The following is a 57,671-nucleotide window of genomic DNA, read 5'->3' on the forward strand; positions in this document are numbered from 1 at the left end:
TGTTATAAACTACACTCTTGAACTCCTCCATATTGACTTTCTCGCGAGCAGAGATAAAAAGACAATTATCTTCCATCTTCGCCATCCACGTATTCATTAGTTCTTCGAGTGTTAAGTTATCTTTGGTTCTGGGGGTAAGGTCGTCGGGAGCTTTCTCCACGTACGTATAAGCATCAATCTTGTTAAATATAAGAATGCACGGTTTCCCGGCACCGCCAATATCAGCAAGTGTTTTGTTCACAATTTCAATTTGTTCTTCAAAGCCCGGGTGAGAAATGTCTACCACGTGCAGCAATAAATCAGCTTCACGCACCTCGTCCAAAGTCGATTTGAACGATTCAACCAAGTCTGTTGGCAGTTTGCGTATGAATCCTACCGTATCTGAGAGCAAGAAGGGCAAATTTTCAATAATCACCTTTCGCACAGTTGTGTCCAGCGTCGCAAAAAGTTTATTCTCAGCAAACACATCGCTCTTCGAAAGTAAATTCATCAAGGTAGACTTACCCACATTGGTATATCCAACCAATGCTACACGAATCATACTGCCACGGTTCTTGCGTTGCGTAGCCTTTTGCTTATCAATATCTGCCAGCTGACCTTTGAGGAGAGACATACGGCCTAGAATGATACGACGGTCCATTTCGAGCTGCGTTTCACCCGGTCCGCGAAGCCCCACAGAACCACCCTTTCCGCCACCTGAACCGCCTCCCTGCCTTTCAAGGTGCGTCCACAAACGAGTCAAACGTGGCAACATATACTTGTATTGCGCCAGTTCCACTTGTGTTTTGGCATGAGCCGTTTGAGCACGCATGGCAAAAATATCCAGAATCAGAGAAGTACGGTCTAATATTTTCACCTGCAATTCTCCTTCAATATTTCTAATCTGTTTAGCAGAAAGTTCATCATCAAAGATGACCATTCCCACTTCATTTTCAGTCACATAGTCTTTAATCTCCTGAAGCTTTCCCTTTCCTACATACGTTACCGAGTTGGCCATATCAAGGCGCTGAGTAAACTTCTTCACCACATCCGCTCCGGCTGTCTCAGCCAGAAATGCCAGTTCATCGAGATATTCATTCGTTTTCCGCTCATCCTGGCTTTGCGTGATTAATGCAACCAATACGGCGGTCTCGGCCTGTGCTTCGGAAATTACAAATTCTTTCATATATACTACCCAATCTTTTTTTATTAATGGGAGCAAATATAGTTATTTTTAGAGATATGTTTACTAAATATATAAATAAACAAACGGAGATACCCTAAAGGATACCTCCGTTATTTTATTCTATAGTTTAAAACTCTTATTTATTTGCCGGATGCGGATTGGTAGTGGTACGAGCATCCCAAAACATTTTGGTATAATAGTTATTGGTACCATCAGTCAATTTTGCCACAGCTGCATTAAAGCTCTCGCCGTTCAGCGTACTTTCATTTGTAGGATACTTCACGCGTGAAATGATATCACCCTTTACGTCAGAAAGCGGAGAGAACGTCAACGCTGACTCTTCTAGTATTTTCTTAGTTACAGGATCTATCTTAGTAGCTACAATAACAGATTTCTGTCCGGGCTTGAGCAACTGAGTAGGATAACCAGTACGACGATATTCTACCCAAGCTTCTGTTCCGTTCATATATAAATCAATGTATTTCTGGAGCGCTACGGTTTCAGCGTTTACATTCTTGCTAACTTCAGTAACGTAAGCATCGAGGTCGCTAGGTACACTTTCTCCGGCTAAGTCACTCCAGTATTCAACAGAAGCTTTAACGCCAGCCTTGTATTCAGCCTCAGAGAAACCTTTGTATTCCGAAATGATAAACATCAATTCAGCATACGTCATCAACGGAACAGGGAAATTATCTTTAAGTACTACCGGTTGAGCTGCATAAATATTAGGAGCAATATTACGGAAATCAGAATTCATATCAGCACTTGCAATTCCGTAAGGAACTCCAATGTAGTAATCACCATTCTTATAATATTTGTTGCCAACCAAAGTTGAATCATTTTCGGCATCAACAGTCCTGGGTCCACCTGTATAAATAGCAATACGAGGGTCCTGAACGCCTGCCCAAGGATGAGATTTCACATTTAGCGTATCAGCCTGTCCTTTCAAGATATCCATAAAAGGACGTGATATCGTGAAGTCATTTCTGGCGTCAATATAAAAGCCTTCATAGAATTTACTATATTCAGGAGCCGTAGAAGAATAATGGTACAAAGCATTATCGCTATTACTTTCAAATACACCGCTCGCCAATGCTTCAGCAATATATGTTTTCCAGTTAGGATCTACTTTAGAGGTATGCAACGCCAAACGGCACTTCAATGAATTAGCAAATTTTTTCCACTTAGCTGAGCTACCGCTAAAAATCATGTCACCGCTATTAAATGCTTTCTTCGACACATCAATCATCGCAGCAGCCTCGGTCAACTCCTTAATCAAATCAGCATAGATTACTTTTGCGTCATCATATTTAGGATAATAAAGACCATCTTTCAACTGTCCTGCTTCTGAATAAGGAATACTTCCCCAAGTATCTACCATGACACTATACAACCACGCCTTCAAAATTCTGGCGGCAGCGATTTGATTCTGATTGGCACCATAAAGAGCAGATACGTTTGCCGTAGACTCATCCGTGTTCAATTTGATCACCTCATCTAAGTCGGCAATCAACGTATAAAGCACATTAAAATAGCTGTTATTTACACTTTCGCGAATCTGATATCTATCTTCTTCTGTGTAATTACGTTGAGCCCAATACTGGCTGTACACCAAACATTGACGACCGCTGAACCAGTTGTCGTATACATAATCCATTATTTTCTTTTCAGTGCCACTCATCAACATGTGTGAAGGCACCTCATCGGGGTTATTGCCATCTACGTTGGTAACTTGCAAATCTTCACACGAAGAAACGATTAAAGACAATGCAGCTACAACAAAGAATTTATATATTTTTTTTCTCATAATGTAATCTCCTATAAATTAAAATTTCACACTTACGTTGAACCCGAAACTTGCAACTCCAGGTAACGCAGCACCTTCAATACCCTGAACATTACCGGATCCTGTTACGATTGCTTCCGGATCAAAGTGTTTGGTATCAGGTCCCCACACAGCTAAGTTACGTCCGTAAGCAGCCAAGCGAAGAGACTTAATGAATGCACTTTTACTCATTGGGAATGAATAGCCTACATTGATTTCGCGTAATTTAATGTAATCTGACTTGAACACATTCTGTGCTGCAGGTCCCGAATAGTGACTTTCACCGTAAGTCTGTCCACTAATCTTCACAGTATTCTTACTACCATCTTCCTGCACACCATCAAGAATAATACCGTCTTCACGAATATTATTGGCTGCAGATTCTTCGAGCATACCAGAGTACATACCCCACATATAAGAAGTAGAGAAGAATTTACCACCTTTTGAGAAATCAAGCAAAACGCCCAAATCAAAATTCTTATATTTGAAGGTATTAGTCCAACCACCTGTAAAATCAGGATAAATACTTCCCAATTTCTCATTTCCATTGGTTGCTGCATAGTTACCTTCTTCATCAATAACCTTGTTACCATTTTCATCATAAACGAAATTAGTACCCATGATTACACCATAAGCTTCATTCACTCTAGCACCAACTTCTACCTTGAAAGGAGCATTAGCCAAACGATAATAGTCAACACCATCTAAAAGTTCCTTCACTTTATTTTTATTAGATGCTAAAGTCAAAGAAGTGCTCCATTCAAAATCAGCCAGCTTAAGCGGAGTAGCATGGAAAGCCAATTCAATACCTTTATTTTCAATCAAACCCGCATTGATTACTCTTGTTAAGTAACCCGTTGAACCCGATACGCTTAAAGGAATAATCTGATTCTTGGTTTTAGCATAGTAATAAGTAGCTTCAAAGCCTAAGCGATTATTTAAAAAGTTCATTTCCAAACCTACCTCAAAAGAGCTTGTTCTTTCGGGCTTCAAATCAGCATTCTTCAACTCGGTACTCATAATGTAACCCGGTGTAGAAGAGTCAACATTGGTATATTGAGTATAAGTATCTATAATTCTATAAGGATCGGTGTCATTTCCTACTTCAGCATAACCCAACCTGATTTTACCAAAGTTCAACCATTCAAAATCCTCTTTTAGTAGTTCTGAAAATATAAAGCTACCGGTCACAGAAGGATAGATATAAGAGTTGTTACCATCGGGTAATGCAGATGACCAGTCATTTCTTAATGACCCTTCCAAATACATCATGCTCTTCCAACCCACGCTCACATTACCAAATAATGAATTGGTTGCTTTCTTTTCACGTTTATTCTCTGAAGTCGGAGATGAAATAGAATTTTTCAAGTTGTAAAAGTCAGCAATAGCCAATCCGCCAACCGTTTCCCCAAAAACATATTCATAGTTACGCTTCATGAGGTTGGCACCTGCATTGGCAGTAACAGAATAGTCCCCAAAAGATTTATTGAACATCAACATAAATTCATTGTTCAATTCATATTGCTGGCGAGAAATCTCTTTGTATTTTGATTGCTCCTGAGAGTAAACTGCATTTCTTTCAAATTGCTTATCAACAAAGAAATCCAAATTTACCTTGTACTGCGCTTTCAGATAATCAGTAATCTGATAACTAGCACCTACGTTACCGTAAACACGATTACGCGTATCATTCTGATAATTTTTGTATCTACTCCAATATGGGTTATTGCTATAAGCAGGTGTAGGATCATTCCATCCTGAACGATTCCATGTAGCCTGAGTTCCATCGGGCATAATATACATATCCTTTAGCTCTGTCATATCCAGTTCACGATGCCCCCATTGCACAAACTTCTGCATGACGTTATTGTCAGCATAACCTGTTTCCGAACGTCCTTTGGCTGCTGAGTTGAAGTAAGTCAAGTTAGTAAATACTTCCAGCTTTTTATCGGCACTTACGGTTGATGCAGAAATATTGAACACGTTTTTCTTCATCGAACTGTTAGGCATATACCCTTTCAAATCTGTATTGGTATATGACAAACGAACTGAAGCTCTATCAGTAGCTTGAGTGATAGAGATACTATTAGCGAATGAAACACCTGTTTCAAAGAAATCTTCTATATCATGTTTCGGTGCTTGCCAAATCGATGTTGTTGGATCACCAACTTTGCCCCCTGCTTCCCATTTTGCTAAATCATACCAACTAAGAACTGATTGCCCTTCGTATTTAGTCCCCAGCTCTCATCTGTTGCATAATCAGGATAATTATAGGCTTTACCGTTTATTGTAACTTGTTTGAATTTGGATCCGTAACCACCACCATACAACTTCTGCATTTGGGGCAATTTGTTGACTACTTCAAATCCTACAGAAGAACTGAATGTAACTCCATAACCTTCACCCTTTTTGCCTTTTTTGGTTGTAATCATGATTACACCGTTACTAGCACGAGAGCCATAAAGAGCCGAAGCATTAGCACCTTTCAGCACAGATAAGCTCTCTATGTCGTCAGGATTGATATCTTGAATCAAGTTTCCGTAATCATAACCACCCGCACCTCTTTGTGTATCAGCAGAGTTATAGTCACCTCCCTCAATAGGTACACCGTCAATTATAAATAAGGGTTGGTTATTACCAGATAGCGAGCTTACACCACGGATTAACACCTTTGATGATCCTCCCATATTTCCGGAACCGCCCGCTATTTGCAAACCAGCCACTTTACCTTGCAAAGCGTTGACAGGATTGCTCACGCCACCGCGTGATTTCAGCAACTCGTCACCTTTTACTTCAGAAACGGAGTAGCCCAATGACTTTTTCTCGCGACTGATGCCCAATGCAGTTACAACCACTTCATCGAGCGCTTTAGCATCATTTTTCAAAATAATCTTCACAGAAGGTTTAATAGCAACCTCTTGCGATTGCATGCCAATGTACGACACCTGCAACACCTTTGCAGAAGCCGGTACACTAGACAACGTAAAATTACCATCGATGTCTGTTATGGTACCCACAGTGGTCCCCTTAACCAAAACAGACGCTCCAACTACCGGCAGCCCATCTTCCTCTGAAGTAACGTTACCAGTTACCCGTTGCGTTTGGGCTGTTACCAGACCAATACCTACAAAAAGGCAGGTCAATAACAACATTAGTTTTCTTTTCATAAATTCTCTCTTAAATTTAACCTTTAAAAACAATTACTACTCTCTAACATTTTGCAAAACTATAAATAAAATATTCATCTGCAAACTTTTGATAACAAAAATACGATTTAAATAGCAAAATGATTCAAATTAACAATAAAAGCCCCACATAAAATCAAATAAAAAGCTAATATTGCCAACAAATAAGCGAGCATAAAAACAAATATTAAACGAATAAATATGTATAATAAGTACTATAAAAAGTAATATATAACTAATATACGATTAATTATAATCATACCGTCAATCAAATAATATGTTAATTTTACCTTTAATGATAATAGATAAACATGTATGAGGCATATCAATCGCATAAATCCAAAATATACATTAAATACTACTTTGTAATATCTAGGGGAAATTACCGCTATGCAACAGTGGCGGAGGATTAAATATACAAAAAGCAATGAGCCCGGCACAAACCGGACTCATTGCATATGGAGAATTCATAACGCTAACTTTCAGGAAGCAATATACCTTGAGACATCCTTTATAAAATTAGTCTTCAGGAATACTCGGTTCGCTAGGCAAATCAGTATGCCCTCCACCACCACTATTTTCTTTCTGAGTAATACCTGTTACAATTAATGTCAGTTCATCGCCATTATAGTATCTAGCATAGTACTTGAACTTTACTACAGTATTTTTAGGGGCCGAAATTGTTATAGACCTTGCAGTCATATTCTCAAATGTGAAGTTAGATGTTAGCGGTGTCCACTGATAAAAAACCGCTTCTATAGCCGGTTCATAACGCATCGTTTTAAACGAATTATCATAAAGCATACAATTATCAATAGTATATACTTCATGATTCTGCGCATTACACAGTAAGCTCAACACCAAAAAGAATGGTAAAAATAAGAATGATTTCATAATTCAATAATTTAAGATTTATAATTGCGAAGATAAACATTTTTTGTTAATGCCAAAACAAATCAGTTTTTCTGTACCTAAATCTACCTCAAAAATATCTAGTTTCAGAAACAATACGGTAACAAATCAAGTAGGAGAAAATTAAAGTAGTTTTCTCCTACTTTAACTTTCGACCTCTCACACCACCGTACGTGCCGTTCGGCATACGGCGGTTCTTTATTTACGATGCAACCTCATATAAATGTTCATAATTCTAGGATAACCCGCAGCATCAAGTCTTTTATCAGTAAATGCAGCGGTGAGTATGCGGCTGTTTGATATTCTCCAATAGCCAAGGCGAGTATTTGCCCACCTCCATGAGTTATATCTAGAGATACCACACTTCATGAGATTCACACCTCGGGTTCTCACACGTTTCCAACTCTTCCATATATACATTCGTAGCCGTCTATGATACCATTGGTCGGTTGAGACTATAAATGATTTCATATCGGCCAATCTGTAATATGTAACCCACCCACGGATATACTCAGTAAGGCGAGACTTAAGCCATTTATACCCTTTCCCATTACTGCGATTGGTTATCTGTTTCAAGGTTCGTTTGAACTTATCTCGACTGGTGGAGTGAGCACAAAGACCACACATGCTATCTCTCCTTCAGTAAAACGAATAACCCAGATACTTCTTCCCTGACAAAGAGCCTGTGATAGTTTTCTCTTTATTGACTTGCAAGAATAATTTCTTTTCCACAAAGTCGCAAACACTATCTCGAACACGTTCGGTGGCACGTTTACTCTTAACCATGATTAAACAATCGTCTGCATAGCGCACAAATGGGTGACCTCGCTGCTCCAACTCCTTATCCAGTTCATTCAAGAGTATGTTACTTAGGATTGGACTTGAAGGACCGCCTTGAGGTACACCTTCTTTGCTTCTTCAAACGTTTGCCTTACCATAACACCCGCATTGAGGTATTTGTGTATCAAAGAGACAACACGACCATCTTTAATCGTGCGTGAAATTACCTCGATCAGTTTGCTATGGTTCACCGTGTCGAAGAAACGCTCCAAATCAAGGTTTACACAATAATGGCAACCATTATCCGCATATTCTTGGATTCTTTTCAGAGCATCATGGGCGCTGCGATTAGGACGAAAGCCAAAGCTATTGTCACTGAACTGGGATTCATAGATGGGGATGAGGATTTGGCTTATCGCTTGTTGGAGGAAGCGGTCTACTACGTTGGGTATACCGAGTTGGCGCTTCTTTCCGTTATCCTTAGGTATCTCTACCCTACGAACAGGACTTGGTCGGTATTTACCCGACAGGACACTGGCTAACAATTCATCTTTATGGAGTTTAAGGTATGGTAACAGTTCGCTCGTCTCCATCTTATCGACACCTCCTGCACCTCCGTTGCATACAACTTGACGATAAGCTTCGTTTAGATTGTCACTACTTAGGAGTTGCTCCAACAAATTGGTAGTACTTGGTTGCACTTCCACAAGGTTTTCACCTATTATCTCCAGAAAAGTCTGCGCTCCTTCATACCTTTCCGATTCCGTCCTATCTATCCGAAGGTAGCCAACTTGAGTTGTTTTCTGCATTTCTTCTTTCATAAGTAATAATGTAATAGTACTTGTTTAAAGTAAAGTGCGGTCCTTCACAGAGTTGTCGAATACATCCTTTCTCTGTTACTATGACTTCTGCTGACTTCTCATAGTTCGTTGTTACTACTTCACTCATCAGAGTGTCGTCTATAAGATCTCCCCAGTTAAGAATGTATTCTTTCCATCTTATACCCGCTTGATTTACTTTGAGTGTTCCCAATAGCTATTGGACTTTGATTTGTTTTGCAATCTTATCCACACTCTTAAGCCTTTATATCAAGTTTCTGTACGTCAGGCCAGATATTTGCCGCCGACTTCCTCCAGATTCCATCTCACAATGGACACCCTTGTCTTTAGCTATACGCTTGCCGCTATTAGGCTGCGTTAGGGATTTACACCCATTAGAATATACACATGCTGGGCGAACAAAGAATTACCCAAGAATGCATTAAGCAATGCAAACTTGGGTAACCTTTACTATTTTTTATTAAAACAGCCCGTTAAGCAATCTCTCAATAGTATGTTAAGTGATTGAATAATAGTTTAAAATTTCCGACCAAACGGATGACTCCATTTAGGGATTTTGTTCAGTAATCTCAGAGTTTGCATTTAGTTCCTTATCAGGAATTAAATAAATCATTCTGTAATCATTAGCTCCAGCTGTTTTTAAAACAGTGGGCCTATGGTTAATGCCTTGAGTTCTATCTAAAGGTTCTGCTCTTCTTTTCATATCAAGCAAGCGACGACCTTCACCCCACATTTCTATTCTTTTTTGAAGCTTAATTTCATCTAACAAAGCATCGCCAGATACCGTAACACTATATTGAGGATCGCGAGTCAGCATTATTGAGCTCAATTTAGCTTTGGCGCCGCTTTCATCTCCAGCCATAAATAACGCCTCTGCCTCCAAAAAATACATTTCACCAGTACGTAAATAAATGTAGTCAGAACTAAACACATCTCCACCTTGCGAACCTACATCTATAAATTTCTTTTGAACATAGGCTGAGTATTTATACAATGCATTTGATTCAGCTAGATCTACTCCAAACCATTTTTTACGAATATCGGTATCACTAATTTTATCATACAAATCACTTGCTATCATTTTATAATTTCCTAAATCACCTCCGTAACCTGGACTATAAGGATCCATATGGCTCATAAATGAAGCATAGAAAGTATTTGATTCAGAATCAATATCTGCCCCCCACAGAACTTCACTTAGATTTATATTATTGAGTCCAGATAACAATTCAGTACTATTCATAAGCGTGCCACCAGCAATAGCAAGTTCAGCATATTGCGCAACTTTCTGCCATTGATTGGGCTCATCGCTGACAAAAGCTAATACATTTGCATATATAGCTGCAGCCGCAAACTCATTCAACTCACTTTTCTTAGCAATTCCTTTGCCTTTTAAATAATTGTATCCTTTATCAATATCTGATAAGATCTGAGCATAAACATCGCTTACAGAACACCTCTCAAGACGTGTTTGATCTTCAGTATAAAGAGGTATACCTAACTTATCTTTATTCCATTGATAAGGCTGCTGAAACATATTAACCAGCCAAAAATAAGCATAAGCCCTCACGGTATAACTCTGACCCAACATGTATTCAATCTCCGTAGAAATAGATTCTCCTTCCTTCGGTTTTAGAGAAGATATAACAGTATTTGCGCCACTGATTACGGCATACAACTGCTGCCAAGTCTGAGTCGGTCTACGATATCCAGAGCCTCTATTATCCCAATTGTAATCATAGACAAAAAAATGAGAGTTATAGTAGGCCATGTCGCTTCCCATTAAATCAGTAGCAAGTTCAATTGCCTTCAGCCCAAAATCATCATGACTAGCCCCTGATTCAGGATCAAAGAGATTACGGTAATAACCGGTTATATATGCTTGAATTTTTGTAGGATCATTTTTCAGTAATTCCTGAACTTGTTCTTCAGAGGCATTCTGGGTAGGTTCTTTATCTAAAAAATCACCCGAACAAGAACTTATAAACAGCGCAGCAAAGAATGCCATGAATATTTTATTGTACCTCATATCTATTTAAAATTAAAAGTTTAAACTTACTCCAAAAGAAAGCGCACGTATAGCAGAATAGTTTGCTTGAGATTGCCCTTCAAGATATTGGCGAGGATCCATTCCTTTGCGTTTTGAGAACAGCGCCACATTATCTGCTGATATGTATATACGAGCATTGGTAGCAGTCAAAGACTTCAGCCAATTAGAAGGAAAAGTATAACCCAAAGTTATATTTCTTAAATTAAAGAAAGAAGCACCAATTAAAAATCTTGAAGAAACCGAATTTGAATTTTGCGCGCCATCAAGAACAGGCACATCAGTATTCTGATTCGTTTCGGTCCAACTATTTAAAATATCTTTATGCCAGTTTTCTCCGGGTGAGCTGCCTGCATGCATAGCGCTCATATACATTGCATCAAGAATCTGACCTCCTAATTGAAAGTTTGTTGAAATTGCTAAATCAAAACCTTTGTATGTAATGTCAGTAGAAAAGGCACCAATAAAATCAGGTAAAGCAGTTCCTAAATCATATTTGGTAGCTTTTGTATAGTCATTAGTAGTTTCCTTTGTTACACTACCATCAGTACCTTTAACATCCATATACCATAACGCATCGCCATTAGCAGGGTCAACGCCAGCATATTCATATGTGAAGAAGTCATACACAGTTCCTCCTTCCATCAAACGATAGTATGTGCTATGTGTAATCCCATTAGCTCTTTTTTCTTCCGGCAAATTAAGTATTTTATTTTTATAATGTGTTCCATTAAATGAAACATTCCATGTAAGATCACGAGTTTTTATAGGTGAGCCGGAGACAGTAAACTCAACTCCTTGATTTCTCATATCAAGAAGATTCATTGGAACGTATGAAATTCCAGAAGAAATTGGATAAGGCATATTATAAAGCATATCTACAGTTTTCTTATTAAAATACTCTAATTCAACCTTTAACCGATTATCCCATAGTCCAATTTCAGCACCAATATTAAAATTATAACTTGTTTCCCAAGTAAGTTCTTTATTTCCCCTATAGGTTTCTACTAAACTAAATGAACCATTATTATTACTCACAGCATATTGCTTCATGTAAGGTTGATAAACAGGTTCTTTATCCTCATCAAGTATTCCGTCATTACCTTGAGTTCCATAACTCGCTCTCAATTTTAAATCAGAAATCCAATCTAGCGATTTCATAAAATCTTCCTGACTCATTCTCCAAGAACCACCTACAGACCAGAAAGTTCCTCTCCTATGATCTGGATGAAATTTAGAAGACTCATCTGTACGTAAGCTTCCTGATAAATAATATCTATCCAAGAAATCATAATTAATACGCCCGAACCAGCTTTCCATGCTATGTTCCTGAACGTAAGAATCCATGTCTCCCATTGTTATAGCATTATTAAATTCTGGATTATCATTTACGTAGAAACCATATTTATGAGTATATTGATAACTTCTTTTATATGAATAAGATTCATGCCCTAACATGACATCAATATTATGATCATTAAATCTTTTCACATAGCTCAACAGCTGATTTGCCGTAAATGTTTCATACCGATTATTGTATTTATATGTACGTCCACCTACTTTCTGAGCATCACCAAAAGCTTTATTCATGTGCAAAGTACGAAGGCTATTTAACACATCATATCCTGCATTAACACTGAATTTAAAATCATTAAACAGTTTTAGATTTAAAAAGCCTCTACCATTAAAGTTATCGCTGATAGATTCATTCCGATTCAATGAAGAAGTTGCTGCAGAATTTTGATTAGAGAACCCTCCCATACGAGATCCATAAGTACCATCTCCAAAATCATAAATCACAGACCCATCATCATTATAAAGTCTATTTCCACTAGCATCGTAAGCATACACTGGGTAAATCGGCGCTATTTTTTGAGTGAACATAAACGCATTAGAATAATTAGATAAGCTACTTTGGCTTCCTGCATTCTTTTCCGTTCTTGCATACGAAAGATTTGTCCCCAAATCAATCAAATTATTAACCGTATGATTAATGTTAGCACGAGCTGAAAAACGGTCAAAGTCTGTATTTCTTAAAATACCCTCATCTGTTAAATATCCTAGTGACAAATAATGATTCGTTTTATCATTTCCTCCTTGTAAATTAATATTATATTCTTGACGAACACCGTTTTTAAGAGTCTCATCTGCCCAATCATCAGTATACTTTAATTTAGCAGAAGTTAATTCACCAGATGTTGATACGACAGCATTATTAGCTACATTGATATACGGATTATACCCACCTAAGTCGGAAATTAAATTTTCTGAAGCAAATGTCGCATTCTCCTGATTTTTCAAAACAGTCCAATATGTTTTTAAATATTCACCAGGGTCTTTCATTATATTATATTCTGGTATCCCCCTTGAATTAATCCCCCAACGTGCATCAACAGAAACTTTAGTTTTAGCAGCTTTACCTTTTTTCGTCGTAATCATAACGACTCCATTTGCAGCACGCGACCCGTATAAAGAGGCGGACGCTGCATCTTTAAGGACTGATATACTTTCTATGTCTGCGGGATTAATTGTATTTACAGCTTCTTCATTAAATGGCATTCCGTCAACAACATACAACGGAGCAGAAGAAGCACTAAAAGAACCGACTCCACGAATTCTTATTTTCGCATTTTCACCAGGTTGACCAGATTGATTAATTACCTGTATACCGGGAGCTGCCCCCTCCAGTGCTTTAGAAACAGAAGACACTTGAAGTTTAGATACTTTTTCACCGCTAACAGAAGAAGCCGAACCTGTAAAAGACCCCTTCTTGGCTGTACCATAGGCTACAACCACAACTTCGTCAAGAATCTCTGCATCAGATTTGAGAACAACTTTCACCGTAGGTTTAATTGCCACTTCCTGACTCTGCATACCTATATATGAAATCTGCAGCACTTTAGCTGAAGAAGGTATGTTTGACAACGTAAATTGGCCATCTACATCAGTAATGGTACCTACTGTAGTACCTTTAACCAAAATAGAGGCTCCTACCACCGGCAAGCCGTCTTCCTCAGATATAACAGTCCCTGTTACTTTCTGAGTTTGAGCAGTTACCAAACCGATACCTACAAAAAGGCAGGTTAATAACAACATTAATTTTCTTTTCATAAATTCTCTTCTCTTAAAGTTTAACTTAACATTAATTTGTTCTATACTCTAACAAATTGCAAATTTATTAATATTATATGAAAAAACAAGGATTTTCGAAATAAAAGCCGAAATATATAACAAATTGTTAAAAACAAACCCTAATTGATGTTATAAAACAGAGAAAAAACAGTTATAAACTACAATTCATAGGTAAATACCTAACAAATTGAGGAATCATAAATTAGCAATTTAACGAGAAAGAAACAGCAGAAAGACAGCAGAAAGAGATAATTCGCATTTTTACATTTATAATGCGACTCAGTAAGTATCACGCATAATATATGCGACAAGGAGCGGCAAGACTTTGGTAAAACATAACCAACTTTTTGAAAAACATAACCGACTTTTTCAAAAAGATAACGAGCAATTTTAAATCATAAACCGTCTTTTGGTTCATGAGCAACCGTCTTACGGTCATAACACGGTTTCTCAGGAACCTTTTGCTACCGTGCGAACCGGCGCGAGACACCGTGTTAATTCCAAACCATTGTGGTTATTAGGTTATTACAGGGCACAAACTGCGGAGTTTCGAATGTAACGAAAACGGCTAATCCGCAAAATAAATACATAAAGAAACTAACGAAAAGTCCTATATACAAACAACAAACAGATGTATGTTTATAAGGAATAATCGCCAAAAAAGTTGGTGATACTTGGTGATACTTGGTGAGGCTTTTTTTTAGCCAAGTGTCACACATAAGAAATTGATAATCAAGACATTGCAAGATTGGTGATACTTGGTGATACTTTTTTTCTATCATTTTATGAGGACGCAGGCGTTTTTTCTATAATATTCCCATCACTTCCTTCAAGCTGCTAACCTCATAGGTTGATTGAAAAGGAACATCGGCTGTACCCTTTACATTGTAGTATAGTTGATGCATGCCAATACCGTGTGCTCCGGTAATGTCAGCCTCCCAGCTATCGCCAATCATAAGTGACTCATTCAGATCCGACTGCGTAGCTGAGAGGGCAAAGTGAAAGATTTCAGGCCAGGGCTTCATCACACCGATATCTTCGGAAAGAATCACTTTTTTGAAATAACCGTCAATGCCTGCCGAGTGCATCTTGCGGAATTGAAGTTCGCGAAAACCGTTCGACAAGATGTAGAGGTTGTAATGAGGTGCCAAGTATTCCAGCACTTCTTTGGCATGAGGCATCAGTGCGCTCTTGGTTGGAATCAGCTCAAAGAAATTGGCCGAGTAGGTTTGCGCCAATGTTTCGTCAAACACACCCACACTCTTGAGCGGATAGTAAAAACGTTCATTATTAAGCTGCTGCTTGGTTATTTTGCCATCGCCATACTCCGCCCATAACTTCACATTGATATCCTGATAGATGGAGTAGAAATGATGAAACGAGTCGAAGTACCGATTAAATTGATACTTGTGATAAATTTCTTCGAACGTATTTCGGGCATTTAGTGAGAACGCCCAAAGCGTGTCGTCCAGATCAAAAAACAGATTTTTATACTTCATTGATAAGATAGAAAAAAAGCCGGTATGCTCATCAGCGTGAAGCATACCGGCTATCATTAAAACCAGGTTCTATATTTACTTCACCTGAATAACCAAATACTTAGATACGCTCCAAAATTCTTTCGGGTTGGAAATGCGAAGAGTAAGCTGACCCTTGTCGTCCTTATCAAGTGTGTAAGAACTTGCCGGGTGGTTGGTTAACACTTCTGCACGTTTGGAGTAAAGCTTTACCTCTTTGGTAGTGCGAACATCAATCTGTGTAAAGTAGTCCTTATTAAAATCAGAACTCTTCAAGACATCACCGCTCTGCAAAATCTTCTGAGACTTCAGTTCCGCTTTGGTTCCAAACACATACCAGGCGGTATTGATGGCCTTGTCTTGTTCAGAAACCGTTTTTGCTTTCGCTTCATTTTCGGCACTAAGATTCTCCTTGTCAGCTGTCAGTCCGGTAACTGCTTCGTCTAACTCCTGAATGCGGATATTCTTAGCAGCCAGTTCGGCCTGCAACTCTTCAATGCGTTGAGTCTTGGCAGCCAGTTCGGCAGTAAGTGCTTCAACCGCTTTCTTCAGTTGAGCCGAATTATTTTTGCTATTCTTCAACATAGACTGCAATTTAGCAATCTGTGCCTTGTTCTCTTCCATTGTCTTGGTAATGAACTCGATATCAGAGGCTATTTGCTGTTTGGCAGAAGCCGCATTTTCAGTAATGGTTCCTCTTTGCAAATCAACACGGCTTTCGGCGGCATTGATCTGACGGAATCCTTCCTGAACTTCATTGAATGTACCCATCATCTCGTCCAGCTCTGAATTGCGTTGTGTCAATTCGCTCAAGAGTGAGTCATTTTCAGCTCTAAGTTGTTCACTGCTTCCACCTTTATTGTTACAAGAAGCAAAGAATGCTGCGCACATAATTAATACTACTAACTTTTTCATACGCTTTAATTTTACGTTTCTTAATTAAGTTATTTTTTATCGTCTATTCCTGCTAAGATAATCACAATCTCGCCACGCGGCTCGGTTGCGGTAAAGTGTTCCACCAGTTGAGCCAACGTGCCTCGCACGGTTTGTTCATGCAGTTTTGAAATCTCGCGCGAAACAGCAGCCTGCCGTTCAGCCCCGAAATATTCCATAAACTGGGTGAGCGTTTTCAACAAGCGGTGGGGTGATTCATAAAAGACCATGGTACGCGGTTCATCGGTAAGCGACTTTAGTTTCGTCATGCGTCCCTTCTTCTGGGGAAGAAAACCTTCAAAACAAAACCGTTCGTTGGGTAACCCCGAAGCCACAAGAGCCGGAACAAATGCAGTTGCCCCCGGCAGACACTCCACATCAATACCATTGCGCACGCACTCACGTACCACCAAAAAGCCCGGATCGGAAATACCCGGCGTACCGGCATCCGAGATCAGCGCCACTGTTTCACCTGCTTTTATTCTATTAACAACGCTCTCTACCGTTTTATGTTCATTAAATTTATGGTGAGACTGCATGGCATTCTTTATTTCGAAATGCTTCAGCAGAATACCCGATGTACGCGTGTCTTCGGCCAGAATCAGATCGGCCTCCTTCAGCACCCGAATAGCGCGAAAGGTCATATCCTCCAGATTTCCTACCGGCGTAGGCACTACAAACAGTTTTCCCATGTCGTTGTTAATTATAGAATTTCCTTATCAACTCCGTAAAGTCGGCCAGCGTTTCCTCGTCACACTGATCATCCACGGCGAAAGATACATATCTTATTGCTTCATCGGCAGAAGAGCACCCCTCCAGATGGAGCAACGTTTCATTCATTTTATCAGAGTCGCCCCCGAAAAGTTCTCTCGCAAAACGAAACGTATCGTTCAGGCTCATCGCCTTTCGCAGACTTCCCGCCCTTTTAATCCTGTCGGCCAAAATCACAGTTGGACCCGATTCAACAATCGGTATGACCGGAACAACAACCTCTTCAGACACAATCGGCTCAACAGGTTCAGTCGGTTGCACCGAAAAAACATGCTGAACTGCCGGTTCTTCTGATGTAACAGGTATTTGCGCATCAAGCTGTTGCGCCAAGGCATCCAGGTGCGCATGCATCTGGCGTATGCTACGGCGTGCCACGTCTTTCAAGGGCGATTGCGGATCGCGCTCAATGGTATCTATGAGATACTTCAGTTCCTTTATATCGAGTTCTATATCAGTCAATAATGTTTGCATATCATTTTCATCTGCGAACGATAGCGCAAATGTAGAAATAAATAATGAAATAATATCTTTAAGCCAACAAAAGTGTTATTTTTGCAGCTAATTATAACACACTTTAAAATGGTACTATTTTCGGAAGATCAGATACATGAAACAAAAATGAGAGGAAGAATTGAGGTAATCTGCGGCTCCATGTTCTCGGGCAAAACAGAAGAACTCATCCGCAGGTTGAAGCGCGCCAAGTATGCCAAACAAAGGGTTGAAATATTCAAACCGGCCATCGACGTGCGCTACTCGGAAGAGAACGTGGTGTCACATGACAGCAATACCATTGCTTCCACACCGATTGATTCTTCGGCCAGTATTCTGCTCTTCACTTCGGAAATAGATGTTGTGGGCATTGACGAAGCACAATTCTTTGACGACGGACTGATTGATGTATGCAATCAATTGGCCAACAACGGAGTACGCGTAATCATTGCCGGACTTGACATGGATTTCAAGGGTAAGCCTTTCGGCCCCATGCCGGGTCTTTGTGCCATTGCCGACGAAGTATCTAAGGTGCATGCCATCTGCATGAAATGCGGACAGCTTGCTTCTTTCTCTCACCGTACCGTGAAGAGCGACAAACAGGTTTTGCTGGGTGAAACCGCCGAATACGAACCCCTTTGCCGCACTTGCTATAACCGGGCTATAGAAGAAGATAAGAATAACCTCTAACTTACCCGACCATGCTCGAGAAGAAAATCACATTCGACAGTTTCATACGGATGGTCCTGAGCATGGCCATCATAGTTGGCATACTGATGTTGGTAGAGCGGCTGAGCGGCGTACTGCTGCCGTTCTTCATTGCTTGGCTCATTGCTTACCTGCTCTATCCACTGGTTAAGTTCTTTCAATATACATTAAGGTTGCGCAACCGCCTCCTCTCCATTTTTGCTGCATTTGCCTCTATAGGTGCCGTAGGAACAGCTGCTGCCTTCCTACTCGTTCCACCGGTGATGGAAGAGTTTACCCGCGTGAACGACCTGTTGGTCATGTACTTTACTGATGAACTGAACACGAACACCATACCTCACAACCTGTCTGAATTCATCCGGCAGAACATTGATGCAGAGGCAGTAAACAAATTGTTTAGCCAAGAAAACCTGTCGGACATGGCTAAAAACATCATGCCCAAGTTATGGGCTATGCTATCTGATTCCATCGACTTTCTATTCAGCATCTTCGCCTCGTTCATCATACTGCTGTATATTGTGTTCATTCTGCTCGACTATGAATCAATAGCCGAAGGTTGGATTCACCTGTTGCCGGTAAAATACCGGGGCTTCGTGGCGACTTTGGTCAGTGACATGCAAAAAGGCATGAATACGTATTTCAGGGGACAGGCATTGGTGGCATTTTGTGTAGGCATACTGTTCAGCATCGGCTTTCTGCTGATAGATTTCCCCCTGGCCATAGGTTTGGGATTATTCATCGGTGTATTGAACCTAGTTCCGTATCTTCAGATTATCGGGTTCATACCCACCATTGCCCTTGCCATGCTGAAAGCTGCTGAGACGGGAGAAAACTTTTGGGTAATCATAGCCATGGCACTGGTAGTGTTTGCCGTGGTGCAACTCATACAAGACGGCTTCTTGGTTCCCCGCATCATGGGAAAGATTACCGGACTGAATCCCGCCATCATCTTACTATCGCTCTCCATTTGGGGATCGTTGATGGGCATGCTCGGTATGATCATTGCACTACCCATAACCACTTTGCTACTTTCGTATTACCAGCGTTATATTATAGGACGTGGACAAGAAAATAATTCACCTACGGAATCCTCTGATAATGAGCAGATAAGCGATTATACCGAAAAATAAATGAAATATTTCCCCGCCAAATGCTTGCATTTAAAAGAAAAGTCCCTATCTTTGCACCCGCTTAACAGCAATAAAGGATTGATTCGCTAGCTCAGCTGGTAGAGCACAACACTTTTAATGTTGGGGTCCTGGGTTCGAGCCCCAGGCGGATCACCAAAAGAAAGGAGTTCATTTTGAGCTCCTTTTTCTTTTTTACTTCACTAAAAACGGATAAATTGGATCATACCGAAATCCTGATGGATTGTCATGTTAAGCATAAATTTTAGATAATCTGAATAAGAAAAACACCATATCTATACTGATACAGCGATAATAATCAAAATTCTTCGATTTCACAAAAAACATTTTATATCTTTGCATCATGACAATAACATTGAATTTGGATTTGGTGTAGTAAACAATCTGTGTGTTTGATACAGGTTGTCCTTTCGTTTACTCTCGAATAGTTCTTTTCGAGGGTTATTTTTCTATTACTATTATTTTAGTTTTTAATCTGCATACGATGTTGAATAGCATTGATATGTTTTCGCACGTATGCCAATACACCAAAACAATGAGTTACGATAATAAAACAATTCACGATTTCGATTTTAATTTAATCTGTGAGTATTTCTCAAACGTTGAACGTCAAGGACCCGGTAGCCCCGAAGCAACCATAAAGGCACTAGGATTTATTGATAATCTCTCTCCACAATCTCGGATTGTAGACTTGGGGTGTGGAACGGGCGGGCAAACTATGACGCTAACCAAACATACCACGGGTCAGGTTACAGGGCTAGATATTTTCCCCGATTTTATTGATATATTCAACCGAAATGCAGGCTCACTTGGTCTTTCCGACCGGGTGAAAGGTGTAGTAGGTTCGATGGACAAATTGCCATTTGAGAAAGAATCTCTGGATCTTATCTGGTGTGAAGGAGCTATCTATAACATCGGTTTCGAACGAGGTATGAAAGAATGGCGCGACTACCTGAAAACAGGAGGATATATTGCAGTATCTGAAGGTTCTTGGTTTACCGCCCAACGACCCGATGAAATATATGATTTTTGGATGGCGCACTATCCTGAAATAGACACTATCTCTCATAAAGTTGCTCAAATGCAGGATGCAGGATATTTGCCCGTTGCAACATTTGTTTTGCCGGAGAGTTGTTGGACTGAGCATTATTTTACTCCGTGCAGCAAAATTCAGGAGGCATTTCTACAGAAGCATGCAGGTAACCTAACGGCAGAAGAACTGATTGCCGGCCAACGGTATGAGAAGGAGTTGTACTCCAAATACAAAGAGTTCTACGGATATGTGTTCTATATCGGTAAGAAAATCTAGGCTTTTGAATGTATATTACGTATATTTGCGTCATGTAAATTACGTAATATACAAAATCAATATCATACTTACAGCCTTAGTAATATGGGTAAGTTCTAATGAATCAAAAATGGATAAAGAGTATTTAGATAGTTTTGAAGATAAGCTGCAGGAGGAATTGCTGCGCTTGTGTACATCATACAACATGCTAGATGGTAAACTGCTTGCCACCGATGACATAGACAATCAGTGGAATGTGCTGGCACCAGAATACATGGCAGATGCCGTGGGACAAATCAATGAATATCCAACTGTATCGGTCGCTTGGGCTGCTTATCTGGGTTTAGCCATTGCTTACGGATGGGACACTGATTGGGATTTCATTTCGAAAGCTGCATACCAATCGTTCTATGGCGAACAGGGTTTTGATGATATGGATGAACATATAGTAAGGGATTTGCTAGGTATCCCCTTGGATAGCGAAGAGGCTCAGAATTTGGAAAGTATGATTCGCAGAAGTGCACAGACAGCGGTGGCACTCATTAGGGCTGAACAGATAGAGCCTCAAAGTCCGATGGCTTTTTATGTTTTTGCACGCGCCGTGAAGGTCCTGTTTCGCATAGGAGTTGCCATTGAGTTGAAACGATTAGGATATAAGTTCGAAAAGGTAGAGTACTAAAGGTTGATCCCTGCTTTACGTGCCTGAGAATGTTGAAACTGGCGTTTGATGGAATAGAGTTTACCGTCCTTAATAAACTTTGCACCCGTCTGTTTAAACCAGAATGAAACGTTGTGTTCCATGCATACGTTACGAAGTTCCATCACCCAGTCGTAATCGCACGGGCGAGATTCGCTTCCCGACTCTCCGCCTGCAACCACCTGTTCAATCCACGTGCCAATATTGAAAGGTTGTAAGTCTATTTTTTCCAAAAGTGGTTCACAGATGATGATTTTATGCTTAATGGGTGCTTCTTTGTAAATTGGTAAACGATAATCGGCACATGCCTGATTCTCCACCGTGCAACAGATGGTAACGTTATTATACCCATCGTTCCAGTCCTCAGGCATGCACTGCGCAAAGCGATCAATACGTTTTGTGATAATCAAGAAATTGAGATCGCTGCGTTGTTGCATCATTTGCCAAGCTTCCGAACGCCACGGGTCGGCATCTTCAACAAAAAAGTCGGAAGTAAAGCAGGTGTATACCAATGTTCCCGCAGGAACTTTATAATCTCCGTTACGTTTCTTGCGTAAAGGCAAATCAAAATTCTTAGTTTGTGTTACCACCGAGCTATCTATATCGCGTTTGGCATCTCCACGATAAACATAGCAGTGCTTGCAGCCGGGACTTAACTTATGACAACCGTGCCACAAATTCCACATCATTGATCCTTTAACAATAGCATTCGTTGGGTTCATGAGACTTTCATTATAATCAAATGGTGAAGACCAATTAGACCTTACTTCCAGCACAAAGATAAGGTAATTGTTCATTATTAACAATCTCAATGCAAGCTTCTTGTTCCTTATGTTGTTTTTCCAAATACTACACTTTATATTGGCATGATTCGATAAAGTTCAAATAGTTAAAAAGCCAAATCGCTAATGATTGAACTAGCGATTTGGCTTTGGCAAATGATAAACAAGCAAAATACAATATCCCCTGTTTTATTTTTCTACTTGTAAGGACACTTCTGCTCCTTGTAAAAGGGGTGATGTGAATTTCACCTTCACCGGTCCTTGTTTGCCGACCGACTGTATATAAGCCAATAAACGTCCGCGATAGACGCGTTGATGATTATCGGTATAATCACCCATATCCTGATTATCCGATCCTTCTAATCCGAGTAATTTGGCAGGGCCTTCAACTTCACATGTAATGTTATTGTCGGCCAGCTTAACAGCAATGCCATTTTCATCAACCACCTCAATGGTTATGTGAGCTACCGCTCGATCACCCGAAAGGGTTGCACGATCGGCAGTTACTTTTAACGCATACGGACGACCGGATGTTTTAATAGAGTAGTTTGACATAACGCGGCCGTCTTTGTCGCAACCTTCGGCTACCAACTCACCGGCCTGATAAGGAATGTCCCAACTGATAATCCCTGTTTTCTGATCGTATGGTTTCATTTCACCCACAACTTTCCCGTTCAGCAACAAGCGTGCCTGTGGTGCATTGGTGTAACAAACCACCCGAATAGGTTGTCCGGCTTCATAATTCCAGCTATCCCATGCATCGATAGACAGGTAATTGTGTTTGGGATAAGTTCCGATGTAAGTAACCGGTTTCTCTGACCAGAGAGAAGCCCGGAAATGTCCGCGAGGTTTGGTGAAACTACCCAGATCAAGCAAACCTGTGTAAAGTCCGCGTGAAGGCCAACTGCCGGATTCCCCCAGGTAATCGGTTCCTGTCCAGATAAACTGACCGAAGATAAATTCTTTATCGCGCACAGCACACCAAGCTTCATAATCAGAACGGTTTTCGCTACCGTAAATGATACGTTTGGGATAGGTGGCATGATCCTGATCATAACGATCCTCGGTATAGTTGTACCCAACGACATCAACAGCTTGCGGATAAGCAGTCTGGTTTGACATAACCACTCCTGCCAACGCACCGGTTACCGGACGAGAAGTATCTACAGCACGTACACAAGTTGCCAGTCGTTTGGCAATAATGCCAATTCGCATGGCGTCGGGAGCTTTCGGATCATATCCTCCAAACATGGGCTGACTGATGGTTGACCCGTCTAATATGGGGTGCGAATAAGGATCATTAGGATAATCAACTTCATTGCCAATGCTCCACATAAAAATACTGGGATGATTGCGGTCTCTGCGTACCATATCAGTCACATCGCGCTCAATCCATTCTTCAAAGAAATCGAAAGTACCATCGAAACCAGGCTTGCCTACATTCCATCCTTGCAGCCACTTGCGTTTTGGGAACTCCCATTCATCTGAAGCCTCATCCATAACAAGCAATCCCAATTCATCACACAACTCATAAACCACGGGTGCTTGCGGGTTGTGGCTCATACGAATAGCGTTTACACCTATTTCTTTGAGATTTTGCAGACGACGTTTCCACACGTCATGCGGAACAACAGCTCCTAATAAACCGGCATCGTGATGCAGACAAACGCCTTTCACTTTCATCCATCTGCCATTGAGCGCAAAGCCCTTGTCAGCGTCAAACTTCAAAGTTCGAAGTCCCACTTTAGTTTCACTACCATCGATACGTTTTCCATTACTTAAAAGTTCTGTTTTCAATGTGTAAAGATAGGGAGAGCTTAAATCCCATCTTTGCGGTTTGGGAACTTTCAACGTAACAGTTTCTTTCGTCATCCCTTTTTTACCGTCGGACACGCGAACGCGTTTGCTGGCAACCTGCTTGCCATCAGCATCAAAAAGGGTGGCCTGTGCTTCTAATCGGGCAGTTGTGGCTGCATGTTTTTCAACCTCCATGTCGACCACCACCGAAGCCATTTTATCATTTATTGAAGTGGCGTGCCAGCCTATTCCCCATTGAGCAAAATGAGTATCGGGAGCTGCAATCATCCATACATCCCGGTAAATACCCGAGCCGGTATACCAACGTGAATCGGCATAACGACTGTGATCAACCCGAACAGCCAATACATTGTCTCCTTCTTTGAGGTAAGGAGTCATGTCATACAAAAACGAGATATAACCGTTGGGACGCTTACCCAACAGATGTCCGTTGAGGTAAACTTCACTGCGGTTATAAATCGCTTCGAAATAAATGTAATGACGGGCGGCTTTATCCGCTATATTAAAGTGTTTGCGATACCATGCAATTCCTCCCGGCAGGTAGCCGGTGCAACTAGCCAGCGTGGGTGACAACTGAGCCTCAACCGACCAATCGTGTGGTAGTGACAGTTTTCTCCATTGACTGTCGTCAAAAGCCGGGCGAACAAACGTGGAGTCGTCCGACAGGCTGAACAGCCAATGTTCATTAAATAGTTTCGCATCTCCGAATGAGACCTGCGCCTTCAGCGGGCTGCCTGCAAGGAAAGCCGCTATAAGCAGGGCGATAAAGTAAAAGAATCTCTTCATAAAAGTATATTTATAAGTTATAAATTACGGTAGTGACACTTCCGGCATCTAGTATAACAGGCTGACCTGAAATCACAATCCCCCGGTGAGGTTCTTATTTTTTAGTACAAAGGTACAAATATAGGATTTAGTCCCAATCATTTATCTCTCCAATCGTGCGTTAAGAGCGTACAAATCAATCAAAAAGATTTCATCGAACTCACGTTATTTAATAACAAGAAAGAAATCAAAGTTATTTTTTAATTCAGACTTCATGTTATATTGCTGTCTATGTATATATTTGCAAATAAACCAATTCATCATTATTATGATACAGTTAAACATAAAGGATTACTCCAAAGTAATCAATCCCATTCTAAAAGTTGAAATTAACAGTTTATTTGCCCGCGCAGTAATTGACCAAAAAGTAAAAGGGCAAATATATGTAGATAATGCGGAAAATCCTCAAACATTTTATGTGATACATCCTTATGGCATGTCTTTGTTATTTGGAAAAAGTGATAATAATGAATTCAATAACCAGTTCAGGAGTTACGTATTCAATTCAAGCGGAAAGAGAATAAAAGATGAATGGATGCAAGCCTATCCTAATGAATGGGGCTCTACTATTAAGAAATTATTTGGGGAAACAGAACCAATTGTTGAATACCACAAAAGAACTCATTTTAAGTTCAACAAAGATAAGTTTTACCAAAACAAACAAATTTTTCAAAACGATTCAGAAGTTGATAAAATTCAGATTAGGGAAACCTCTTCCGCAGACTTCAACGAGATGAGAGGAACCGTTATACCATCAATGTTTTGGAACAATTCCGAGGACTTCATAACCCATAGCATAGGATATAGTTTGTTTTACGAAAACAAACTCGCAGCCATCGCTTTCGGTGCTTATATTGAAAAAAACACGCTAGAGCTAGGCATAGAAACTTGTGAGCAATATAGAGGGAAGCATTTCGCCTATAAAGTATGTTGCGCATTAATAGATTATTGTTTAGAGAATAATTACTGCCCGGTCTGGGCCTGTAGGTCAGGAAATGTTGGATCATACCAACTAGCTCAAAAATTAGGATTTGAAGCGATTTACGAAAACTCATACTATCATTTAAAGGTTTAGCATTATTCATACAAATAAAAAATACGCTCCATCTTCTTCCACTTTTCTGCTGAAGTTTCACCCGGCTTACAGAGTTGGAAGACCGCCATATAGTCTTCCCACTCTTTTTGCAGAGGCAAAGTAGCTAGTTCCGCCATCGCCTTATCCCAATCAAAATCAAGCGGAGTTTCAACAATCATGAATAGACGATTCCCCGAGATGTAGATTTCCATTTCTAAGATACCAACCGAACGAATACCCTCCCTGATTTCAGGCCATGCATACGCTTGACTATGAAACATAATGTACTCTTGTATCAACTCCGGAACATCTTTCAGCTCCATTGTCTGACAATATCTTTTCGTGGAACAATCGTGCTCTTTTACCCGGTACCCTTTATCACTCATATTACTTTATTTTAAATACAGGAGCAATCTTATTAGTCTGTTTATCGGGCATGTTAATGATCAAACCCTGGTTGGTACGAGTAAATGTTACTTTTCCGTATCCCAATAGTTCGACTTTGCTAATCTTACCGGGGTACAACGTATTGCCTTTTGCCAATGATTTTATGATGACCTGCTTCTCTTCCGGCCATGCCAAAACCGTAGCGTATAAGTTTTTATCTTTTTGCGTAAAACGTATTTCTTTGGAAGTAGCCTTGTTGTAAGTTCCTTCATTGAACCCTTGCGCATTCATGGGAACAGTAGATTCGGCTATAGGTCCCTCTCCAAAAATTTTCCAGGGACGAGTATCGATAATACCTTCTTTGTTAACAGTCATCCAATCGCCAAAGTCATTCAATATAGCTTCTTCTTTTTCATCAAATGTACCATCTGCACGCAAAGGAACACTCAACAGCAAGTTTCCGTTTTTACTTACAATATCAACGAGTAATTTAACAACAGACGCGGCCGATTTATAACCGTTATTTTCATATATTGACGTATTATAATGCCATCCACCAATACAAGAACATGACTGCCAGGGCTCATCAACAATTCTATCGGGTGCTCCACGTTCCACATCCCAGACCAACGCTTTACGTTGCTCACTATCTAATATCTTACCAAACATGACAGCGTCCAAACGACCTTTATGTGTAGCCATGTTATGATTATAATAATGAGCGGCGATCTTTAGTCCGGCATCACTCACCGGATAGAAAGGGGCAACGGTCACATCAAAATAAATCAAATCAGGATTGTAACGGTTGATAGCATCAAGCGTACGATTGTAAAAGTTGGTAATATACTCCTGAGTAGGCACACAAGCGCCATTCTCCCATCCCCATTGTTGATGAATCATTCCATCACTCCAACTACCTTTACTCAACGGATGATTTTGGGCATACAAATCCTGAGGATCATATTCTTCCCACCATTTTCCTTTACCATCGGCTTTGGTCAAAGTTCCGTCATAAGGGATACCTGCCTTTGGGCCCAATCTGTCATAACGTTGTGATGGTTCATACCAAATCCACGCATGGTCAGCGTGAAAACTAATACCGAAAGGCAATTCATATTTACGTGCAGCTTTCTCCCATTCTGCCAGAATATCTCTTTTAGGGCCCATGTTTACAGAGTTCCAAGGCTGATACTTACTGTCCCATAGATCCATGTTATCGTGATGATTACCTAAGGCAAAAAAGTACTGTGCACCAATCTTTTTGTATAGGGCAACTAACTTATCCGGGTTCCATTTTTCTGCTTTAAACAGGGGGATGATGTCTTTAAAACCAACTTCAGAAGGATGGCCATAATGCTCCAGATGATATTTGTATTCCCTTGAACCTTCCATGTAAAGCGAACGGGCCATCCAGTCGCCCGACCCCTCTACACATTGAGGTCCCCAATGTGCCCAAATACCAAACTTAGCATTCCGGAACCATTCGGGCACCTTGTAATTTTTTAAAGACTCCCAAGTCGGTTTGAATTTCCCTTCCATCATCTTTTCATCTTTCTCAGAAACAGGAACCTGATAGTTCTGTGCACCTGTCATCTCTGCAAATAATAAGAATATGGCTGCAAATAGAAAATGTTTTGTTTTCATGGTATGATTCTTTTATCTGTTTTTCATTTTTGAATGCTACAAAGATATGAAGCAGGACAACATCATAGTAATACAAAGGCGCTATTATATAGTCTTTTATCGATATTATTGCATGTAATAGCTTAAAGAATAGGATAAATGAGCGACCGAATATGAAAATATCGACTCCCGGCTTTGATATTGCCGAGAGATGTATTTATTTTGCATATACCATGACACAATCTATTGACCAGTTGCACCTGTTGGTGCTTAACGTAGGACTTGCCATTCACAACGCCGATTGGAATTGGCAAAATATAAGCAGTCCTTTTACCCGGCTTTATTACGTTACCGAAGGGAGTGCTTACATTCAACTACCCACAGGGAAACAAGAATTAAAGCCGCATCATTTGTACCTTATACCCGCATTTACAACTCACAGTTATGTGTGTCACTCGCATTTTGTTCATTATTACCTACATATTTATGAGGATCACCAATCAGAATCAAGCATTCTAGAAGATTGGAACTTTCCCATAGAAATTACCGCCGGTGAGTTTGAGTTGCTACTGATCAAAAGATTATGCAGCATCAACCCCACCATGCAGCTATCACAATCGGATCCTACCAGCTACGATAACGATCCCACACTTATTCAAAACATCATCAAAAACATGCAGCGTACTTTTTCGGATAAAGTTGAATCAAGAGGCATTGTGTACCAGCTCATCGCTCGCTTTCTTAAAGAAGGAAAACCTAAAATAGAATTGAATGACAACCGCATCCGAAAAGTACTTTCTTTTATCCGGAAAAACATCTATAAGCCGATGAACATTGACACGTTGGCAGAGATATCTTGCTTATCAAAAGATCATTTTATCCGCCTTTTCCACAAAGAAATAGGTATTACTCCTTTGCAATACATCAATCAAAAGAAAATTGAGAGAGCACAACTTATTTTAATAACAGAAAGCATACCGGTAAAAAACATAGCCTACTTATTGTCGTATGAAGATCATTCCTATTTCAACAGATTATTTAAAAAGACAACCGGAGTTGCACCACAACAGTATAGAGAAATGTATAAGAAATAAATTACTGCAATGGGATATAAATCTCTGTCTTTAGTTTTTCTTCTTCTGTTCGAGACGGATCATTGATGTATTTCTCAAACACAGATGCATTACGAAGTTCGTAGCCACAATCGGGCAACCATTGAGCAAAAATAGTATCGTATACAATTCCAAGATTAGTATAGGGACCTTGATAAAGAAGACGGAACTTCATATCCTATACTATAAGCAATTTGCTCTACCGTGAGATCTGAATAACGAAGCAAACGGGCTGCTGTTTCCAATCGTACTCTCAAGATATAAGCCCCCAAAGGTTCACCTAAAAAGGCTTTCATGATACGATGAAAGTGATAAGTAGACAAAAAGGTAGGATAAGATATGCAGTTGTCCTTTTCCTATCTTGCTAAAAACTTCAGGAAAGCATCTATTTATAAATAGTTCAAAACTTCCTCTATCTTTTCTAATCTGAAAAATTCATGAGAAACACTACCATCAATCTGTGTTTCATACTGCCAGGTTATGTGATGCGGAATATGCACAGCACGCCCTCCTATTGCTAGGACCGGCTCAATATCAGATTTGATAGAATTACCAATCATCAGAAACTCTTGTGGCTTACATCCTATGCCATCAATCATTTTCTGATAGTCGGTCAAGGTTTTATCACTCATTACTTCAATACGGTCAAAATAATGCTGTATTCCGGATTTTCTTATTTTTCTTTCCTGATCTAGCAAATCACCTTTAGTGGCCAATACCAATTGATACTTATTAGTCAATGCCGAAAGAACAGTTTCAACCCCGGGAAGAATTTCAACCGGAGTTTGCAACAACTCATGTCCCAGCTTTAGTATTTCCTGCACGGCCTTCAAACCGTTCTCTTCTTTGGCCACTTTACATACTGTTTCAATCATACAAAGCATCATTCCCTTAGCTCCATATCCATACAAATGTAGATTTCTCATTTCCGTACGGAGTAATTCGGCCGAAGCCTGTTCACTTGTTACGTAACAACCTACCATCTTACAAAAATTCGCCTCAAACTCTTGAAAATACGCCTCATTTTCCCAAAGGGTGTCATCGGCATCAAAAGCAACAACTTTTATTCCATCTATCATACATTAAACTATATTTTATATATTTGTAGGAACAAAGGTAGATCGATTACAACTAACATAAAAGGACAAATGTCCTAACAACATCTATGCAGCAAACAAATAATATCATACTATCGCTTATAGAAAAGGTTTACGCAAATGAATCTTCCAAGAATGTTTCGTTAAAAAAGTATCTAAAAGGAGCAGACATCTTAAAGCAAGGGCAAATAACACAGCATGTTTTAATAGTAAAAAACGGGCTGGTAAAATGTTTCTATAGCGAAGAAAACTGTAAAGAGTTCATTTTTGATTTCCTAGGTTCAGGCGAAGTAGTAGGTGAAATAGAAGCCATTAGGCATATAAAATGTTTATGCAACATTCAGGCAGTAACAGATGTTGAAGCATATAGTTTCTCGACTTCGTGTTTTCATTCCCTTATAGAACAGAATCGCGAATTTAGAGATGTTATTTTAGGAGAACTAGCCGAACGGTTAATTAAAACAAGCCAGAGAGCTTCTTTTCAAAAAGCATATTCTGCAAAGTATGGACTACTTAAGCTGCTTGATATACAGAAAGAGGGAAACCTAAAATTGTCCAAATCAGACATGGCCTCTTACTTAGGCATTGACATTAGGAGCCTGAACAGATTATTGCATGCCGAGCAAGACAAGGACGTCAGACTAATTTCTCATACAATTTGAACCAATGAAGTCCATAATTCCCCAAGCCTAGGTCGACGGTATCCATGTAGTGAAACCCGCATTTTTCATAGAGAGATATAGCAGGTAAATTCTTCTCGTAAACATCCAGTCGGATAGATTTTATTCCACATAAAGCCGCTTGTTCAATAGAAAATCGCATTAAGGCACGACCAATGCCCGTATGCATAAAGGCAGGGTGAACCACGAAGGTACGGATCATAAATATTTTGTCATAACCAACCTCTGTTTGCCACTTTACTCCTTCATAAGCTTCTTCCGGTTGATGATCGAGCACAACAGAACCAGCAATGCGCTCATCATGACGCAACACAAAAAGAGTATTGTTTTTCACTCCGTTAAGCGCATTTTCACGAATCGGATAAATGCCCTTGATCCATCCCGGATAATTAACCGTAGCAGATAAGTAATCGTTTAGCTCATTGTACAATTGCTCTAACTCATCAACATCATTCAAGGAGCCGGGTTCAATAATATAGTTCATTAACAAATTTGGTTTCAGTATCATATATAAGAAGTCCTTCTGTTTTGTCGTCAAGCTGAGCCAGCAGCTGTCCGTCCGAATTCCAGACAGATGATTTTCCGGCACACTTATACCCACCCGAACAGCCAACATAATTTGACATGAAAGTGATCATTTTGTAGGTTGATGCTATTTGAGATAATCTTTGCAAATCGGCATCTACCCCACCCACTGAATCTAAAACACTCGCCATGTAAACGGTAGCCTCCATTCGCTGTGCCTTTTCGGCATGTGCCGCATTCGATAATTCGTAGCAAATGGCAGGTGCAACAATCTCCTGCGATCCGGCAGCAATTACACAAGGTGTATTTCCCGGAGTAAACACATCTACTTCCGTGGGATACAAGTATTGTTTGGAATACGTAATCCGTTGTTTGTATGGCTGAAATATAACCATGCTGATAAACAACTTCTCATCCAATTTTGTAGGTAAACCTGCACAAATAATGATATTTTGCTGATCACTTCGTGTTTGCAAAGCATCCAAACGGCTATCTTCGGAATGTGTAGCTAAATTCTTTGCCAGTTCGGGCTCGTAACCGGTCAGCGAAAGTTCGGGAAACATGATCAAATCAACGTTCTGTTCCAACGCTTCCTCAATGAATGCTACATGTTTATTTAGGTTCCTCTCGATATCTCCCTTTAGGGCTTCTATCTGTGCGATGGCTATTTTCATACTTTGATTATTATTTAATGTCTGGACAAAAATAATCAATAAATTTCTATCGTGTAATTTTACCACCTATTATTTACACTTTATATTTACTAGAACTATTGACTCATTAACGAATTGAAGCTAACTAAAAAAAGGGGCTATCTTACTTTTCAGATAGCCCCTACAAACAAAACAAACAAATGGCCGTGATTCACATCATGAGCTTATCTTTAATAGCCTAAATTTAATCATTCATCCTTTACACAACGAACAGTAACACCGTAAGCACGTCCCCAATAATTAGCCGGAGCCACGGTACCTCCTGAGTTGAAGCCCAGCCGGTAAGCAGACATGTTATTTGGTGATGCTGACCAACTGTAACCACTCGCACCTACAGCGTTAAACGAGCCTTCATAAGCGTGTCGGCAACCTGATGCAGGATAATAAGTTTCTACACCTGCACGCGTAAACTTATATCCTTTATAAGTTGTAGAAGAATAAACACCTCCGTAAGTAACTGTAGATCCCGAGGATTCTGTGTAAGAATAAGAAAATGTAGTTGTATAACTGTGCACCCAATACCTCCAAGGCGCATAATCAGTTGAAATTGGAATTCCCGCTACTCCGTAGAATGGAGGAACACGCCAACCAGCCGGACAAGGATCAAATATAGTTTTAGCTGCGGTTAATTCAACATTCCACAAATAATCGTTCTGATATTCTGTGCTATTGGTATACCAATCATGAGGAGAAGACGGACTTATATAAAAAACAAACGGATTACGCAACGAATTCGCAAAATTTTGCGAGACAGAAACAGCCTGCACGTTACTTAACACATTCATATTTGCACCTGATTCATTAAAAACAGAAACAGGATCAGCTCCATCTGATATGATCCAACTGTCAGCTCCAGGAAAAGGATCTTTCCTCCCCCATTGGTAAAGCAAGCCTGTAGAACCAGCATCGATATCGTTATAATCATTACGAGTCGCACCCAAATTTCTGTCCATAAAAACATAGTCACGATAACCGTTATTTATAGTGTAGCTACTACTTGAAGGATTATAACCCGTTATCCAAATGTGCCATGACCAAAGCACTTCATTTGCACTATTCTTAATCTGCACCACTGCATTACCGCCGTTGTTACTTGCAGGCGTATTGGCAGTAACCGTAAAACTACCTGTCGGACCTGTTCCTGTAGCATTACTGACTGTTACCAAACCAGCTACGCTCTGCCATAGAATACTGGCAGTCCAGCTATCTTCGGTTAAGAGTTGGTAATAAGTCCCGTTATACAAAACACTCCCGTCAATGGCAATAGGACTTTCATTGGCACGCTCCACAGGTATGCTCACGCTTCCTCCCGGAGCAATCATGTAGCAATTGGAGTTGCCTCCCACAATAGCGGGAGTCGTAAGTTCCACTGAAACTCTTGAATCCACATCATTGCGTTTTAACGTAATATTATATGTATAGCTGCAATTACGCTTCATGTTGAAGTTGGTGGTATTATTGGCTCCCAGATAAACCTTCCAAGTTGCTTTGTATCCCCGAACTCCACCGTTTATCACCACATAAGTGGCGCTATCCGGTGCATTCGCCTTGATCTTTTGATTTTGTGCAGCAATGCTACTGTTTACACCTCGTCGGTTTTCGAACATATAAAAAGTAGTGTTCACACTACTAGCACCACCTGCATCAATCAACCCACTGTTTGTCCAGTGAGCGGTGGTATTTATATTATTTGGCTCAACGCTTGTTTCACCGGTAATATCGATGGAATCTTTTTCGGTAGTAAGCGGACGATTAATGTAATAGGAGTTAACAGGCAGACTGCATATCTTATAGTTCGTAATGGTAATACCACTGCCCGCTGCCACACCAACAGCCAGGTTTACTTTAGCAGCCAAGCGACTAACCGTCATACCGTTCGCAAGTGTACTCTCGCCTGCATCAATTGTTACACTCTCTTTGCTGCCCGCCATAAGCAAATAATCTGAACCTATTATATCACTCCACAATGTTATGTTAGTCGTTAAGTCTTTTAATTTCTGTTCTGTAGAAGCAACCGCTCCGTCAAAAAGAGTCGAATTGCCCGTATTGGCAATGGCATAGATGGTACAGTTTGTTCCGCTGCGGGCAGTTACGGTGTAAGGTGCTGAGGTTTTATAACTCTTGCCTGTGAGTTCACCCAAACTGTTATAAACCAATATGTGAAGATCATGAATAGTATTTTCATCCAATGCACGGGTGGAAATGTTATCAGGAGTGTTGGCACGGACATCCAAACGAACAACAGCAAGTTCACCTTCACCGTTTTGTACAAACGGCATTGCATCTGTTGTACAGCCATTCGTGCATATCAACACAAATGCTACACAAAAAAGTGAAAGTAAAAACTTAACTAATATTCTATTTACCATCTTGATCTTAACTCAAAAAATATATCATTCTTAATATAACCTGTTATTGCATATTCGAAACATCATCAGTCATCTTTCACGCAACGAATTCCAAAGCCATTTGCACGGCTGAAGTTGTAGGCGGGGTACACGAAACCACCCGAATCGAAGTATAGGTAGTATCCGTACGCAGAATAAGGTGATGCTGACCAAAAATAGCCGTAGGAACCTACGTTGTAAAATGCACCCGTACTATATACCCGAAGACCGGAAGCTGAATAATAACCGATACCTGTAAACAACATACTATAGTTCGAAAACAAATTTGCAGAGTAACCATCCCAGGGTGATTTACTACCCGTCCATGGTGGTACACGCCAACCAGTTGGACAGGGATCAAAAGCTGTTTTGGAAGTGAAAGCGATAACGCTGATGGTACCTCCACCCCACAAATCATTATTTTGAGAACCACCATTGGTATACCAGTCGTAGGGAGAAGAAGCATTTTTATAAAACACAAATGGGTTACGTACTGAGTTAGTAAAATTTGCAGATGCAGAAACGGTTTGTACATTAGTCAAAACATTCATGCTTGTGCCCAATGCATTGTAAACAATCGTGGGATCAGTATCATTTGAAATACTCCAACTGCTTGCGCCCGGGAAAGGGTCTTTCCTGCCCCACTGATAAAGAAGACCAGATACCTCAGAAGCCTGATCTGTAGTCGTGGAAGTGGCAGCGGCCGTTGCGCCTAAATTACGATCCATAAACACATACGTTTTGGCTCCATTGGAACGGGAGTATGTAGTACCGCCATTATTCGGGTCATAGCTAGTAACCCAAATGTGCCATGACCAAAGTACTTCGTTTGCACTATTCTTAATCTGCACCACTGCATTACCGCCGTTGTTACTTGCAGGCGTATTGGCAGTAACCGTAAAACTACCTGTCGGACCTGTTCCTGTAGCATTACTGACTGTTACCAAACCAGCTACGCTCTGCCATAGAATACTGGCAGTCCAGCTATCTTCGGTTAAGAGTTGGTAATAAGTCCCGTTATACAAAACACTCCCGTCAATGGCAATAGGACTTTCATTGGCACGCTCCACAGGTATGCTCACGCTTCCTCCCGGAGCAATCATGTAGCAATTGGAGTTGCCTCCCACAATAGCGGGAGTCGTAAGTTCCACTGAAACTCTTGAATCCACATCATTGCGTTTTAACGTAATATTATATGTATAGCTGCAATTACGCTTCATGTTGAAGTTGGTGGTATTATTGGCTCCCAGATAAACCTTCCAAGTTGCTTTGTATCCCCGAACTCCACCGTTTATCACCACATAAGTGGCGCTATCCGGTGCATTCGCCTTGATCTTTTGATTTTGTGCAGCAATGCTACTGTTTACACCTCGTCGGTTTTCGAACATATAAAAAGTAGTGTTCACACTACTAGCACCACCTGCATCAATCAACCCACTGTTTGTCCAGTGAGCGGTGGTATTTATATTATTTGGCTCAACGCTTGTTTCACCGGTAATATCGATGGAATCTTTTTCGGTAGTAAGCGGACGATTAATGTAATAGGAGTTAACAGGCAGACTGCATATCTTATAGTTCGTAATGGTAATACCACTGCCCGCTGCCACACCAACAGCCAGGTTTACTTTAGCAGCCAAGCGACTAACCGTCATACCGTTCGCAAGTGTACTCTCGCCTGCATCAATTGTTACACTCTCTTTGCTGCCCGCCATAAGCAAATAATCTGAACCTATTATATCACTCCACAATGTTATGTTAGTCGTTAAGTCTTTTAATTTCTGTTCTGTAGAAGCAACCGCTCCGTCAAAAAGAGTCGAATTGCCCGTATTGGCAATGGCATAGATGGTACAGTTTGTTCCGCTGCGGGCAGTTACGGTGTAAGGTGCTGAGGTTTTATAACTCTTGCCTGTGAGTTCACCCAAACTGTTATAAACCAATATGTGAAGATCATGAATAGTATTTTCATCCAATGCACGGGTGGAAATGTTATCAGGAGTGTTGGCACGGACATCCAAACGAACAACAGCAAGTTCACCTTCTTGAATCTCGGTTTCTATACCCGATACAGTAATATCTTCCGAGCAACCACTCAGAAATAATAATACTAAACCGACACAAAAAGACAAAAAATATCTTACCATTACACTTGTTACTTCGTCACTTTTAAGAAATAAAATATTATACTAATCAATGAAACATCTAAAAAATATTACTCTTTGACGCAACGCACCGCTAGACAATAAGCGCGGTAACCTGAATCATAGGCAGGATACACGTTACTAGAGCTGAAGAACAAACGGTATGCAAACGTGGAATTCGGCGATGCAGACCAATAATATCCATCGGTACCTATGAAGCCGAACGCGCCTGTGGAATTGAATCGACCACCAGATGCCGGATAATAAGTCTCTACTCCTGCACGCGTAAATTTATATCCTTTATAAGCTTGATCATAAACACCTCCGTAAGTAACCGTACTACCTGATAAATCCGTATAAGAATTAGAGAATGGTGTGGTACCACTGCTGTTTGCCCAGTACCTCCAAGGAGAGTAATCTGTTGAAGAAGGAGTACCCGCAGTTCCGTAAAAAGGCGGTACACGCCAGCCTGCAGGGCAAGGGTCAAATACCGTTTTTGCAGCAGTTGACTGAGCATTCCATAAATATAACGTTTCATCACTACCATCAGACCAATCTGCACTACCTTTTATAAAATGAGCTGGATATCGTATTGACTGTGTAAGCCCCGTAGTAGTGGAAAATTGTACAGTAGTTATCTCACCGTAAAGAGTCGGTTCTGTTGTCGTCCAAACTAAACTATTCGGAAAAGGGTCTTTTCTTCCCCATTGGTAAAGCAAGCCTTTAGAGCCGGCATCAGTATCGCTATAATCGTTTCGAGTAGCACCTAGGTTTCTATCCATAAACACATAATCACGATAACCGTTATTTATAGTGTAATAAGTATTTGAAGGATCATAATTTGTTACCCAAATATGCCATGACCAAAGTACTTCATTAGCACTGTTTTTTATCTGCACCACTGCATTACCGCCATTACTACCCGCAGGCGTGTTAGCCGTTACGGCAAAACGTCCCGTAGGACCTGCACCCGTAGCATTGCTGACCGTTACTAGTCCAACCGTACTTTCCCAAAGTAAACTGGCAGTCCATGTGGTTTCAGAAAGGATCTGATGATATGTACCATTCGTTAGCGTAGCCCCCGTAATGACAATGGGGCTTTCATTGGCACGCTCAACCGGGATGGTAACCGCTGTGCCCGGAGCAACTATATAACAATTTGCTTTATCGCCCACAATAACCGGCATAGTTTGCTCAACGGTAACTCGTGAATCCACATCATTACGTTTTAACGTAATGTTATATGTATAACTGCAATTGCGCTTCATATTGAAGTTGGTGGTATTATTGGCTCCTAAGTAGACCTTCCAAGTAGCTTTATAACCTAATGCTTCACCGTTTATTACCACATAGGTAGCACTATCCGGTGCATTCGCCTTGATCTTTTGATTTTGTGCAGTAATGCTGCTGTTTACACCCCTTCGGTTTTCGAACATATAAAAAGTAGTGTTCACACTACTGGCACCACCTGTATCAATCAGCCCACTGTTTGTCCAATGGGCAGTAGTACTTGTACTATTTGGTTCTGTGCCTGTTTCACCGGCATTGTCCGTTTCTGAACTTTCGGTAGTAAGCGGACGATTGATATAGTAAGAATTAACAGGCAGGCTACATATCTTATAGTTCGTAATGGTAATACCGCTGCCCGCTGCCACACCGATAACCAGATTCACCTTGGCTGCCAGCCGCTTCACCGTCATACCGTCCGTTTCTGTAAATGAATTATCTCCGGCATTAATTGTTACATTATCTTTGCTGTCTGTCATAAGCAGGTAATCCGAGCCAGTCATGCTGTTCCAGAAAGTTATACTAGTCGTTAAATCTTTTAATTTCTGTTCCGTAGAAGCAATCGTCCCGTCAAAAAGAGTAGAATTGCCCGTATTGGCAATGGCATAGATGGTACAGTTTGTTCCGCTGCGGGCAGTCACGGTGTAAGGTGCTTCTGTTTTATAACTCTTGCCTGTAAGTTCACCCGAACTGTTATAAACCAATATGTGAAGATCATGAATGGTATTTTCATCCAATGCACGGGTGGAAATGCTATCAGGGGTATTGGCGCGCACATCCAAACGAACAACAGCAAGTTTACCTTCCTGAGTTTCGGTCTTGCCACCCGATACAGCAATGTCTTCCGAGCAACCACTCAGAAAAAGAGGCATTAAACCAACACTACAAGATAGGAATAATAAAGTATATGGTATGCTAACTATTTTATTCAAATATATCCAAACAGATTGCTGCATAATTCATCTTTCCGGATCTGAAAACCGGTGTTTGTTTGTTATTCGTTTGTTATGCTTTTAACTCTTCCCTATTACATCTCGGTATTCTGATCAGAACTTCCCCAAGGAAGTACACTGATACTCACAAACATTCGCGCATAGCGAAAATCAATACTTATATACGTTTCCTTACCTGGACTGGCTTTAAGCTGAGTACCTTCATCGTCCGTAGTAATAGTAAACAGCTTTTCATCGTTACGATATAAATCGATATAGATATGCTGGTCTTCATTAGTAGGGAAGACGCGAAAAAGAGGAGCCACCCATTCGTCTTTGTCACTCACGGGATTCATAACAGGTGCATAACCCGCTTCTTCACCCAATGGCTCAGCTAGAAAACTGAGTGCCGTACCGGTACCACGCACCACAATGCGTAAGGTCCCCTCTGAACCAAAGTATTCTCTCGCATGGCTGACTTTTACAGCCAGTGCAGCAGAAAGACGTTCCATTACCAGTTTGACCGTATCATTTTCCATTGCACGGGTAGTGCTACCAAGAGTCTGGCGACTGTAAAACAAGTCGGTAACGGGCATGTTGTAACCCGTAGCCAACTGTAACAATTCTATCCGGGCTTCTTCCAACGAAGTACCTACGGCAAGCGAAGGTAATTTCAGGCTATCACCTTTCAAATTTCCCCAAGCCACCAGCGTAAGGCTTTCATCCTTTTCGGCACCAAACCGGAAGTCAGAAGAACTACCTCTGGGAACCATACGAACAAAGCCATTCTCGTCAAAGAGATACAAATCCATGGAGGTAACAACCCCCGAAGAGGTGACATCCTCGCCCGAAGGGGTGACCGCCCTGACTGTCAATTCATACTGCACACAAGCATCTGTCTGCTCACGAATGCAGCTAAAAAGCAACAAACAGGTAAGCAAAAAGCAAAACATACGGTAGGTAAAAGTCAGGGCGTTCATTCTGTTCATCTTTTAGTTACTCAAAAACAACATCTTGGCTAATTACAAGAGCCCAGTCTTGTACGGTGACACCAATTGTCAATGCAGCCGGTTCAATATCAGTGGATGGGCTGGATACCCCTTTACCTTTGATTGTCAAAGTTAACTTATAAGCCTGATTTCGTGCTATGGTTGCATCACCTGTTCCACCTGTTATAGTAGTTCCCGTTTGGCTTTTATTAACCACAACCGGATAATAAACTGTTTCTTCTCCTCCAGTTACTCCATCAGCATCAAACGTCCCTTTAATAACAAATTTAGTTGGAGAGGTTGCATCATTGGCAAATGTATAAAACCAGTAAGGAGTGGTATAGGCCGTTCCTGTAATAGCTTGGTTCAAGGTGTTAATAAGGTATTCGTTACCGGCAGTTTCACCATTAATAAGATTAGTAGTGGTGGGAGTCTCCGGATTAACCGTTGAGGTTGATTTAGCATTATAAAGAAAAATATCCGTAGCCGTAAAAGTGGCATCTTTGTATTGACCGCTAGGGTCAAAAGCCGTTTGGATGCTGGAAATAGAGATGCGTGATACAAGACGGCTCAGGTTTAGTGTTTTATTATTGGGACCCGCAATTGTAAGATTTACACCTGTCTCCTGAGCGGACATGGGAAAATTGGTGTTGACTTGTGCTCCTCCGCTGTTAGTCTGAGAAAGCGCAACTGTTTTGGCTATGAAGGCAGTTTTATCGGCAACTCCTGCAAATGTACCGGAAGGGGCATTAGCCACTGCAATGAGGGTACAGTTAGTTCCGGGGGTACAATTTATAACAGCGCTTTTGGCACTCACTTGTGCAGTGGTAAACTCGGCAATCGTATTGGTACTGCCATCTGAATTAAACACACCTACAGCTACGGTGTTGATTTGATTTTCAGCACCGGTATCCCCAGGTAGAGTGCCGGTTGCACGGGTAGTGGTTCCCAAAATATTGAGTTCCAACTTGGCTATTTTACTCTCTTCACCACCCGTAGCAGGGTCTGTATCGCTAGAGCAAGCAGATAGAATGATTGCACAAAAGGCAGTCATCAGATAAAAGTTCTTTTTCATAACAATCTGGTTTTCTGATTTAATTTTAATACTATGGAATTATCTATTTTTATCGTTCTTAATTATTCTTTCTTACGCAGCAGTTCCAATGCCTCTTTCGCCTGAGGGACTCCTGCCGCAGCAGCCATCTGAAGATAAACCTCCGCCTTGTCTCGGTTCCCTTCCAACAGATACAGGATACCCATGTTGTTGTAAGCTATCGGAAGTGTAGCGTGTTTCCCCATATAGGCTCGCGCTTTAACTGCATCGCGTTTACTCAATGCCACAGCAGCCGCATTGATAGCAGCTTCGGGTGAGTCGGGGAACAAACGGGCAGCCAAGTCGAATGCATCGTTGTATTCGTTGCTGCCTTTGGGATAGCTCTGTGCCACGGCAAAGAATTCGGAAAGTTTCAAACTGCGTGAGCCCATCTCGAAGAGACGGCGGCCCTCGGCCGTTTCCATGTTGCGCTCGGTATAGCTGATGGCGTATTCCAACCGGCGAACTTGCGGAAAGATGCGATCACAAAGGTAGCGATACGAGGTACCGTCGGCCAGCTGCATCAGCATGCGTTCACGCCCTTTAGTCAGTTCCACCGTGTTAATAATGTCTGACACAGCATGTCCCAAAGGCATATCAGACCCGGCAACGAGTGTACGAATGGAGTCCCAGTCTTCCGCTACCCAACTGACGCGGATGGGTAAGTTACCGGCAAGGTAGTTCTCACGAAGGTGGTCTTTCAGAGCCAATGCACGCAAGGAACCCGCCTTTTCATTTTTGCGATAATTACCATCTGGGGCTCCGTAACCGGTAATAGCCAGCTCCTTAACAGTTACACCATTACGTTTTTGGAGCGAATTCATCGCCTCGCGAAGACGAAAATAAATCTCATGATCTAATTTATCAGCAGACAGTTTGCTTAAATTCGGCTCCTTATAAAGCGAAATAACACCACGACTCACATTCAGTGTATCCGGAGATTGTGAAAGAGATACAACATTCGTCAGGTTCAGGTACTGGTAGTCTATTTCTTTACTAACCTCGGAAGTACGTGAAGCTGGTAAAGGCATCGCATCGGCTATCTTATCTTCCATGGTTAAAGCCGGTTTGCCATTGCAACCGCACTCTTCAGTACGAAGAACTAGGACAGCATCTTTCATCCAATCTTTGTAAGGTATCTGCACCTTATAAGAAAAATGACGAGCTGAACCGTGGTCGTCTTTGATCACCACCGAAGGAGCATTAGTGCCTTGTGTCTTCTTCCCTTTGGAAAGCACTTGGCTGCGGTTATAAACTTTCTGTTTCAAAGGACCGTTAAGCAAAATAGAGGGAAGTTCCAGACTTTGCCCGGAGGTTTGCAAGACAGGGGTCAGGGTCAGGGACTCGTCCGAGGGTAATTTCAGATTCTGATAGCTCACACCCATGTTCACCTGCAGTTTGCCCGAAGAGACAGAAAGAGCTTTGTCAGTAACCTGCAGTTGTCCCTTGTAGGCCGACTGACAGTAAGCGCTCCCGCAAAAAAACAGGAGTAGCAGCAACGCAATTGCATTCTTTTTCATTCTCGTTAGATATATCGTTCTTATTTATTTTGTTTATCACTCTTATTTTAATAGGTAAACCACCGAAACAGCTGCTTTGGTGGGACCCAAATAATATTTGTAACCTGAACCGGTCTGCTCTCCGCAATGAGCACAGCGGTAACGTGTATAACTGGCGCGAACCCAACCCGCACCTATCTCGGCTTCGATGCCCCAGCGGGGAGAAATCACCCACTGGTAACCGTATGACAAGCCCGCACCTACAGCCGTACCTTCATAACGCCACGAGCGGGTACCTTTATAAATACCCAAAGGCAACTCCGTGTCACCCACGTTATATTCACCAACGAGTGCATGCAATCCCACAAAGTGACCACTGAAAGGTTCGCAACGCCAAAACCTGAGTTCGGGTTGCACCAGCCAGTGTTTGAAACGACGTGTTCTGCCCGAGGAAAACGGATTGTAATGGGTAATCACATCCAAGCTGATTCGTCTGCCCAGCTTTAGTTCCACTCCTAAATTAGGAGAAGCCACCGCATCGGCGGCCAAGTTACTTTTCAATACCAGAACCTGAGCACCAACGGGCAGGTGACAAACAAGGAAGAGGAGCGTTGCCACTCCATATAGAGCTATTCGATTCAGCTTATTCATTATATATACTCATTCGTTGCTTCATTGTTTCAATAATTGTTCAACCGACTTAGAAAGCGAATCCAGACAATCAGATGAATCGGTCGGAAGCGAAATGTCTGACAGCTTAATTTGCGATAGAAAACGGCAAGCCATGTAATTAGTTACTCCCAACTGTTGACCAGCAGCACCGTAACGATCATATATCTCCTTTTCGTCATCAAATGAAAGTCGGACTTCACCTCCACTAACACGCAAAATATCACATAAACTAATTTCACGCAACTCTTTAGTTAGCTCGTAACGGAGAGGCTTATCCGCATCTTGTGATGCGACACGAATAAGGCCTACACGACACAAACGGTCGAGTAAAGTTGCATCCATCAGAAGTTCGTCTTTACCATTCTTTGTATCTGTAGTAGCATCTAGACCATTACTTATTTGCTTTAACAGGGAAATTACCCTGATCATCTCGCAAGTCAGCATAAAGAGCTCTATTTAGTTATCAATAATCCAAATTTTTAAACACAAGGTCATAAGATATAACCAATGCATCCGTTACTTTGAAGGTAACAGAAAAGAGCTGTTTTAGCACGCTCTAGAGTGCTATATATGACGTTCAAAATAGAAGACATAGCCACGGTGAGAATCAATTAATTCACTGGGGAAAGGGGGTTTATATCTTATAAAAAATAAAAAATGATTTCTCTTTTTAGAAAAATCATTTCATTTAGGGGTAACCGATAAAAAGGATATAAAAGTCTAAAAAAACAAACAATGAAAGATATTATATGTTATTTTTTCAAAAAAAAGCACAAGGAAACCCGGATATATAAACCCATTTTGTCTACATATCAAAACATTTTATTTTATAGACGATAACAAACTATAAAACACGTGTCAGGAAACTATAAAATAGATTTAAACTAACCTTTGTAAACGTTTCGAGGCATTTTATTTAAAATTATCGTGATTATATTTGGTTGATAATGAAAATATTTCAATATTTGCATTGGCATACACCACTGTTACCTTCAAAGTAACAGTTTGTAGTACGCAATCATAATACGCTGATATTCAGCAAATTGCCTATTAAACCTATTTTTCTTTTCTATCAACTAAATTCTTCCTAATGTAAAGCTGTCCTTATATCCTGAAGTACGCAATCTTTTTCTAATCGTAGGCCTTGGATTTAAAATTGTTCGTCAACTTTTTAAAATAGTTCGCCTCCGAATTTAAATTCCTGTGCGGCAAAACCAATGAAAGAATCTCCCGATTAGCCCTGCTAAGCGTTCGATTATCAAAAGAAGCCAAGTAGGTATAGGTTACTTTCTCAGAAGAATGTCCCAGCGATTCACTGATCACTGCCACTGGTATACCTTGACGGTAAGCCGCAGTAGCCCACGAATGGCGTGCAACATAAGAGGTCAGATTAATTTTCATACCCAGCAGAGCCGATAAGCGATGTAAATGCAAGTTGTAACGTCGCAAAGCGTTCTGATACTGACGATACCCACTAGTACCTTCTTTTGTAAGAATTGGAAGTAGATAAATACTGCCCACAGCAGATGGAGCGTACTTCCGAAAGATATCCTGCGCACAAGGCTCCACAGCCACCGTAAGTAATCGTCCCGTTTTGCTACGTCGATAGCGAATTATGCCCCTATTGAGATCACTTTTGCGCAACCTGATTAAATCCACAAAAGGAATGCCACGAAGATAGAACGACAACAGAAACAAATCTCTGGCGGTTTCAAGAGTTGAATTACCGCTTAAATCCAGTTCTCTAAGCCGACGTATTACTGAAGGAGATACTGCTCGTTTTTCTGAACTGTCTGTCCCGGTAAAGACTTCATCAAATAAATCTCCGGGAATACGGGCAATACCTTGCCGTACAGCCTGATTACAGATAGAGCGTAGCATACGCATGTAAAGAGAAACAGTATTACGCTTGCACCCCTCTGATAAAAGAAGTTGTTCATAACGTTTCAACAGACCTGGGTTAAGATCTGCAAAAGTAAGCTGCCCATTAGCACTAAATGCTAAAAGGCGGTTCAAAGAACTACGGTAAGCACGAGCTGTTCCGTGACGACCGCTTTGTTCAAGTTCACCGGCCAGTAAAGATACAAAAAAGGTCAGCGTTGTCATTTTGTTTGTTTGTTTGTTTGACGCAAATCCTAGTCTTTTCATTGTAATAATAAATGTTATTAGATATTAGTTTATACAATAGTATAAATTAATGTCAAGCATTCAAAACGTCAACGAATTAGGCCTTATTACGAAATTATTTAACTTATTCAGCAAAAAAAGGTTCATTTGTCCATTTATTGCATGTTCTACTTCATTCAACGAAATTTTTATGAATAAAGTTCTCAAAGTTAGAAAAAAGAGTAGTAACACATGAAAATAAAAAAATTCAGAATAGTTAATTTATAGCTAAAGAAATAGAAAAGGAGCTCAATAACTAATTACGTCATAGCATTAGAGACACAAAAGATGATTAAGGCATATATAGCAAATAAAACAATACATACTAAAAGATAATTCATATTAATTTTTCCAAAAGAAAACATTTAAACAGCAAAAAACGAAGATAAGAATCAACAAGGGGTATCCAGATTATAATTCGGTACTTTATTCAGTCAAATAAAACAGCAAAAGTCTATCTGAACATTCAGTAGAGGTGCTTTCATTAAACAAAGCACTTTGTTTCAAAACACCAAATCCTGAGTTTCGTCGTGGGAAACTCACAGTTTCCTACCCATAAAACTCGGAGTTTTTAACGAGGAAACTCGAAGTTTTACCCCAGAAAACTGGAGCAGCAAGCGTATTTCAGCATCAGAAGAAAGGGATGTAAGCTGAGATGGAAAAGAGAGCTATGCAGATTATGCACAACGTCAAGTCCGAACGAAGGGACAGAAAGTAATGCATATACACATTCAAAAACAGAAAACAAGCATTTCGGTACCAGATTCATTGAAAAGCCTTGAAGCTAAAAAAAGGTTTATCAATGCACAACATCTCATTTTCGACGAGTTATAAAGTCGCTTTTTGCCGTTTTTAATCAAGAAACACTCGGAATAGCTCAAACGTCGTCGCATTTTTAGTTAAATTGGAGTTAATGAATCTATAGTCTTAGTTAAAAGTGATAGATAGTGAGGGTAAAACAGCCTATTTAGTGGTAGACATATTTTACTATCACTCTTCTACATCACCTACTAACAAGGGGTTTCAAGCAAGTTAGTGAGGGTAAGTGAGGGTAAACCACACTTTTTTTCTCTGGGAGAAGAGCCTTAGAAATACGCAAAGGAAATCTGTACGCTTTTTAAAACGAGGCAAACAATCAATATTCCGTATAACAAAAAATAGAAGTGGCCGCGTTACCACAACGCAGCCACCATCCAACAAAAACTAATTAAGAATAATGCAATTTATTTGGAGAATAGCAGTTCCCTGTATTTAGGCAACGGCCATATCTCATCGTCGACTTCAAGTTCCAAATGATCCACATGATCACGGATTTGCTCAAAGTACGGTCTGACGTTCTCTTCATAAGAAAAAGCTTTTTCTTCCTGACTGCTCAAATGATTGGCTGTTTTACGAGCTTCAATCATTTCACGAACCAGTCTTTTTATTTCGGTTACCCTGCGTGATATTTCACGAATCAACTCCTTGCGGTCGTGGCTCAACTCGTTGAACTCTTCCTCGGAGAATACTTCTTTCATTCCGCGCAGGTTATCTAGTAATCTGTTTTGATAGGTAATAGCAGTTGGCACAATGTGGTTGATGGCCAAATCGCCCAACACGCGGCTTTCTATCTGTACTTTCATGGTGTACTTTTCCAATTCCACTTCTACCCTGCTTGCCAATTCGTTTTCGTTGAACACTTTCTCACCGAGCAATACTTTGCGGGCTTGTTCGTCGTTGTACTTCATCAACGCTTCGGGCACATGGCAGATGTTGGTCAATCCGCGACGGGCAGCTTCCTGCTTCCATTCATCCGAATAGCCGTCACCTTCAAAGCGGATCGCTTTTGAAGCCAGAATATTTTCTTTCAGTATGCGGAAGATGGCCTCATCACGTCCCACTCCGGCATCAATCAGCTTGTCTACCGCTGCTTTAAACTCATTCAGCTGATGAGCCATTGCGGCGTTAATGGCAATCATGGCAGCCGCACAGTTCGACGAAGAGCCTGCAGCACGGAACTCGAAACGGTTTCCGGTGAAGGCGAAAGGCGAAGTGCGGTTACGGTCGGTATTGTCGAGCAGAATCTCGGGAATACGACCAATGCCTAGTTTAAGAATCGTCTTTTCTTCGGGTGTCATCTTGGTATTGCCGGCTTGTTCAACCTGCTCAACCAACTCATCGAGCTTATTGGTAAGGTGCTTTCCTAAGAAGATGGAAAGAATGGCGGGCGGTGCTTCGTTGGCTCCCAAGCGATAGCAGTTGCTGGCACTGGATATTGACGCACGAAGCAGGTCTTGATTCTTATAAACCATCATCAGCACGTTGACAATAAAGGTAATGAAGAGCATATTGCCTTTCGGATTTTTACCGGGTGCAAAGAGGTTGATGCCGTTGTCTGTACAAAGCGACCAGTTGCAGTGCTTACCGGAACCGTTAATGCCGCTGAAAGGCTTTTCGTGAAACAATACGTTAAATTTGTGTTTCTGAGCGATGCGTTTCATCAAATCCATGACCAACTGGTTATGGTCATTCGCTATGTTGGCATTCTCAAAGATGGGCGCCAACTCAAACTGATTGGGCGCTACTTCGTTGTGGCGGGTTTTAACCGGAATACCTAATTTGTGGCACTCCAGTTCCAGTTCTTTCATAAAGGCAGTTACGCGAGGTGGTATAGAACCAAAATAGTGATCTTCCAACTGCTGATCCTTAGCCGACGAGTGTCCCATCAGCGTTCTGCCGGTCAGACAAAGGTCGGGACGGGCATTAAACAAGGCACTGTCTACCAAGAAATATTCTTGTTCCCAACCCAGGTTGGTATAAACACGGGCTATGTTTTTATCGAATAGCTGACATACATCGGTTGCCGCCTTATCAACAGCTGCCAATGCTTTCAGCAGTGGTGTTTTATAATCAAGTGCATCACCCGTATACGATATAAATACGGTAGGAATACACAAAGTAGAATCAACAATAAATGCGGGAGAAGAGACGTCCCAAGCGGTGTAACCACGCGCTTCGAATGTATTTCGTATTCCTCCGTTTGGAAAGGAAGAAGCATCGGGTTCTTGCTGAATAAGCAGCTTGCCCGAGAAGCGCTCAATCACTTCGGTATCATCACCAAACTCAATAAAACCGTCATGTTTTTCGGCTGTTCCGTCGGTTAGTGGCTGAAACCAGTGTGTGTAGTGAGTTACATTGAAACTTTTAGCCCAGCTTTTCATGCCGTTAGCAATCAAGTCGGCCATTTCGCGACTAATGGGGGTACCTTTCTCTACAGCATTCAGCACGGCGTTGAACGCTTCACGAGGAAGGTATTCCTGCATCTTTTTACGGTCGAACACGTGTGACGCATAGTAGTCAGACAGTTTGTTCGATGGATTGGTTACCTCTGCGGGTTTCCTGTTTGCCAGCTCTTGAAGAGCAAAAAAACGCATTTTAGACATATAGGGTCTCTTTTTTATTGGTTGTTGCCGCAAAATTATATGTTTTTCCTAATAACCCCCTAATTTTTAGGGGGTTATTTTTATAAATACATAAATTTAATGGAGAACACCCCCTAAAAACAGCTTCCGACATCTCATTGACATATAAATATGCAATTACCATGCTTTGGAAACTATTTATCATCATAAAAGAACTTTTTATGTTTTTTTAGTTGGATATAATGAATCAATCTTCTATCTTTGGCCGAAACATATAATTATTTTTGTTTAACCTATTGCATGTCATTGTAGTATGAAAAAAATAGCTCTCATACTTTTACTTCTCGCCGGCGGATGGAAACTATCCGCTCAAGAGCCGTCTGGCAATGGGTTAGTAGCTGCAAGTGGTTTCAAGAGTTCCTTCCTGATTATTGGCAATACTCCCAATGAGAATATGGCAGAAACCGGTGCTGATATTCGAATTTATTCCAATCCTAAAACTGATCGTATCTGCATAAAAGCCGAATCTTGTATTAAATCCATCTACATATCCGATACAAACGGACGTTTGGTGCTAGTTAACAAACCCATGGTAGCGGGCGAAATAACCATACCAATGAGTGGCCTAAAGAACGGAGTCTATCTGGTTCGCGTCAACTCAGAAAAAGGATGCATGGCTTATACATTCAACAAGTTATAGAGGTGTTGAATCGTTAAATTTGCAATTACATAGAACCATTCTAACTTAAAAGCGTTACTTTTGCAGTAGATTTCAATAAGAGGGGTGCCTTAATAAAACGGGCTGAGATCATACCCATTAACCTGATCCGGATAATGCCGGCGGAGGGATAAAATAGAAAAGTCCCCTTTTCTGTTTAATTTAATTTTTTATTTAAAATGAAAAAGAGAGCTTTAATGCTGGTCGGGATAGCTATTTCCGGCTCCATGAGTTTTGCACAGAAAGTACAAAACGACAGTCTCAAACAAGTGAACCTCCAGGAAGTAGAGGTTGTATCAACGCGTGCCACCGCCAAAACACCGATGGCTTTTACAAACATCAGTAAAGACCAAATAAATAAGCAGAACTCGGGTGTGGACATTCCTTATCTGCTGAGTTTGACACCTTCGGTTCTTACCACCTCGGATGCAGGAGCGGGTATTGGGTATACATCGTTACGTATTCGCGGAACGGACGGCACACGTATCAACGTAACGGCCAACGGTATTCCCATGAATGACGCCGAGAGCCACACCGTGTTTTGGGTGAACATGCCCGACTTTGCATCTTCACTCAAAGATATTCAGGTGCAACGTGGTGCCGGATCGTCAACAAACGGTGCCGGAGCTTTTGGCGGTAGTGTAAGCATGCAAACCGAAGGGGTTTCCATGCAGCCGTATGCGGAATTTAATGGTGCGTATGGTTCGTTCAATACGCACAAGGAAACCGTGAAAGTGGGCACAGGACTAATCAATAAGCATTTTGCTTTCGATGCACGTTTATCGAACATCGGAACCGACGGCTACATTGATAGGGCTTCGGTGGATTTGTATTCGTACTTCCTTCAGGGAGCGTATTTCACTGATAACACGTTAATCAAACTGATTACTTTCAGCGGATTGGAGAAAACATATCATGCCTGGTATTATGCTTCGAAAGAGGATATGAAGAACTACGGACGCCGCTACAATCCTGCCGGAGCTTATACAGATGCCAATGGAAAAGTGGCTTATTATGATGATCAGACCGACAATTATCATCAAACGCATTACCAGTTATTGGTTAATCACACGCTTTCTCCTTCGTGGAGTTTGAACGGAGGTTTGCATTACACTCCCGGCAATGGGTATTATCAGGAATACAAAACCGGACGAAAGTTAGTTGAATACGGACTGAAGCCATACATTGTAGATGGAGTAACAATAGAAAAAAGCGATTTGATACGTCAAAAGAAGATGGACAATGACTTTTACGGGGCTATCTTTTCGCTCAATTATAAAACAGATCAGCTGAATGCTGTTCTTGGCGGAGGATGGAATAAGTATGACGGTGATCACTTCGGAAAGGTTATTTGGGTAAGGAACTACGTCGGTGCATTGAACCCGGAACAGGAGTATTATCGTAATAACGGGAAAAAGACCGACGGGAATCTGTATTTGAAGGCTGATTACAGTGTTAATAAACACCTCAGTTTGTATGGTGACGTACAGTATCGTCACATCAATTACCAGATAAAAGGAGCAAATGATAATTGGGATTGGAATACGGCAGCAATGCAGAAACTAAATGTTGATGAAACATTCGACTTCCTCAATCCAAAAGCTGGTATCAACTGGCAAATCAATCAGAACAACCGGGCTTATGCTTCATTCTCTGTTGCTCAGAAGGAACCAACCCGTAACAATTATACGGATGGTAAAGCGGCTGAACATCCCCAAGCGGAACGACTGCTCGATTATGAATTGGGATACACCTTTGCTAACAGCTGGCTCACCGCAGGTGCTAACTTGTACTACATGGATTACAAAGATCAGTTGGTGCTGACCGGCGAACAGAATGAGATAGGAGAACCAATGGCAGCCAATGTACCCAACAGCTATCGAATGGGTGTTGAGCTGATGCTGGGAGTGAAATTAGGTAAATATGTACGATGGGACATCAACGGAACGTTAAGCAAAAACCGGGTACAAAACTTTACCGAGCTATTGTACGAAAACGAAGAAAAGAATCCTATTGAGATAAAACACGGTGATACACCAATTGCCTTTTCACCTGATTTGATTCTAAATAATTTGTTCAGCTTCAACTATAAGAACTTGGAAGCCGGTTTGCAATCGCAATACGTGAGCAAACAATACATGAGTAATGCCAAACAGGATGAGCACATTCTCGATGCCTATTTTGTAAGTAACCTGAATGTGGCTTATCGTTTCAAACTGGCTCACACCAAATCGGCCAGTGTAGGTTTTACCATCTACAACTTATTCAACGAAGAGTATGAAAACAATGGGTATGCAGGTAGCGGATATTACATGGATAACAACCAAGCCATACGTTACAACTACGCAGGTTATGCAGCTCAGGCGGGTACTAACGTAATGGCCAACTTAACTCTTCGTTTTTAATGGATTACCTTGAAATAGCAGGAACGGTTATCGGCTTACTCTACTTATGGCTGGAGTATAAGGCGAGTATTTATTTATGGATAGCAGGCGTCATCATGCCTGCTATCTACATCTTTGTTTATTACGAGGCGGGACTCTATGCCGACTCAGGAATTAATGTGTATTACTTGCTGGCAGCTGTTTACGGATGGATTATCTGGCAACGGGGCGGAGGTAATAAGAAAGAGCTACCTGTAACGTATACACCGCTACGTGTGTACTTACCACTTGCATTGGTTTTTGTGGTGGCATTTTGGGCCATCGGATGGATTTTGGTGAATTTCACCGACAGCACGGTTCCCTGGCTGGATAGTTTCACCACCGCACTCAGCATTGTAGGCATGTGGCTGCTGGCAAGGAAGTATGTGGAACAATGGCTGGCATGGATTGCTGTTGATGCAGTCAGTTGCGGGCTATACATCTATAAAGGACTTGATTTTACGGCTTTTCTATACGGTCTTTACGCAGTTATAGCTATCTTTGGCTACTTTAAATGGAAGAAAATGATTTCAGCATGAAATACTACCCTTTACTTCGTAGCAATTCTCTCATTGAAACAGTTATTCTGGCCAATGGCGAATATCCTTCTCATCCGCTTCCGGCCGGATTGTTGCAGCAGGCAAGCTTTGTAGTTTGTTGTGACGGTGCAGCAGACGACTATATCTGCCGTGGCAACACTCCCTCTATTATAATTGGCGACGGTGATTCCATATCGCCCAAAAATCGTGAACGGTTCAAAAAGATACTTATCACGAGTACTGACCAGGAAACAAATGACCAGACAAAGGCGGTCGCTTATTGTCTGCAACAGCAAAGGAATCATCTTCTGATTCTTGGAGCCACCGGCAAGCGGGAAGATCACACACTAGGAAACATTAGTTTGCTAATGGATTACATGCATTTGGGAGCGGATGTACAAATGGCTACTGATTACGGTGTATTCACCCCGGTTCAGGGTGATACTTGTTTTGAGTGTGTACCCGGAGAGCAGATCTCTCTCATTAACTTTGGCGCAATAGGCATTAAAGGTGAAGGATTGGTATACCCGCTCAGCGATTTCAGTAACTGGTGGCAAGGTACTTTGAACCAAACAACCGGCGATAGCTTTACCATACAGGCTAAAGGAGAATATCTTATTTTCCGCACCTATTAAGCAGACTGTTCAACGGCTACAAGGGTTTTCCTAAAACCTGCATGGAACGGAAAGCGAACGATAACAGTCCGATAAGACAAAGCAGAAGTCCTGAAATGATAAACATATTACTCAATCCGATGGCATCTGCTATGGCTCCGGCAGCCACCAGCCCGATCATGGATGGCAATAGAGCCAGACTAAGGTAAACGGAGAAAATCCTTCCGAGTATATGGGGTGGTATTTGTATCTGAATAACAGTAATAAAGCATGCGTTATAGATGCTACCCGCTACTCCGCCTGCCAAAGTAAGGAACACAAACGTCCAGAAACCGCTTTCGGGTAATATGCCTGAAAAGTAAAAGCTTAACCCGATCAGTACATACATCAGATTGATAAGGATGACTTTATTTGTTTTAATAGAGAATACGCCCATCACCGCACCTCCCAACAACATACCTGCACCCCATGCAACCTCAACGACACTCATCTGAAAAGCATCTCCCGAAAAGTGCTTCAATGTCATCAAGGGGAAAAGGACTGCTACCGGCATAATGACAAAGGTAGATAAGACCGAAAACAGTACCAGTGGTGTGATGCCTTTTATCTTTTTTACGATGTGTAGTGCTTCTTTTAATTCGATCCAGATACCGGTGCGTTTATTTTCGTCCTGCTCGGGATTGGGTATGCGGACGAAAAGGAGTGATAAGCATGCCATCAAAGCACCTCCTACATCCAACAACAAAATATAGCTAATGTCCATCAGTCCGATAAACAAAGCTCCCAAAGCTGGACCGGCAATGTTACACACCGATTCGAGCATCTGGTTTATACCGGCAATACGGCCCAGCTGATCGGCAGGTGCCAATAGAGGAATAGAGGCTTGCATAGCCGGCATGTGAAAAGCTGATCCGACAGAACGCAATGCCAACAGTACATAGATATGCCAGATTTCGGCCATATGCAGGAAGAAAAGTACCGCAAGAAGGAGTGTACAAAATGCAATGAAAGAATCGGCTGCAATCATGGTTCGTTTCCTGTCCCACCGATCAATATAGACTCCCGCAACCAAACCAATAACCGATTGGGGAAGCAAGGCGGCCAAAGCTGATAAAGCCAATACTTCAGCCGAACCTGTTTCAAAGCTTAGCCATAAAATTAATGCAAAACTAACGATAGAGCTACTTAGAATGGAGAATAATTGCCCCGTCCATATAATGCCAAATACATTTTTCCAGTTACTCATACCTGCTAGTCATAAAAAAATCTCGCCCGGCAATATGCCGAACGAGATTTCAAAGATATTTGATTTGTGCTTAAAGTTTCAATAAATAAGCTTTAAAATCTGCAAATTCTTTACTCAACGGCAAGCTTTGCTTTTCTCCTTTCATAAATTCCTGCAACTTGGCGGGAATAGTTACCTTGTTTTCAATAATACTTTCTACTGTTTCAAGGAACTTGGCCGGATGAGCTGTTTCCAGAAATACGCCGGTTTCTCCTTCCTTTAATCCTTCTTTCAAAGCACGGAAGCCACATGCTCCGTGCGGATCAAGTAAATAACCTGTTTGCTGATAAGTGGTTTTCACCGTTTCACGAATTTGCTCATCAGTATAGGTGGTTCCCGAGATATCACGGCAGATAGCTTCGTGAGATTCTTTATACAGATCGAGTACACGAGCAAAGTTACTGGGATCACCCACATCCATTGCATTGGCTATCGTAGCAACCGACGGACGGGGGTTGTATTTTCCGGTTTGCAGATACTGGTAGAATATATCGTTCTTATTGTTGGCTGCAATGAAGCGAGACACAGGCAAGCCCATCTGCTTTCCAAACAAGCCGGCTGTAATATTACCAAAGTTACCACTTGGTACACATACCACAACCTTTTTATTGTCTGCTTGTCCCATCTTTTTCAGTTGTGCATAAGCATAGAAATAGTAGAATGCCTGCGGTAGGAAACGAGCCACATTGATGGAGTTGGCCGAGGTAAGCAACAAGTGATCGTTCAGTTCTTTATCCATAAAAGCCGACTTCACCAGTGCCTGGCAATCGTCAAACGTACCGTCAACTTCCAGAGCTGTGATATTTTGTCCCAATGTAGTAAACTGCTTCTCTTGTATTTCACTTACTTTTCCTTTGGGGTAAAGCACGTAAACGTGAATGCCTTCTACACCGAGGAAGCCATTAGCCACTGCACTGCCGGTATCTCCCGAAGTGGCAACCAATACGTTCACATCTTTCTGACCTTCTTTGCGGATAAAGTAGCTCAATAGCCGGGCCATAAAACGACCGCCAACATCCTTGAAAGCAAGAGTGGGTCCGTGAAACAACTCAAGCGAATAGATGTTTTCTTCCACCTTCACCAAAGGAACATCAAAATTGAGCGTATCGTACACAATGTCCTTCAATGTGTCTGCCGGAATGTCTTCACCAAAAAAGGCATCAGCTACACGATAGGCTATCTCCTGAAAAGACAGGTTTTCAATGTGATCGTAGAAACTTGATGGAAGAGCTTTGATCGCTTCGGGCATGAAAAGTCCGCGGTCTGAAGCCAATCCTTTCACTACCGCTTCTTGCAAGGAAACCGACTGGCTTTGTTTATTTGTACTGTAATATTTCATAGCTGTTATTTGTTTGCAAGCATAAACGTTTTCATAAATTCATCCTCCTTCAACAATCCGTAGCTTCCTTCACAAGCAGCCACTTCATCATAAGTCTGCACGCTATCGGCTTCAATTCCCGGATACCAAATCAAGAAAGGAATCGGATCTTTTGTGTGTGTTCTAAGTTCGCAGGGAGTAGGGTGATCGGGTAAGACGGCAATCGCAACAGGTTCATCCCAGTCTTTAACAGCTTCGTAAATGGGGCCGACTGCCCGACTATCCAAATTCTCAATCGTTTTAATTTTCAAGTCCACATCTCCTTCGTGGCCGGCCTCATCACTGGCCTCAATGTGAAGATAAACAAAGTCGTCCTTTTTCAAAGCATCCAGTGCAGCAGCCACTTTGTTTTCGTAGTTTGTATCGTACAAGCCGGTTGCTCCTTCTACCTCCAAACGGCGAAGTCCGGCATAATAACCAATCCCCCGAATCAAGTCGACCGCCGAGATAACCGCTCCCGACTTTATACCGGGAAAAGTATCCGACAATGTTTCCATTTGAGGACGGTAACCTGGCGACCATGGCCAGATACTATTGGCCGGATCCTTGCCATCCGCTATTCGTTTCAGGTTGATCGGGTGGTCTTTCAAAAGTTTCTGAGACTTCAAGATCAGCTCGTTAATCAACGAAGCCGTATCTTCAGCCTCTGCCTGCAAAGGTTTTACCAGTAGCGGGCGGAACGGTTGCAACGGCACATCGTGAGGCGGCGTGCAGTCTAACTGCTTATTTCCACCTTTGATAACCAATAGATGCCGGTAAGAAACTCCGGTATGAAAGCACACCTTGTCACTCCCCAACTCCTCCTGCAAATATTGAATAAGCACATCAGCCTCTTCCGTCGAAATATGACCGGAAGAGTGGTTTTTAATAACCTCTCCATCTATGCAGATCAGGTTACAGCGCATGGCCATCTCTCCCGGTTTGAGATCAATACCAATACTTGCCGCTTCGAGCGCTCCCCTGCCCTCGTACACTTTAGGGAGGTTGTAACCCAGAACTGATAAGTTAGCCACTTCGCTGCCCGGATGGAAGCCATCGGCTACGGTTTGCAGCCTACCGTTGCGTCCCATCCGGGCGAGCATGTCCATATAAGGCGTCTTCGCATATTGCAGGAGCGTCTTGTCTCCCAGAGACTTCACAGGCCAGTCGGCCATGCCATCTCCCAATATAATAATATGTTTCATCTCATTAAACATTAGCTATACTCATAATATCTGCAAATACGCCGGCCGCTGTAACGCCTGCACCGGCTCCGTATCCGCGAATCATCATCGGATATTCTTTATATCTTTCCGTTGTCAGTAAGATGATGTTGTTGCTTCCCTCCAGTCCATAAAACGGATGAGAAGCATCGACTTCCTGCAAACCGACAGACGCTTTACCATCTTCCAAACGGGCTACGAAACACCAATGTTTCTTCTCACTTTCAAGCAACTTGCGTTGTGCTTCAAAGTTGGCGTCAAGCGTGGAAACCCGTTTCCAAAAGTCATCCAGCGAGCCTTCAAAATATTCGGCCGGTACAAACAGGTGCTTTTCCACATCCTCCTGTTCCAAACGATAACCCGCCTCACGCCCTAAGATCACTAATTTGCGAATAACGTCTTTCCCGCTCAAATCAATACGGGGATCGGGTTCGGAGTAGCCTTCTTCTTTCGCCATCTGAATGGCTTTGCTGAAAGGAATATCAGCACTGATTTTATTAAAGATGTAGTTGAGCGTACCCGAAAGAACCGCTTCAATCTTTAATATTTTATCACCGCTATTGATTAAATCATTAATCGTATTGATAATGGGTAATCCGGCCCCAACATTGGTTTCGAAAAGGAACTTCACTCCCCTGTGACGTGCCACTTGCTTAAGTTCACGGTAATTGTCATATTTCGAAGAAGCCGCAATTTTATTAGCAGCCACCACCGATATATTGTGTTGCAGGAAGTCTTTGTATAAAGCTGCAACTTCAGCATTAGCCGTACAATCAACAAATACCGAATTGAAAATATTCATTTTTATCACCTCATCGTGAAATATCTTGGGAGAGTTCTTGATACCCTTCTCTTTCAGTTCAACACGATAATTG

General features: G+C 41.3%; 46 protein-coding genes, 1 tRNA gene, 2 pseudogenes and 1 riboswitch (2 of these 50 cut by a window edge). Of the genes and pseudogenes, 12 read left to right on the top strand and 37 right to left on the bottom strand.

Features of this window, described 5'->3' with window-relative positions:
* The 13 genes and pseudogenes from hflX to ACKPCE_RS02205 all read right to left on the bottom strand — a co-directional run.
* On the bottom strand, positions 1–1,165 hold the 5' portion of the coding sequence (gene hflX, locus ACKPCE_RS02145; RefSeq protein WP_024995847.1) for a GTPase HflX. Its footprint begins 83 nt before the window's first position; 1,165 of the gene's 1,248 nt are visible here — the first part of the coding sequence; the start codon lies at positions 1,163–1,165; its stop codon lies beyond the left edge, outside the window.
* A 136-nt stretch (positions 1,166–1,301) separates the two neighbouring features.
* On the bottom strand, positions 1,302–2,972 hold the full coding sequence (locus tag ACKPCE_RS02150) for a SusD/RagB family nutrient-binding outer membrane lipoprotein (RefSeq protein ID WP_319504027.1): 1,671 nt from the start codon (positions 2,970–2,972) through the stop codon (positions 1,302–1,304).
* Between the two features lie 18 nt (positions 2,973–2,990).
* The gene (locus ACKPCE_RS02155) at positions 2,991–4,985 is read right to left on the bottom strand and encodes a SusC/RagA family TonB-linked outer membrane protein (RefSeq protein ID WP_319504028.1); all 1,995 of its coding nucleotides are present in this window, start codon (positions 4,983–4,985) and stop codon (positions 2,991–2,993) included.
* A 197-nt stretch (positions 4,986–5,182) separates the two neighbouring features.
* On the bottom strand, positions 5,183–6,157 hold the full coding sequence (locus ACKPCE_RS02160) for a carboxypeptidase-like regulatory domain-containing protein (RefSeq protein ID WP_319504029.1): 975 nt from the start codon (positions 6,155–6,157) through the stop codon (positions 5,183–5,185).
* A 537-nt stretch (positions 6,158–6,694) separates the two neighbouring features.
* Entirely contained in the window at positions 6,695–7,069 is a 375-nt protein-coding gene (locus ACKPCE_RS02165) for a hypothetical protein (protein ID WP_319504030.1), read from the bottom strand.
* A gap of 216 nt (positions 7,070–7,285) precedes the next feature.
* Complete coding sequence (locus ACKPCE_RS02170) at positions 7,286–7,714, bottom strand: group II intron maturase-specific domain-containing protein (protein ID WP_407654943.1); 429 nt, start codon at positions 7,712–7,714, stop codon at positions 7,286–7,288.
* A gap of 12 nt (positions 7,715–7,726) precedes the next feature.
* Positions 7,727–8,688 (bottom strand): annotated as a pseudogene (gene ltrA / locus ACKPCE_RS02175) (group II intron reverse transcriptase/maturase).
* A 565-nt stretch (positions 8,689–9,253) separates the two neighbouring features.
* Positions 9,254–10,735: a RagB/SusD family nutrient uptake outer membrane protein gene (locus ACKPCE_RS02180; protein ID WP_319504031.1), complete on the bottom strand. Its 1,482-nt coding sequence runs from the start codon at positions 10,733–10,735 to the stop codon at positions 9,254–9,256.
* 12 nt (positions 10,736–10,747) lie between these two features.
* Positions 10,748–13,864: a SusC/RagA family TonB-linked outer membrane protein gene (locus ACKPCE_RS02185; protein ID WP_319504032.1), complete on the bottom strand. Its 3,117-nt coding sequence runs from the start codon at positions 13,862–13,864 to the stop codon at positions 10,748–10,750.
* 827 nt (positions 13,865–14,691) lie between these two features.
* Positions 14,692–15,384 carry a YjjG family noncanonical pyrimidine nucleotidase gene (locus tag ACKPCE_RS02190; RefSeq protein WP_319505905.1) on the bottom strand — a complete coding sequence of 231 codons (693 nt, stop codon included), beginning with the start codon at positions 15,382–15,384 and terminating at the stop codon, positions 14,692–14,694.
* Between the two features lie 75 nt (positions 15,385–15,459).
* Positions 15,460–16,317 carry a Cbp1 family collagen-binding glycoprotein adhesin gene (locus ACKPCE_RS02195; RefSeq protein WP_319504033.1) on the bottom strand — a complete coding sequence of 286 codons (858 nt, stop codon included), beginning with the start codon at positions 16,315–16,317 and terminating at the stop codon, positions 15,460–15,462.
* A 29-nt stretch (positions 16,318–16,346) separates the two neighbouring features.
* The gene (rsmI, locus tag ACKPCE_RS02200; protein WP_319504034.1) at positions 16,347–17,027 is read right to left on the bottom strand and encodes a 16S rRNA (cytidine(1402)-2'-O)-methyltransferase; all 681 of its coding nucleotides are present in this window, start codon (positions 17,025–17,027) and stop codon (positions 16,347–16,349) included.
* Positions 17,028–17,034: 7 nt separating this feature from the next.
* Positions 17,035–17,577 carry a DUF8457 domain-containing protein gene (locus ACKPCE_RS02205; RefSeq protein WP_319504035.1) on the bottom strand — a complete coding sequence of 181 codons (543 nt, stop codon included), beginning with the start codon at positions 17,575–17,577 and terminating at the stop codon, positions 17,035–17,037.
* 108 nt (positions 17,578–17,685) lie between these two features.
* On the opposite strand from ACKPCE_RS02205, the gene ACKPCE_RS02210 reads away from it, so the two are divergent.
* From ACKPCE_RS02210 to ACKPCE_RS02230, 5 genes are all read left to right on the top strand, one after another.
* Positions 17,686–18,285, top strand: a complete 600-nt coding sequence (locus ACKPCE_RS02210; RefSeq protein ID WP_024995837.1) for a thymidine kinase — start codon at positions 17,686–17,688, stop codon at positions 18,283–18,285.
* 11 nt (positions 18,286–18,296) lie between these two features.
* On the top strand, positions 18,297–19,433 hold the full coding sequence (locus ACKPCE_RS02215; protein WP_319504036.1) for an AI-2E family transporter: 1,137 nt from the start codon (positions 18,297–18,299) through the stop codon (positions 19,431–19,433).
* An 80-nt stretch (positions 19,434–19,513) separates the two neighbouring features.
* A tRNA-Lys gene (locus tag ACKPCE_RS02220) sits at positions 19,514–19,589 on the top strand.
* A 397-nt stretch (positions 19,590–19,986) separates the two neighbouring features.
* A complete protein-coding gene (locus tag ACKPCE_RS02225; protein ID WP_319505906.1) occupies positions 19,987–20,760 on the top strand; it encodes a class I SAM-dependent methyltransferase in 774 nt (257 codons plus the stop codon).
* A gap of 109 nt (positions 20,761–20,869) precedes the next feature.
* Positions 20,870–21,418 carry a hypothetical protein gene (locus tag ACKPCE_RS02230; RefSeq protein ID WP_319504037.1) on the top strand — a complete coding sequence of 183 codons (549 nt, stop codon included), beginning with the start codon at positions 20,870–20,872 and terminating at the stop codon, positions 21,416–21,418.
* On the opposite strand, the gene ACKPCE_RS02235 is transcribed toward ACKPCE_RS02230, so the two are convergent.
* Both ACKPCE_RS02235 and ACKPCE_RS02240 read right to left on the bottom strand, forming a co-directional pair.
* Positions 21,415–22,158, bottom strand: coding sequence for a DUF5131 family protein (locus ACKPCE_RS02235; protein WP_319504038.1), 744 nt, complete (start codon positions 22,156–22,158; stop codon positions 21,415–21,417). The genes ACKPCE_RS02230 and ACKPCE_RS02235 overlap by 4 nt on opposite strands.
* 249 nt (positions 22,159–22,407) lie before the next feature.
* Positions 22,408–24,822: a glycoside hydrolase family 2 TIM barrel-domain containing protein gene (locus ACKPCE_RS02240; protein ID WP_319504039.1), complete on the bottom strand. Its 2,415-nt coding sequence runs from the start codon at positions 24,820–24,822 to the stop codon at positions 22,408–22,410.
* A gap of 307 nt (positions 24,823–25,129) precedes the next feature.
* Between ACKPCE_RS02240 and ACKPCE_RS02245 the strand changes: the two genes are divergently transcribed.
* The gene (locus ACKPCE_RS02245; RefSeq protein ID WP_319504040.1) at positions 25,130–25,936 is read left to right on the top strand and encodes a GNAT family N-acetyltransferase; all 807 of its coding nucleotides are present in this window, start codon (positions 25,130–25,132) and stop codon (positions 25,934–25,936) included.
* A 2-nt stretch (positions 25,937–25,938) separates the two neighbouring features.
* Here the strand turns inward: ACKPCE_RS02245 and ACKPCE_RS02250 are convergent, their stop codons facing one another.
* Together ACKPCE_RS02250 and ACKPCE_RS02255 are read right to left on the bottom strand one after the other, a co-directional pair.
* Positions 25,939–26,322, bottom strand: coding sequence for an L-rhamnose mutarotase (locus tag ACKPCE_RS02250; RefSeq protein WP_319504041.1), 384 nt, complete (start codon positions 26,320–26,322; stop codon positions 25,939–25,941).
* 1 nt (position 26,323) lies between these two features.
* The gene (locus ACKPCE_RS02255; protein ID WP_319504042.1) at positions 26,324–27,967 is read right to left on the bottom strand and encodes an alpha-L-fucosidase; all 1,644 of its coding nucleotides are present in this window, start codon (positions 27,965–27,967) and stop codon (positions 26,324–26,326) included.
* Positions 27,968–28,179: 212 nt separating this feature from the next.
* On the opposite strand from ACKPCE_RS02255, the gene ACKPCE_RS02260 reads away from it, so the two are divergent.
* A complete protein-coding gene (locus ACKPCE_RS02260; RefSeq protein ID WP_319505907.1) occupies positions 28,180–29,040 on the top strand; it encodes an AraC family transcriptional regulator in 861 nt (286 codons plus the stop codon).
* A 1-nt stretch (position 29,041) separates the two neighbouring features.
* On the opposite strand, the gene ACKPCE_RS02265 is transcribed toward ACKPCE_RS02260, so the two are convergent.
* The 3 genes and pseudogenes from ACKPCE_RS02265 to ACKPCE_RS02275 all read right to left on the bottom strand — a co-directional run bounded on the left by ACKPCE_RS02265 (position 29,042) and on the right by ACKPCE_RS02275 (position 30,137).
* The gene (locus tag ACKPCE_RS02265; RefSeq protein ID WP_319504043.1) at positions 29,042–29,233 is read right to left on the bottom strand and encodes a GyrI-like domain-containing protein; all 192 of its coding nucleotides are present in this window, start codon (positions 29,231–29,233) and stop codon (positions 29,042–29,044) included.
* Positions 29,205–29,378, bottom strand: a pseudogene (locus tag ACKPCE_RS02270) (helix-turn-helix domain-containing protein); the annotation flags it as partial. The gene ACKPCE_RS02265 and the pseudogene ACKPCE_RS02270, both read right to left, overlap by 29 nt.
* Positions 29,379–29,447: 69 nt before the next feature.
* Positions 29,448–30,137 (bottom strand): HAD family hydrolase, encoded by a 690-nt coding sequence (locus tag ACKPCE_RS02275; protein ID WP_319504045.1) that lies wholly within the window; start codon positions 30,135–30,137, stop codon positions 29,448–29,450.
* Positions 30,138–30,223: 86 nt separating this feature from the next.
* Between ACKPCE_RS02275 and ACKPCE_RS02280 the strand changes: the two genes are divergently transcribed.
* Positions 30,224–30,817: a Crp/Fnr family transcriptional regulator gene (locus ACKPCE_RS02280; RefSeq protein WP_319504046.1), complete on the top strand. Its 594-nt coding sequence runs from the start codon at positions 30,224–30,226 to the stop codon at positions 30,815–30,817.
* Here ACKPCE_RS02280 and ACKPCE_RS02285 read toward each other — a convergent pair.
* The 13 genes from ACKPCE_RS02285 to ACKPCE_RS02345 all read right to left on the bottom strand — a co-directional run bounded on the left by ACKPCE_RS02285 (position 30,792) and on the right by ACKPCE_RS02345 (position 48,845).
* Positions 30,792–31,319: a GNAT family N-acetyltransferase gene (locus tag ACKPCE_RS02285; RefSeq protein WP_319504047.1), complete on the bottom strand. Its 528-nt coding sequence runs from the start codon at positions 31,317–31,319 to the stop codon at positions 30,792–30,794. The two genes, ACKPCE_RS02280 and ACKPCE_RS02285, sit on opposite strands and share 26 nt — an antisense overlap.
* Positions 31,303–32,034 (bottom strand): carbon-nitrogen hydrolase family protein, encoded by a 732-nt coding sequence (locus ACKPCE_RS02290; RefSeq protein ID WP_319504048.1) that lies wholly within the window; start codon positions 32,032–32,034, stop codon positions 31,303–31,305. The genes ACKPCE_RS02285 and ACKPCE_RS02290 overlap by 17 nt, the downstream gene beginning before the upstream one ends.
* Positions 32,035–32,261: 227 nt before the next feature.
* Positions 32,262–34,352, bottom strand: coding sequence for a DUF4906 domain-containing protein (locus tag ACKPCE_RS02295; RefSeq protein ID WP_319504049.1), 2,091 nt, complete (start codon positions 34,350–34,352; stop codon positions 32,262–32,264).
* 155 nt (positions 34,353–34,507) lie between these two features.
* Positions 34,508–36,601 (bottom strand): DUF4906 domain-containing protein, encoded by a 2,094-nt coding sequence (locus tag ACKPCE_RS02300; protein WP_319504050.1) that lies wholly within the window; start codon positions 36,599–36,601, stop codon positions 34,508–34,510.
* A 68-nt stretch (positions 36,602–36,669) separates the two neighbouring features.
* A complete protein-coding gene (locus tag ACKPCE_RS02305) occupies positions 36,670–38,841 on the bottom strand; it encodes a DUF4906 domain-containing protein (protein ID WP_319504051.1) in 2,172 nt (723 codons plus the stop codon).
* Positions 38,842–38,912: 71 nt separating this feature from the next.
* Positions 38,913–39,806, bottom strand: coding sequence for a FimB/Mfa2 family fimbrial subunit (locus ACKPCE_RS02310; RefSeq protein WP_319504052.1), 894 nt, complete (start codon positions 39,804–39,806; stop codon positions 38,913–38,915).
* Positions 39,807–39,813: 7 nt separating this feature from the next.
* Positions 39,814–40,881 (bottom strand): fimbrial protein, encoded by a 1,068-nt coding sequence (locus ACKPCE_RS02315; RefSeq protein WP_319504053.1) that lies wholly within the window; start codon positions 40,879–40,881, stop codon positions 39,814–39,816.
* A gap of 62 nt (positions 40,882–40,943) precedes the next feature.
* The gene (locus ACKPCE_RS02320; RefSeq protein WP_319504054.1) at positions 40,944–42,419 is read right to left on the bottom strand and encodes a DUF3868 domain-containing protein; all 1,476 of its coding nucleotides are present in this window, start codon (positions 42,417–42,419) and stop codon (positions 40,944–40,946) included.
* Between the two features lie 42 nt (positions 42,420–42,461).
* Complete coding sequence (locus ACKPCE_RS02325; RefSeq protein ID WP_319504055.1) at positions 42,462–43,049, bottom strand: DUF3575 domain-containing protein; 588 nt, start codon at positions 43,047–43,049, stop codon at positions 42,462–42,464.
* Between the two features lie 21 nt (positions 43,050–43,070).
* Positions 43,071–43,514: a hypothetical protein gene (locus ACKPCE_RS02330; protein WP_319504056.1), complete on the bottom strand. Its 444-nt coding sequence runs from the start codon at positions 43,512–43,514 to the stop codon at positions 43,071–43,073.
* A gap of 687 nt (positions 43,515–44,201) precedes the next feature.
* Entirely contained in the window at positions 44,202–45,218 is a 1,017-nt protein-coding gene (locus tag ACKPCE_RS02335) for a tyrosine-type recombinase/integrase (protein WP_319504057.1), read from the bottom strand.
* Between the two features lie 1,241 nt (positions 45,219–46,459).
* The gene (locus ACKPCE_RS02340) at positions 46,460–48,658 is read right to left on the bottom strand and encodes a glutamine synthetase III family protein (RefSeq protein WP_024995822.1); all 2,199 of its coding nucleotides are present in this window, start codon (positions 48,656–48,658) and stop codon (positions 46,460–46,462) included.
* Positions 48,651–48,845: a hypothetical protein gene (locus tag ACKPCE_RS02345; RefSeq protein WP_319504058.1), complete on the bottom strand. Its 195-nt coding sequence runs from the start codon at positions 48,843–48,845 to the stop codon at positions 48,651–48,653. The genes ACKPCE_RS02340 and ACKPCE_RS02345 overlap by 8 nt, the downstream gene beginning before the upstream one ends.
* A gap of 105 nt (positions 48,846–48,950) precedes the next feature.
* On the opposite strand from ACKPCE_RS02345, the gene ACKPCE_RS02350 reads away from it, so the two are divergent.
* The 4 genes from ACKPCE_RS02350 (at position 48,951) to ACKPCE_RS02365 (ending at position 52,952) form a co-directional block, all read left to right on the top strand.
* Positions 48,951–49,337 carry a T9SS type A sorting domain-containing protein gene (locus ACKPCE_RS02350; protein ID WP_319504059.1) on the top strand — a complete coding sequence of 129 codons (387 nt, stop codon included), beginning with the start codon at positions 48,951–48,953 and terminating at the stop codon, positions 49,335–49,337.
* A gap of 70 nt (positions 49,338–49,407) precedes the next feature.
* A riboswitch (TPP riboswitch) is annotated at positions 49,408–49,503 on the top strand.
* Between the two features lie 31 nt (positions 49,504–49,534).
* A complete protein-coding gene (locus ACKPCE_RS02355; RefSeq protein WP_319504060.1) occupies positions 49,535–51,760 on the top strand; it encodes a TonB-dependent receptor in 2,226 nt (741 codons plus the stop codon).
* Positions 51,760–52,317, top strand: a complete 558-nt coding sequence (pnuC, locus tag ACKPCE_RS02360) for a nicotinamide riboside transporter PnuC (RefSeq protein WP_319504061.1) — start codon at positions 51,760–51,762, stop codon at positions 52,315–52,317. Before ACKPCE_RS02355 ends, pnuC begins: the two co-directional genes overlap by 1 nt.
* Positions 52,314–52,952: a thiamine diphosphokinase gene (locus ACKPCE_RS02365; protein ID WP_319504062.1), complete on the top strand. Its 639-nt coding sequence runs from the start codon at positions 52,314–52,316 to the stop codon at positions 52,950–52,952. The genes pnuC and ACKPCE_RS02365 overlap by 4 nt, the downstream gene beginning before the upstream one ends.
* Before the next feature lie 16 nt (positions 52,953–52,968).
* Here ACKPCE_RS02365 and ACKPCE_RS02370 read toward each other — a convergent pair whose 3' ends face one another.
* The 4 genes from ACKPCE_RS02370 to thrA form a co-directional block, all read right to left on the bottom strand.
* A complete protein-coding gene (locus ACKPCE_RS02370; protein WP_319504063.1) occupies positions 52,969–54,177 on the bottom strand; it encodes an MFS transporter in 1,209 nt (402 codons plus the stop codon).
* A 70-nt stretch (positions 54,178–54,247) separates the two neighbouring features.
* Positions 54,248–55,555, bottom strand: coding sequence for a threonine synthase (gene thrC, locus ACKPCE_RS02375; RefSeq protein ID WP_319504064.1), 1,308 nt, complete (start codon positions 55,553–55,555; stop codon positions 54,248–54,250).
* 5 nt (positions 55,556–55,560) lie between these two features.
* Positions 55,561–56,778 (bottom strand): cofactor-independent phosphoglycerate mutase, encoded by a 1,218-nt coding sequence (locus ACKPCE_RS02380; protein WP_319504065.1) that lies wholly within the window; start codon positions 56,776–56,778, stop codon positions 55,561–55,563.
* A gap of 4 nt (positions 56,779–56,782) precedes the next feature.
* Positions 56,783–57,671, bottom strand: the final stretch of a protein-coding gene (thrA, locus tag ACKPCE_RS02385; RefSeq protein WP_024995815.1) for a bifunctional aspartate kinase/homoserine dehydrogenase I. It continues 1,547 nt past the right edge of the window; 889 of the gene's 2,436 nt are visible here — the last part of the coding sequence; its start codon lies off the right edge, out of view; it ends in the stop codon at positions 56,783–56,785.

The sequence above is a fragment of the Bacteroides graminisolvens genome, assembly GCF_963666085.1.
Taxonomy (GTDB): domain Bacteria; phylum Bacteroidota; class Bacteroidia; order Bacteroidales; family Bacteroidaceae; genus Bacteroides; species Bacteroides graminisolvens.

Bases quoted from the DNA above. Each gene is read 5' to 3' on its own strand.
- ACKPCE_RS02230 (WP_319504037.1), top strand. From the start codon at position 20,870: ATGGATAAAGAGTATTTAGATAGTTTTGAAGATAAGCTGCAGGAGGAA.
- ACKPCE_RS02265 (WP_319504043.1), bottom strand. From the start codon at position 29,233: ATGAAGTTCCGTCTTCTTTATCAAGGTCCCTATACTAATCTTGGAATT.
- ACKPCE_RS02250 (WP_319504041.1), bottom strand. From the start codon at position 26,322: ATGAGTGATAAAGGGTACCGGGTAAAAGAGCACGATTGTTCCACGAAA.
- ACKPCE_RS02190 (WP_319505905.1), bottom strand. From the start codon at position 15,384: ATGAAGTATAAAAATCTGTTTTTTGATCTGGACGACACGCTTTGGGCG.
- ACKPCE_RS02225 (WP_319505906.1), top strand. From the start codon at position 19,987: ATGAGTTACGATAATAAAACAATTCACGATTTCGATTTTAATTTAATC.
- ACKPCE_RS02260 (WP_319505907.1), top strand. From the start codon at position 28,180: ATGACACAATCTATTGACCAGTTGCACCTGTTGGTGCTTAACGTAGGA.
- ACKPCE_RS02305 (WP_319504051.1), bottom strand. From the start codon at position 38,841: ATGCAGCAATCTGTTTGGATATATTTGAATAAAATAGTTAGCATACCA.
- ACKPCE_RS02345 (WP_319504058.1), bottom strand. From the start codon at position 48,845: ATGATGATAAATAGTTTCCAAAGCATGGTAATTGCATATTTATATGTC.
- ACKPCE_RS02255 (WP_319504042.1), bottom strand. From the start codon at position 27,967: ATGAAAACAAAACATTTTCTATTTGCAGCCATATTCTTATTATTTGCA.
- ACKPCE_RS02275 (WP_319504045.1), bottom strand. From the start codon at position 30,137: ATGATAGATGGAATAAAAGTTGTTGCTTTTGATGCCGATGACACCCTT.
- ACKPCE_RS02280 (WP_319504046.1), top strand. From the start codon at position 30,224: ATGCAGCAAACAAATAATATCATACTATCGCTTATAGAAAAGGTTTAC.
- thrC (WP_319504064.1), bottom strand. From the start codon at position 55,555: ATGAAATATTACAGTACAAATAAACAAAGCCAGTCGGTTTCCTTGCAA.
- ACKPCE_RS02195 (WP_319504033.1), bottom strand. From the start codon at position 16,317: ATGAAAAAGTTAGTAGTATTAATTATGTGCGCAGCATTCTTTGCTTCT.
- ACKPCE_RS02380 (WP_319504065.1), bottom strand. From the start codon at position 56,778: ATGAAACATATTATTATATTGGGAGATGGCATGGCCGACTGGCCTGTG.
- ACKPCE_RS02370 (WP_319504063.1), bottom strand. From the start codon at position 54,177: ATGAGTAACTGGAAAAATGTATTTGGCATTATATGGACGGGGCAATTA.
- ACKPCE_RS02315 (WP_319504053.1), bottom strand. From the start codon at position 40,881: ATGAAAAAGAACTTTTATCTGATGACTGCCTTTTGTGCAATCATTCTA.
- ACKPCE_RS02170 (WP_407654943.1), bottom strand. From the start codon at position 7,714: ATGTGTGGTCTTTGTGCTCACTCCACCAGTCGAGATAAGTTCAAACGA.
- ACKPCE_RS02290 (WP_319504048.1), bottom strand. From the start codon at position 32,034: ATGAAAATAGCCATCGCACAGATAGAAGCCCTAAAGGGAGATATCGAG.
- ACKPCE_RS02320 (WP_319504054.1), bottom strand. From the start codon at position 42,419: ATGAAAAAGAATGCAATTGCGTTGCTGCTACTCCTGTTTTTTTGCGGG.
- ACKPCE_RS02285 (WP_319504047.1), bottom strand. From the start codon at position 31,319: ATGAACTATATTATTGAACCCGGCTCCTTGAATGATGTTGATGAGTTA.
- ACKPCE_RS02150 (WP_319504027.1), bottom strand. From the start codon at position 2,972: ATGAGAAAAAAAATATATAAATTCTTTGTTGTAGCTGCATTGTCTTTA.
- ACKPCE_RS02340 (WP_024995822.1), bottom strand. From the start codon at position 48,658: ATGTCTAAAATGCGTTTTTTTGCTCTTCAAGAGCTGGCAAACAGGAAA.
- ACKPCE_RS02355 (WP_319504060.1), top strand. From the start codon at position 49,535: ATGAAAAAGAGAGCTTTAATGCTGGTCGGGATAGCTATTTCCGGCTCC.
- ACKPCE_RS02245 (WP_319504040.1), top strand. From the start codon at position 25,130: ATGATACAGTTAAACATAAAGGATTACTCCAAAGTAATCAATCCCATT.
- ACKPCE_RS02300 (WP_319504050.1), bottom strand. From the start codon at position 36,601: ATGGTAAGATATTTTTTGTCTTTTTGTGTCGGTTTAGTATTATTATTT.
- rsmI (WP_319504034.1), bottom strand. From the start codon at position 17,027: ATGGGAAAACTGTTTGTAGTGCCTACGCCGGTAGGAAATCTGGAGGAT.
- ACKPCE_RS02180 (WP_319504031.1), bottom strand. From the start codon at position 10,735: ATGAGGTACAATAAAATATTCATGGCATTCTTTGCTGCGCTGTTTATA.
- pnuC (WP_319504061.1), top strand. From the start codon at position 51,760: ATGGATTACCTTGAAATAGCAGGAACGGTTATCGGCTTACTCTACTTA.
- ACKPCE_RS02295 (WP_319504049.1), bottom strand. From the start codon at position 34,352: ATGCCGTTTGTACAAAACGGTGAAGGTGAACTTGCTGTTGTTCGTTTG.
- ACKPCE_RS02350 (WP_319504059.1), top strand. From the start codon at position 48,951: ATGAAAAAAATAGCTCTCATACTTTTACTTCTCGCCGGCGGATGGAAA.
- ACKPCE_RS02210 (WP_024995837.1), top strand. From the start codon at position 17,686: ATGGTACTATTTTCGGAAGATCAGATACATGAAACAAAAATGAGAGGA.
- ACKPCE_RS02310 (WP_319504052.1), bottom strand. From the start codon at position 39,806: ATGAACAGAATGAACGCCCTGACTTTTACCTACCGTATGTTTTGCTTT.
- ACKPCE_RS02235 (WP_319504038.1), bottom strand. From the start codon at position 22,158: ATGAACCCAACGAATGCTATTGTTAAAGGATCAATGATGTGGAATTTG.
- ACKPCE_RS02160 (WP_319504029.1), bottom strand. From the start codon at position 6,157: ATGAAAAGAAAACTAATGTTGTTATTGACCTGCCTTTTTGTAGGTATT.
- ACKPCE_RS02335 (WP_319504057.1), bottom strand. From the start codon at position 45,218: ATGAAAAGACTAGGATTTGCGTCAAACAAACAAACAAACAAAATGACA.
- ACKPCE_RS02155 (WP_319504028.1), bottom strand. From the start codon at position 4,985: ATGAAGAAAAACGTGTTCAATATTTCTGCATCAACCGTAAGTGCCGAT.
- ACKPCE_RS02205 (WP_319504035.1), bottom strand. From the start codon at position 17,577: ATGCAAACATTATTGACTGATATAGAACTCGATATAAAGGAACTGAAG.
- ACKPCE_RS02365 (WP_319504062.1), top strand. From the start codon at position 52,314: ATGAAATACTACCCTTTACTTCGTAGCAATTCTCTCATTGAAACAGTT.
- ACKPCE_RS02240 (WP_319504039.1), bottom strand. From the start codon at position 24,822: ATGAAGAGATTCTTTTACTTTATCGCCCTGCTTATAGCGGCTTTCCTT.
- ACKPCE_RS02185 (WP_319504032.1), bottom strand. From the start codon at position 13,864: ATGAAAAGAAAATTAATGTTGTTATTAACCTGCCTTTTTGTAGGTATC.
- ACKPCE_RS02325 (WP_319504055.1), bottom strand. From the start codon at position 43,049: ATGAATAAGCTGAATCGAATAGCTCTATATGGAGTGGCAACGCTCCTC.
- ACKPCE_RS02165 (WP_319504030.1), bottom strand. From the start codon at position 7,069: ATGAAATCATTCTTATTTTTACCATTCTTTTTGGTGTTGAGCTTACTG.
- ACKPCE_RS02330 (WP_319504056.1), bottom strand. From the start codon at position 43,514: ATGCTGACTTGCGAGATGATCAGGGTAATTTCCCTGTTAAAGCAAATA.
- ACKPCE_RS02215 (WP_319504036.1), top strand. From the start codon at position 18,297: ATGCTCGAGAAGAAAATCACATTCGACAGTTTCATACGGATGGTCCTG.